This window comes from Cyclobacterium qasimii M12-11B (assembly GCF_000427295.1).
Classification (GTDB): Bacteria; Bacteroidota; Bacteroidia; order Cytophagales; family Cyclobacteriaceae; genus Cyclobacterium; species Cyclobacterium qasimii.
Genome location: NZ_ATNM01000098.1, coordinates 1 through 57,671 on the forward strand (window position 1 = coordinate 1; position 57,671 = coordinate 57,671).

Here is a 57,671-nt window from a genome sequence, read left to right on the forward strand (position 1 = left end):
TTGCGGCATTCACACATGCCTTTTTGCTTGGTCAAGCTTTGGTACTGTCGCCCGTCACCTCTTTCTCCTTTGACCCACCTCCGATACATTCACAGGACTATACTGTCTTGTATCAAACTTTCCTTATTTAATCCTTCTAGATAACCCGGTCAGCTACTGACCTGTTTTTCTGCTGTTTTTAAAAATGGCAGTCTATTATCTAGTATTTCATTCTATAGGATTAAATCATGCTTAATTCAATTATCAAGTTTTTCCTTGAAAACAGACTTGTTACTGTTCTCCTTATTCTGGTAATAGTTATGTGGGGAATTGTCACTGCACCATTTGGCTGGCAGGTTGGCTCTTTACCGTCTGATCCTGTTCCAGTGGATGCCATTCCTGACATTGGCGAAAACCAACAAATTGTATTTACACAATGGCCGGGAAGATCACCACAGGATATTGAAGATCAAATCTCCTATCCTTTGACCACCTATTTATTGGGTATTCCTGGTGTGAAATCAATTAGGAGTTCATCCATTTTCGGGTTTTCCAGCATTTATATTATTTTCAATGAAGACACGGAGTTTTATTGGTCGCGCTCTCGAATTCTGGAAAAGCTCAATTCACTTCCTACCGATCTGCTTCCAAGTGAAGTCCAACCTGGTTTAGGGCCTGATGCTACGGCGCTTGGTCAGGTATATTGGTATACCATTGAAGGGCGGGATCAGGAGGGGAACGCCACAGGCGGTTGGGACCTACATGAAATCAGAACAGTCCAGGATTTCTATGTCAAATACGGATTGAATGCTGTGGAAGGCGTTTCAGAAGTTGCTTCTATAGGTGGATTTGTTCAGGAGTATCAGGTAGATGTAAATCCAGATGCATTAAAAGCTTACAATATCCCCTTGACCAAGGTGATGCTGGCAGTAAAGCAATCCAACAGAGATGTAGGTGCTAAAACAATTGAAATTAATCAAGCCGAATACTTGGTTCGAGGACTTGGCTATATAAAATCCATAGCCGACATCGAACTTGCCGTAGTAGCCGTGCAGGACAATGTCCCAATCCGCATCAAAGACATCGCAGTGGTTCAATTGGGGCCAGCGACTAGAAGAGGACTTTTGGATAAAGGAGGAGCAGAAGTAGTAGGGGGAGTGGTCGTAGCCAGGTATGGTTCCAACCCACTGCAAGTCATCAATCAGGTAAAAGATAAAATTAACGAAATAGCTTCAGGGTTACCTCGAAAAACACTGGCAGATGGAAGGGTCAGTCAACTGACCATTGTCCCTTTTTATGACAGGTCTACGTTGATTCAAGAAACTTTGGGCACCCTTGAAGAAGCACTTTCTTTGGAGATTTTAATTACCATTCTTGTAGTCATAGTAATGGTGTACAACCTAAGGGCATCGGTTTTGATTGCCAGTTTATTGCCAATTTCCATCCTGATGGTTTTTATTGCCATGCGCTATTTTGGTGTTGATGCCAACATCGTAGCCCTTTCGGGTATAGCCATAGCCATAGGTACAATGGTGGATTTAGGAATTATACTGTCTGAAAACATTATCAAACATGTAGATGAAGCCCCACCGGGTCAGAAATTAATTACGACTATCTACAATGGGTCCACAGAAGTAGCTGGAGCCATTCTTACCGCTGTTTCAACAACAATAGTAAGCTTTATCCCGGTATTTACCATGCAGGCTGCTGAAGGAAAGCTTTTTGGGCCTTTGGCTTACACCAAGACTTTCGCCTTGATCGCTGCATTAATCGTTTCATTACTGATCCTTCCCAGCATTGCGCATACATTTTTTGGCTTTAAAATAAGTAAACCGAACTACAGAAGGGTTGGAAATATTCTGCTTGTTTTGGCAGGTATAGTTGCTCTTTTTATGGGATTTATTTGGTCTGGAAGCCTACTCATTTTACTTGCAGGAATTGCACTTCTGAGAGAATATGTTGCGTACAGGAACATCATCATTTCTGATAGGATTAAACCTATCTATACTAACCTGGAAATTATCGTAGTTATCGCTGGTGTGCTATGGCTTCTGGCGGGTTATTGGCTGCCTTTGGGTCCTACTAAATCACTTTTACTCAACTTTGTTTTTGTAGCCTTATTGGTCAGTCTTATTTTGGGTGCTTTTATTCTTTTAGAATACAACTACAAGAAAGTATTGACCTGGTGCCTTGACCACAAAGCAGCATTCTTAACTGTTCCAGCTTTAATTATACTGTTTGGAACAATGGTTTGGATAGGCTTCAATAGCACCTTTAGCCCTATTCGAAAAGCTAGCAATGGGCTGGGCTGGAATATTCAGGATTCCAATATTTGGTCAGGATTAGCGCATACTTTTCCTGGAATGCAGAAGGAATTTATGCCTTCCTTAAACGAAGGGAGCTTCTTGCTGATGCCAACTGCCATGCCACATTCTGGAATCGCATTTAACCGTAAAGTCCTGGGGCAACTAGACATGCGCATTAGCAGTATTCCAGAAGTTGATCTAAGTGTAGGAAAGCTTGGGCGCGTTGAATCGGCACTAGACCCTGCTCCAATCTCTATGTATGAGAATGTGATCAATTACAAACCGGAATATTTATTAAATAAAAAAGGGCATCGACAGCGATTCAAGGTTGACAGTGACAACAGGTTTATTTTATCCTCCGGCGATAGCCTATCCAATACAGATGCGCTTGCAGAGGGGGTTTCAGCTTCTCAGCTTATTGTAGATGAGAATGGAATGTATTTTAGAAATTGGCGGGAGCATATCAATTCTCCGGATGACATCTGGAATGAAATAGTAGCCGTAACTAAAATCCCTGGGGTTACTTCTGCTCCAAAGTTGCAGCCCATAGAAACCCGGTTAGTAATGTTGCAGACGGGTATGCGGGCTCCCATGGGGATGAAAGTGTATGGTCCCGATTTGCAAACCATTGAGGATTTTGGTATTCAGGTAGAAAACATACTAAAGCAGGTGCCGTCAGTGAAAACTGAAGCGGTATTTGCTGATAGAATCGTAGGCAAGCCTTACCTGCACCTTAATATCAACCGAGAGCAAATAGCAAGGTTTGGGCTGAGTATTGAGGATGTTCAGACCATCATTGAAACGGCAATTGGTGGGATGAAAATCACTACTACCGTAGAAGGAAGAGAACGCTTCCCTGTTCGTGTTCGCTACCCTAGAGAACTTCGTGATGACCCTGAATCATTGGGGGAAATATTGATTCCTACACCTACAGGTGCCCAAATCCTGCTTAGCCAAATCGTCGATTTTGAATATTTAAGAGGGCCTCAGGCGATCAAAAGTGAAGAGACATTCCTGGTAGGGTATGTACTTTTTGATAAAAGGGAGGGTTTCTCAGAAGTTACTGTCGTAGAGGATGCTCGTAATTTGATTCAAAGTAAAATCGAATCTGGTGAACTGGAAGTGCCCGCTGGGGTTTCATTCAAATTTTCAGGAAGTTATGAAAATCAAGTGCGGGCAGAAAAAAGACTGGCTGTGATCGTCCCACTAGTACTATTGATCATTTTCCTCATTCTCTATTTTCAATTCAGGTCCATAACTACTTCGCTAATGGTCTTTACAGGAATTGCTATGGCATTTAGCGGAGGTTTTATCGCCTTATGGTTTTATGGTCAGGTTTGGTTTGGTGACTTTAGCCTTTTTGGGACAAATTTCAGGGACCTTTTCCAAATACATACGATTAATTTAAGTGTTGCTGTCTGGGTGGGTTTCATCGCCTTATTTGGCATAGCAACGGATGATGGTGTGCTTATGGCGACTTATCTAGATCAGAGTTTTGCAAAAAATAAAACAGATAATCTCAAAGGGATAAGGAACGCAATTGTGGAAGCTGGACAGCGCCGAATCAAGCCTGCGATCATGACCTCAGCAACCACGATCATCGCTTTGCTGCCGATTCTGACTTCTTCAGGAAGAGGATCAGACATTATGATTCCCATGGCTATCCCCGCCTTTGGGGGCATGATTGTAGCAGCCATTACCTATTTTATTGTACCCGTGTTGTATTCAATTCGAGAAGAAAGAAAACTTAAAAAAGCTATAAAATGAAAGCCTTAGCATTATCTATAACGCTCGTGTTGGTTCTGGGTTATTCTGGAATAGGACAAACTTTAGAGGACTATTATGTGATAGCTGCTCAAAACAATCCAGGGCTCAAAGCAAAATACAAAGCATTTGAGGCGGCGATGCAAAAAATCCCGCAAGTCAATTCACTTGCTGATCCTAAACTGTCTTTTGGCTATTTTATTTCGCCAGTAGAAACAAGGAATGGACCGCAACTGATGCGGTTTTCATTGACCCAGATGTTTCCCTGGTTCGGGACCTTGCGCCTCCAGGGAGATGTGGCTACAGTTCTGGCAGAAGTAAAATACCAGGAATTCCTGGATGCCCGGAATAAGCTTTACAGTCAGGTTTCAGCGGTGTATTATCCACTTTTGGAGACAAACGAGCTGATTGAAATTGAGAAAGAAAATCTTAAAATTCTTACGACTTACAAATCCATTGTTACTTCGAAATTTGAAAATGGTAGTGGATCACTGGCTGATGCACTTCGGGTAGATATCATGAGCACCAGCGCCAAGACCAATCTTGAGGTGCTAAATAAAACGATTCAATCGGCCAATGCCTGGCTAAATGCTTTGCTTGGAAGGGATAATGATTCACCAATTGAACTGGAAGAAAAGCTGATCATTCCGAATACCCCAACTGAAGTATTAATTGATTCCCTGCAGAACAATCCTTTATTGGAAAGTTTGGAGCTAAAAATTCAGGCAAGCGACCTCAATCAAAAATTGGCCACCAAACAAGGCTTGCCAAAACTTGGGGCAGGAGTGGAGTATGTGATTTTGGAGACTGGCAAAGACCTGGTGACAGCAAACAATGGCAAAAATGTTTTTATGCCCACTGTTACGATGAGTATTCCCGTTTTTAGAGGTAAATACCGGGCATCAAAAAAAGAAGCTGAGCTTCTCTCAGAATCCTATCAAGCGGAAAAGAAAGATGTTTCCAATCAGCTTTATGGCTCCTTTTATAGGTTTAAGATAGCAATGGAAATCCAGCTTGATCTTATTTCTTCCTACGACCAGCAGGTTCAAATCAGCGAACAGACACTTGAATTGTTGTATCGTTCCTATGCCAATTCTGGGAAAGATTTTGAAGAAGTATTACGCCTTCAGCAGCAATTGCTGGAGTACCGAAAAATGAAGATAAAAGCCTCCGTAGCCTACTACGCTGCTGAGGCGGAACTTAATTATTTAACCGCTAAAACTTACTAACATGAAAAGCAAGAATTATCTAAAGTTCTCCGCAATGATGGCTGTCTCATTTGTCATCATGTATGCCGTAATGTTTTTAAATGCAGATCTTTTTGACCATGTAATGTTAAGTACTACCAGGACCTACATGACAATATTGATGGTAGCGCCAATGGCAGTGTCCATGCTCCTTTTTATGTGGGGGATGTATGAAAATAAGAAAGTCAATTTTATGATTCTTGGTACCGCTGTCATTTTATTTATAGCTACGCTAACCATGCTCCGAAACCAAACTTTGATCGCTGATGTACAGTGGATGAAAGCGATGATCCCTCATCACTCCTCCGCTATCATGGTCAGCCAAAAAGCGCATCTGAAAGATCCGGAAGCCCAGCAGTTAGCAAAGGATATCATTGAAGCGCAAAAGAAGGAAATTGCTCAGATGAAGGCAATGATTAAGCGACTTGAGGAATCAGAGTAAAAACCACTTCTAACTAAACTTTTCAATCATGGAACATACACATCAGCATGACAATCACAAGGCCCACGACATGTCCAAAATGGCAAACGAGGACAAGCATGGAAATCATGACCACAGCATGCATCATATGCACATGATAATGGATTTCAAAAAAAGATTTTGGGTCTCCCTACTAATTACCTTGCCCATAATAGTGATGGCTCCAATGATTCAGGAACTGCTAGGGTATGAATTCACCTTTCCGGGGGATCGCTATGTGCAGTTTGGACTTTCTACCCTGGTTTTCTTTTATGGTGGGTGGCCATTTTTGACTGGATTAGTAGATGAGTTGAAGAAAAAATCGCCTGGAATGATGACACTCATTGCCCTGGCAATTTCAGTCGCTTATTTCTATAGCTCAGCTGTGGTCTTTGGCCTTTCTGGGAAAATATTTTTCTGGGAACTTGTCAGTTTGATTGATATCATGCTTTTGGGGCATTGGATAGAAATGAAATCAGTGATGGGGGCCAGCAATGCCTTGCAAGAATTGGCCAAAATGATGCCTTCTGAAGCCAGGAGAATAAAAGCAAATGGTGAAACTGAAGAGGTGCCTGTGGCTGATCTTCAGGAAGGAGATACAATTCAGGTTAGACCAGGAGAGAAAATTCCGGCAGATGGGATAATTCTGGAAGGAAGCAGTCATGTAAATGAATCCATGCTTACCGGAGAATCAAAACCTGTAGAAAAACAAAAAGAGGATGAAGTTATCGGTGGTTCTATTAACGATAATGGAGTACTTAAAATCAAAGTGCGCCATACAGGTAAAGATTCTTATTTATCCAAAGTAATTGGATTGGTGACTGAGGCACAACAAACGAAATCAAAATCTCAAAACCTAGCTAATCGTGCGGCCGGCTGGCTTTTTTACATTGCTCTAGGTGCTGGGATTGTTACTTTAATCGTATGGTTAAGCCTGGGTAAAGAATTCGACTATGCTTTGGAACGCATGGTAACCGTTATGATTATATCATGTCCCCATGCATTGGGATTGGCTGTTCCATTGGTGGTGGCCATCTCCACATCGGTTTCAGCCAAGCATGGGCTGTTGATTCGAAATCGAACAGCATTCGAGAATTCCAGAAAATTAACCACAATCATCTTTGATAAAACAGGTACGCTGACCAAAGGCGCATTTGGAGTGACCAGGTATGAGTCTGTAACTGATTCGCTGGAAGCAAATGAATTGCTACGTTTGGCTGCTTCACTAGAAAGTGTTTCTGAACACCCTATTGCTGCAGGGATTGTCAGAAAAGCAAAGGAATTGGAGCTAAAACTTAGCGAACCTCAAGGGTTTGAAAATATCACTGGAAGAGGAATCAAAGCAAATCTGGAAGGGAAGGAATTTTCCATTGTCAGTCCTGGAAGTTTGAAAAAAGAAGGTATAGACCAGCCAGAGGGCGCTTTTAGGACAGAAGATGAAACGGTCGTTTTCGTGCTTTCGGAAGGGAAGTTGATCGGGTATATAGCCCTTGCAGATGAAATTAGAGAAGAGTCAAAAGAAGCTATTCAAACATTGAAAAAGCAGGGACTTAAAGTGCTGATGGCTACAGGAGACAACGAAAAAGTAGCAAAAGCAGTAAGTGAAACACTGGAATTAGATGGTTATTTCGCAGAAGTATTACCGGAAGACAAGCAGAAGATCATTAAAGATCTTCAGGGGAAAGGAGAATTTGTAGCGATGACTGGAGATGGTGTCAACGATGCTCCAGCGCTTGCCCAAGCGGATGTAGGCATTGCAGTAGGTTCTGGTACCGATGTGGCGGCAGAAACAGCCGATATAATTTTGGTAAACAGCAATCCAAAAGACATAGCAAGTCTTATTCTTTTTGGAACAGCTACTTATAGAAAGATGATGCAAAACATCTGGTGGGCAGCGGGCTATAATATTCTGGCTGTTCCACTTGCAGCTGGTGTACTTGCAGGAGTTGGTATTATTCTTAGTCCGGCCATTGGAGCAGCTTTGATGAGTTTAAGTACTGTAATCGTAGCCCTTAATGCGCAGCTGTTAAGAAAACAAATCAAAATTTAACCATTGAATACCATGAAACAGAAACCTATAAAATCTATTCTATTGGGTTCAATGCTGGTGTTATGCACATGGAGTTTTTCTTTGGCACAACAGGTTAGTCAGGACACAATTGTTTATACGCTTACGATCGAAGATGCGCTGGTAGATAAAACTGGGAAAAATATTAAGGCCATTACGGTAAATGGAAGTATTCCTGGCCCAACTTTGCGTTTTAAGGAAGGTGGGTATGCGGTAATTTATGTCAAAAATGAAATGGATGTAGAAACGTCTGTGCACTGGCATGGATTGATTTTACCAAATTTCTTTGATGGAGTTCCTTATTTGACAACGCCGCCTATCAAACCTGGAGATACTCAGAAATATGAATTCCCGCTCAAGCAATCAGGAACATATTGGTATCATTCACACACAATGTTGCAAGAGCAAAGTGGTGTGTATGGCTCATTTGTTATTGAGCCAATAGAGCAAACACTTGAATATGATCACGATTTGGTATTGCTTTTATCTGATTGGACCACTGAAAAGCCCGAAAACGTACTACGAAATCTAAAACGAGGCAACGAATGGTACAATATAAAAAAAGGTACAGCTACCCCATTAAACAAGGTGATCAATAGAGGTGGGTTTGGCGCACAGATGAACTTCTGGAAGCAGCGAATGGAAGGTGCTGACATTGCCGATATTTACTATTCGGCTTTTTTAACCAACGGAGAGAAAAGTGTTGACTATCCTGAATTCAAGCCGGGAGAAAAAATCCGTTTACGGATCATAAACGGATCTGCATCTACCCAGTTTTGGCTAACATTTGGAGGAGAAAACCCGGTACTTGTGTCTTCAGATGGATTGGATGTGGAGCCAGTTGCACGAGAAAAAACCTTTATTGCAATAGCTGAAACCTATGATTTTATCGTAGAAATCCCTGAAAATGGGAAATTAGAAATTAAGGGAACTGCCCAAGATGGATCAGGTACAACCAGTGCTTTTTTAGGGAATGGGGAGGTTATGGCTGCACCTAATATTGCGATTCCAGATAAGATCGGGATGATGATGAAAATGGCTAAAATGGATATGAAAATGGGAGCTCCAGCCATGAAGGCCAATCCGAATGATGAGAAACCTTTGGAAATGAAAGAAAAATGGGGGATGCAAATGGAAGGAGATTCAGAAATGAAGGGTAGGAATCATTCCAAGATGGATAGCCATGGTCCGGATTCGAATATGAATTCAATGGATACACTTACTAAAAGGGAGGACCACACTACTATGGACCATAGTATGGCTGAAGGTAAAATGCAAAATAAAGGCGTGGGTATGGATGTGGCTGAAGGTGAAATGCCTGGCATGGACATGTTTGCTGAATACAATTACGACTATCTCAAAGCTAAGGAAAAAACTAATTTCAATGCGGAAAAACCGGTAAACGATGTGCTCCTCAACCTAACAGGGAATATGTGGCGATACATCTGGAGTATGAATGGCGTACCACTCTCAGAAGCGGATAAAATTAAAGTTGAAGCTGGAAAAGTAACCCGTATTACACTTAACAACCTGACCATGATGCATCACCCTATGCATCTTCACGGGCATTTTTTCAGAGTTATCAATGCCAATGGAGAATATTCGCCTTTAAAGCATACCGTTAATGTTCCTCCTATGCAACAGGTTGTTATAGAATTTGATGGAACAGAAACTGGAGACTGGTTTTTCCATTGTCATGTATTGTATCACATGATGGGAGGGATGGCAAGAGTGTTTTCATATGACACACCAAGGGATCCAAGGCTCAAACCTTTTTCACTAAAAACACTAACCCAAGAAGGCAATCACCTATTCAATTGGGGAACGGCGACGGTAGCTTCCAATAGCACATCATTGAATTTGGTATCGTCCAATATTCGAAACCAGGTCAATCTGGATGCTGAGGTAGGTTATAATCAGAACATGGAATTGGAATTCAGTTATGAGCGCTATATCTATGACTATTTTAGGTTGTTTGTAGGAGTGAATTCAGAGAATAAGGTATCTAAAGACTGGTCAGAACTTAGCACAACTGCTGTTGCAGGAATTAGGTTTCTGACACCCTATATGTTTAATCTGGATGTTAGAATGGACAGTAAGCTCCGACCTGAATTCCGGATCAGCCGAGAAATTATGGTTTTTCCTAGAACATCCATTTTTGGCAATTATGAATACCAGATGGATTTTGGTTGGGCCAACGACCTTCCTGAATTAAAAAATGGCCTGCCTTCAAACTATGAAGGAGAAACCACTTGGTCTGCAGGAGTTAATTACATTCTATCAAGAAACTTATCCATCACAGGAAGCTATGACAACCGCTTTGGAGGTGGAGGCGGACTAATAATGCGCTTTTAAAAAGCAATGAAATCCTTTTTAATGAAAGGGTAAAATACTGAACATATGAAAAAGATCATTAAAAATAAAGTCCTACTGATTGCTATCACATTGATTGTGGGGGTGTTGATAGGCTGGCTGATTAAGCCATCGGTAAATCCTGTTGAGCAATCATCAAAACATGAGCATGAAGCGTCCATTGCTGGCATTTCTTCCATTTATACTTGTTCTATGCATCCGCAGATTCGTCAAAGTGAACCTGGTGACTGTCCTATTTGTGGCATGGACTTGATTCCATTGGAAAACGAAGCCGATGAAGCGGACCCAATGTCCATCACAATGTCTCCCGCGGCCCTTCAACTCGCCGGAGTGCAGACGATGACGGTAGAGACTGGGAAAGCTGATAAGACAATAAGATTGAATGGGAAAATTCAAGTGGATGAGCGGTTATTGTTTACACAAGCAAGCCATATTCCAGGGAGAATTGAACAATTGATGGTGAATTTTACAGGCGAGTATATTGCCAAGGGCCAGACCATCGCCTTGGTATATTCGCCACAACTTGTCACCAGCCAGGAGGAACTTCTTCAAGCGAGTAAATTAAAAGGGGAGCAGCCCGCACTGTTTAATGCTGCTGTGGCAAAATTAAAAAACTGGAAGGTTTCAGAAGCTCAGGTTGAACAGATTTTGAGTTCTCAAGAAGTGATTAAGAATTTCCCTATTAAAGCAAATGTATCTGGTTTTGTGTCTCAAAAATTCGCGAATCTTGGTGATCACCTCATTAATGGGCAGGCCCTTTATGAGGTGTCAAACCTAGCCAATGTTTGGGTATTATTTGATGTCTATGAATCTGAAATTCCTTGGATAAAAACTGGGGATGAAGTAAGCTATACTGTACAATCTATCCCTGGAAAAACGTTTACAGGAAAAATAGACTATTTGGACCCGATCATAAATCCTGCTACCAGAGTCGCTTCTGCCAGGATAAGCGTTGCCAATCCGAAATTGAAATTCAAACCTGAAATGTTTGTTTCGGGAATTGTTAAAAGTGCTATTAATGGCTCAGATGAGGCTATTGTAGTGCCAAAGACTGCTGTCATGTGGACAGGAACTCGGTCTGTAGTATATGTGAAAAAAGCTACTGACCAAAATGTATCCTTTCAATTGCGTGAGGTAACTCTTGGTTCAGCTTTAGGAAGCGAATACCTTGTCGAAACTGGTCTTCGCTCAGGAGAAGAAATTGCAGTAAACGGGACTTTTAGCATTGATGCCGCTGCACAATTGGCAGGCAAGCCGAGTATGATGAGTCCTGATGGTGGGGCAGCAATGACGGGCCATAACCACGGAGGTATGGAAATGACTACGGTAAGCCAAACAGATGGCCCGACAAATCACGGGATCGCTCAAAATGCTAAGGATGAGTTGATTCCTATTTTTGAGCATTATTTGAAATTAAAAAATGCACTGACTCAGGACGATTTAAAGCGTTCAATATCACAGTCCAAGGAAATGCTTACCTATTTGTCTAATGTAAACATGAAAGTCTTCAAAGGGGATGCGCACATGGAGTGGATGAAATACCAGAAAAGCCTGACAGCTTCCCTTGAAAATATAGCAGGGCAAAAATCATTGGAAGAGGTACGCAAGTCCTTCCTTTCGATTTCCGATGAGATGATTGGTATGGCTGAGAAATTTCACCCCTTTCCTAAACCACTATTTGTGCAACATTGTCCAATGGCTGATACCAACAGGGGGGCAGATTGGTTGAGCCTGGAAGAAAAGGTCGTCAATCCCTATTTTGGACAAGCAATGGAAACCTGCGGCGAAGTAACCAAAACCATTAAATAATTAAACATATAATATAGAACAATGAAAATTCAAAAATCAATTTTATCAACAGCCCTAATTGCTGGCCTATCCTTATCCCTTATCGCTTGTAGCGAAAACAAAAAGGCCGAAAAATCAACGGTGGTAACATTAGAAAATCTAGACAATCAAAGCAAAGCTATAAATGGAGAGCCAACGAAAACAGATCTGATTGATGGCTACTTAGAAATAAAAAAGGCCCTAACTGAAGATAATTCAGCTGGTGCAGTTAACGCCGCTGTTCATCTCGAGGAGTTAGTACAGGCAATTACATTTAAAAGTCTGACTCAAGAACAGCTAAATGAAGTAAATGCAAATTTAGAAATCATTAAGGAGCATAGTGAGCAAATCAAGAAGAATGAAATTGATCTCCAGATAGCACATTTTGAAGGAATGGGGAAAAATCTTCAGGACCTCTTGTCAATAGTAGGTTCAGACAGAAAATTATATCAGCAACATTGCCCGATGTTTAATAAGAATGAAGGTGGAATGTGGTTGAGTGAGAATGAAGAGATAATCAATCCTTTGTTTAAAGGTGAAATGAGCGCTTGCGGTGCCGTAAAAGAAGTCATTGAAGCAGGATAAAAAAGATTGGAGGAGTAAGGAATGTCGTTAATTTGTTTTGATAGACGTGTTAATTTTGTTAAATTAATTCATTAAAAAACTAGAAATCGAATATTTATTCTGTACTTCTACAAACCATCTCATCATGAAGACTCTTAAAATAGTACTTATCACCCTTTTAATTCTGGTGGCAATTCCTTTCATAGCAGGGGTATTCATTGACCAGGAGTATTCAGTAGTTAGGGAAGTGACAATTGATCAACCCAAAGAAGAGGTCTTTGAATACGTTAAACTACTCAAAAATCAGGATAACTTTTCGAGTTGGGCCCTAAAGGATCCTAAGATGACAAAAAGTTTTAAAGGCGTGGATGGAGAAGTAGGCTTTATCTCAGGATGGAAAAGTGAAGATCCGAATGTTGGAATAGGGGAACAAGAAATATTAGCAATCGATAATGGCAAAAGGATTGACTATGCGTTAAGGTTTAAGGAACCCTTTGAGGCATCTGATAAAGCCTATATGGCGTTTGAAAAAATAAATGAAACCCAAACCAAAGTTATCTGGGGATTTGAAGGTAAAATGGATTACCCGATGAATACCATGTTACTAATGATGGATATGGAAGAAATGATTGGAAATGATTTTCAAGAGGGACTACAGAAATTAAAATCAATACTCGAAAAATAGTGGATTGTCTGGGTTTGTTTTTGCTCCTACAAATGATGTATTCGCAAAATTACCTGAGGGTGGGATGTAAACTTTAAAACAATAAAATGTGGTTGCATTGAATGACTCAATGCAACCACATTTTTTATTTGTTGTTTTTATTTTTTAGCCCCTCTTCAGATAGATAGACCACTGAATTGTACTGGTTAAGTTCAAGGCAAAAATCAATGTCTTTTTCCAGATCGTGATTTTGCAATCTCTTTGCGTGAGAAGCTTTTTGAAGGTATTCTCGCAACCCTCCATTTACTTGTTCATAGATTGATTCCATTGCCAAGGTAGCATCACATTCATGTTTCCAGCCCAATGTCCATGACAATGCGCCGGCATACAAGGAGTCTTCCAGATTAAATTTACCTTTCCAGCCTGCGCACAGTACCAATACATCATTTGTAGAAGCTTGCAAATAATCTACTGTGGCTTGAAGATTCAGAAATGAGCCAATAAGTACCTCCGCGGCATGTTCCCTAGCCAAAGAAATAGCCCTGGTACCATTTGTAGTTGTCATGGCTACATTTTGACCTGCTAGGGCTCTGTCTAAATAAGCCAAAGGACTATTTCCTAAATCAAACCCTTCGGCTTGTTTGCCATTGCGTTCTCCGGCGATTAGCCATCCCTTTTTTTTGTAAGCTTTACACTCGTCCAGGTCTTTAACAGGTACAATTACATTCACCCCATTGGAAAGGGCTGTAACCATGGTAGAACTGGCTCTAAAAATATCAACAACGATTACTGTTTTGTTCGCTAACTCGTGCAGGTCCAACAAGTCAGGACTGATACAGGTTTCTATGGTTTTCATTTCTTAAGCAGGGGTAGTTTTTCTATTTTGGCAGAGATTCTTTTTTTTCTTATTTCTATACCAATTTCATTTCCTGGTTTGGCATATTCTATGTCTACATATCCTAAACCAATACCAACTCCCATACTGGGTGATTGACTTCCTGAAGTGACTTCCCCGATAACCTTTCCCTCTGCATTTACAATTGGGTAGTGTGCCCTTGGAATTCCTCTTTCCTGAAGTTTGAAGCCTACTAACTTTCTTTTGAGCCCCGCTTCTTTTTGCTTTTTTAAATCCTCATGGTTGATAAAGTCCTTGGTGAATTTGGTGATCCAGCCTAACCCGGCTTCTAATGGTGAGGTTTCATCATTAAGCTCATGGCCATAAAGGCAATATCCCATTTCCAAGCGAAGGGTATCTCTTGCACCAAGCCCTATAGGTTTGATGTCCAACTCACTGCCTGCTTCAAAAATAGCATTCCATACTTTTTCGGCCGATTCATTTTTCATGTACAATTCAAAACCCAGCTCACCAGTATAGCCAGTAGCAGAGATAATTACATCTTCTACTCCCGCAAATGTCCCGGTCTCAAAATGATAAAAAGGAATGTCTTTTAGAGAAATGGAGGTTAAGGATTGAATGGCCTTGATGGCGTTTGGTCCTTGAACGGCAAATAGGCAGGTTTGATCTGATATGTTTTCCAGCTTTGCTTTTTGGGTATTGTGTTGCTGTACCCATTCCCAATCCTTGTCGATATTGGATGCATTTACTACGAGCATGTAGCGTTCTTCATCCAGTTTGTAGGTCAAAAAATCATCCACTACGCCTCCCTGAAGGTTAGGGAAACAAGTATATTGTGCTTGTCCGATTTTGAGTGTAGCCGCATCGTTGGAAGAAACTTTTTGAATTAGGTCAAGGGCATTAGGTCCCTCTACTATAAATTCACCCATATGGGATACATCAAAAACACCAACATTTTCACGAACGGTTTTGTGTTCCTCCATATCAGAACTATACCTCACTGGCATGTCATACCCTGCAAAAGGTATCATCTTCGCGCCTAAAGCATGATGTATGTCATTAAGAGTTACTTTTTTTACATTCTCCATTAATATACGACGTTATTTTAAAAGCCTAAAGGTAAGAAATGTGCTTAATTTAATAGAAAAGGATTTAGAAAAAGATCGCTTCAAAGGGATACAATTTAGGCCTGGTCAAAAAAAACAGCACTAATTCTAGTAACCAGGGTTTTGAATCAACTTAAAATTAGCCGACAACTCCCTAAGGGGAATAGGGAAAATTAATTTTGGGTCATCGAATGAATAACTGAGTTCAGGGTTATTATTATCTACTATTGCACCTTTGGTGCGTTTAAGGTCATGCAAAATATGTCCTTCATGTGCCAGTTCTAATTTTCGCTCTTTAAGTATCTCCTCAAGATTGATATTGCTTTTCTCAGGCAAGGAAACTCTTGTTCTAATTCTATTAATGTCATCCAGGGGTATTGCGCCTACACTTGACCCTTCACGAAAGTTTGCTTCAGCACGTGTCAGGTATAATTCTGCTAGTCTTATGATTTTGACATTGGTATACTGATCCCTCCATTTATCTGTTCGTATCCCCCCAGCTCTTTCTTGGTATTGTAACAAACGATCGTCTCCAGCCTCGTAAAGATTTAGATGATTCTGTAAAATACTTACATCCCCATCTCTGCCTCCAAACTCAGGTGTGGAATAGAAAAGATGCATGGCATTCTCAGGGTCTTGCGAATTAACTTGTATGGTGAATAGATCTTCAGGACCATCGGATTCCTTGTTAAAGACATCCATATAGTCGGGCATGAGTTTTTTATCGTAGGCGCTGGCCAGGTCTATACTTCTATTGGCTGCATCCCTTGCTGAGGCGAAATCCCCGACCTGTAAGTAAACTCTTGAAAGAATCGCAGAGGCAGCGTAACTTGAAGCAAATATGCCGTTGGTTTCTGGTAATAATTGTTCTGCATTGGTCAGATCTTCAATTACTTGTTGATAAACTTGTTCTACGGATTGACGTTCAATAACGCCATTGTTTTTGACTCCTCTGGAAGGGGTTAGTATCAATGGAATGGCCAGGTTAGTGTCTGTGTTTCCAGATACATAAGGTAAACCATAAAGTTTTGCCAGTTCGAAATACACCACTCCGCGAATAAATAGTGCCTCACCTTTGACCCTGTCTTGATCTTCTTCCTTGACTATCGCTAGGGCATCTAGGATGTTGTTGGTTATGTTTATCGTGTTATAGGCCGAAAGCCAGGTGTCTGTGACAAATGTATTGTTGGTTAAAATGCTTTTATTTAGCATTTCTCGGGGTTGGGTGAAAGTCCCTTCCCAACGTATCTCATTATTGGCAGCAAGCATTTCGCTGTAAAGAAGAATTCTTCCTCCCCATAAATCTGATTTTCTAAGATTAGCATAAGCGCCTATAAGGACACGTTTGATATTGGCATCACTTTCAAGAGCTGTGAGTTCATCTATTTCCTGTGCTGGTTTTAAATCCAGCTGCTCGTTACACGATAGGGTGAAAAAGCCGAGGCAAAGTATAATCGGTATATAAAAGACTTTTGATGGCATATTTAACATATTTAAAACCCTAAATTCAGTCCGATGGAGTAAGTTTTGGCCTGAGGGGCCGAATATAGATCAACACCTTGGAATAAATTGGCATTGGAAAAACTATTGGACAAGGCTTCTGTACCTACTTCAGGATCCCATCCATGGTACTTGGTAAAAGTCAGCATGTTTTGCGCAATAATATAAATTTTGGCATTATTGATTTTCAATTTCTCATTCCATTCTTCAGGGAAATTGTAGGCCAGTGATATTGTTTTTAACCTGAGATAACTTCCATCAGATATGTACCTGCTCGAAGCACTGCAACCATTGCAATAACCCAATCGGGCCTGAGGTACGTCTGTCAGGTCTCCAGGTTCTTGCCATCTTTCCATCTGCGCTACTGTATTGTTGTCAAACCAGTTAGCATTATTGGCATAATACCCACCTGCAGCTTCATAAATTTTATTGCCATAGACTCCCTGTAAAAGAAAAACCAAATCAAGATTTTTATAAGAGATTTCATTCGTTAGTCCGCCAATAAAATCTGGGTTTGGACTTCCCAGAAATAAACGGGCAGCGGTATTGTAATCACTGGTCGTTTCAGTTTGTGCCTCGTCTTTGAAATAAAGTGCATCTCCATTAGCAGGATCTACTCCAGCATATTTTGGCCCGAAAAATACTGCCATAGGTTGATCGACATAAATTCCGTTTAGATAACTTGAATAAGGTGGAGGGATAGCAGATTGGTCTTTGGAAAGGGCTCGTACCCTGTTGATATTTCTAGCAAAATTGAAAGAAGATTTCCAGACAAGATTGCTATTGCTATAGTTGATGGAATTTAGCAATACCTCGATTCCATAATTCTGCATCTTCCCAATGTTTTGCCTTTGCGTTGCAAATCCGGTAGTGGCTGGAACAGGGACAAGCAACAAAAGGTCTCGGGTCATTTTATTATAAAAATCTACTTCCCCAGTAAAACGATCTTCAAAGAACCCAAACTCCAAGCCAAAATCAAATTGCTGGGTTGTTTCCCAGGTAAGGTTTGGGTTGGCTATCTGAGTAGGGGATAAACCAGGACTGAGGCCATAGGGCAAAGGTTCATACAATCCCATGTGATCAAAATCGCCAATTAGTGCATTGCCGGTAATGCCGAATGAGGTACGGACCTTAAAGTAGCTAAGATAGGAGTTGTCTTTAAGGAAGTCCTCCTCACTAACAAGCCATCCTAAGGAGCCTGCAGGGAAAAAACCGTATTTTTCACTTTTACCAAACCTGGACGAACCATCATATCTTGCACTCAGGCCAAGTAAATACTTCCCGTCCAATTTATAATTTACGCGGGTAAAGTAAGAGAGGAAAGATGCGTTTGTAAGTGTAGATAAACCATCCACAATCTCTGCCGCAGATTTAAGAGTAGTAAGACCATCCAAAGGAAATTCCTGACCATCTACACTTGTGAATCTATTTTCACTTTTCTGAAAAGACATGCCCAAGGTTGCTTCCAATTTATGTGGGCCTTGAAGGAAAGGTTGATAGGTAAAGAAATTATTGGTGTTGTATGTAGCGATTTTTAACCAGCGGGACGATCCGTAACCATTTGAACTTTGCCCTGTGGCTGTACGTGACCCGAAATAACGGTCATCGTTCTGTACGAGGTTGTCTAAGCCAAATTCGGATCTAAAAGTAAGGTTTTTAGCGACATTCAACTCACCATAAATACTGTTGATGTTTCTTAAACTTGTGGTGGTCCAAGAGGAATTTTCAGAGTCTATAAGATTATTGTAATAGGTAGTCGTGGGACGGTCAGTTAATTCTCCATTCAAGTCCCTGATTGGAGAGATGGGAGCCAAAGCTACCAGTTGCATAGGGCTGTTGAATTGATTGTCGCTGGGCAATGAATTGGTAACTGTTCTTGTCAAACTAAAATTAGCACCAAACCTGAATTTTTCTGAAACGTTGTGGTCAAAATTAAGTCTGCCGGATATACGTTCAAAATCGTTACGGATCAAAATACCATCCTGCTTGTCATAAGCACTTGATAAATAAAACCTTGTTTTTTCATCCCCACCTGAAGCTGAAAAATTCACATTGGTGACACCAGCGCCTCCATTGAAAGCCTGGTCTTGCCAATTGGTGTTGATGGCGCCATCTCTCCAGTCTGAATGGCCAGCATACTGGTCCAATCGATTTTCTACATATTGAAGGTCTGAATCAGGATAATCCAATGGGTTGTTCAAAGGGTCCTTATTAGCGGCCAGATCATTGTTATAACCTGCTTCACGAAACAATTCAACGTATTGGCTCGCATTCAAAAAATCCATTTTTCGTGTAGGGCTACTGATGCCCCTTTGGATTCCTACATTGAATTTAGTTTTTCCTGAACTGCCTTTTTTGTTGTGATGACCACGACTCCATTTGATCCTCTGGCGCCATAGATCGAAGCTGCAGCCGCATCCTTCAATACATTGATTGATGCTATGTCTCCCATATTAATCATAGACATGGGATTGCTGTTGTCTATACTGCCTGCCGTAGTTACAGGGATTCCGTCTATAATATATAAGGGGTCGTTGCCTGCAGAAATCGAGGTAGTGCCTCTTATTCTTATTTTTACACCGTCGCCTAGTTTTCCGCTGGAAGAGGCCACAAAAACACCAGCTAACCTTCCCTGCAAAGTTTCTTGAAAGTTTGGCACTGGAATATTGGCAATTTCTTCTCCTTCAATTTTGGAGACATTTCCGGTCAGATCAGACTTATTTATACTTCCATACCCTACCACCACGATTTCATCAAGTGTATTTAAATTAGGTACAAGCCGGATGTTTATTTCCCTTTTGTTTTTGACGAGAATTTCTTGCTGAATAAAACCCAAATAAGAGCAAATGATAGTTTCTTTGCTGTCTAGGGTTAATTGGTATCGACCTGAAATATCCGTGACTGTAGACTTTCCAGATTCTTTGATGCCAATACTCACTCCTGGAATTCCCATTCCATCCTCATCCGAAATAACTTTTCCGGAAATTGTTATGTTTTGGGCCAAACCTAATAGCGGCGATACCAATAACATAACCAACACAATAAAAATATTGCTTCTCATAAATTAAACTGGTGGGTAAAAAAGGGCAATTAGGTGATAAGAAAATCTTATTTAACTTAAGGACTTAATACAATGTCCAAGGTTAGGTTTATAGGCTAAACTGAGACTAATGTAGTAAAAAATTTAACTTTTGGCATAGTCTTATCTGAATTATGTTGAATTCTAAATTATAGATTCCTGAAATCATCAAACACTTAAGGTATTAGTTTAGTGGGTGTTAAACATTTGTAGGGAGCCATTTTCTTACCAAGTTCAATGTCAAATTGTACTTTTTAAATAAACTTTTACTTACAGGGTTCACATTAGTAGGGGGTAAAATGCCTAACCTTCTTTTGATTGAAAGAAGGTTGTTAGGTTAAAGCAATAGTGCGAGGTAGGTATTCTATCTCTTTGTGTATTTTCTTTCCAAACAGCCCTTTAATTGGCTAATCCTTAGTTTAATAGTCACGCGATTGTTTGGGTATTTAGGGGCGATTTTTCTTGCTCATAAAATGCTGCCCGAGATGGCTTTTGGTGCTCTACTAAACAATCCCCAAAATCAAGTAAAAAAAATAACCTATCATGGGAGCGAAACATCATGGCATATAAAACAAAAAGCCCAAAATAGGATCGTAAAATCCATATTTTGGGCTTGTATATGTTATTGAATTATTAGATGGAAAAGCTTTCCCCACAACCACATGTTCTAGATGCGTTTGGGTTGACAAATTGAAATCCTTTGCCGTTTAATCCGTCACTAAATTCTAAAGTGGTTCCTGCGAGATATAGCAAGCTTTTTCTATCCACGATTATTTTAACTCCTTTGTCTTCAAAAACATGGTCTGAATCCGAGGTAGCATTGTCAAATCCCAGGTCATACATTAAACCAGAACAACCTCCTCCTTTGACAGACACTCTTATATTTTCTTCTTCATTCCTGTTTTCTTCCTGTCTAAGTTCAAGGATACGATCCTTGGCTTTTTCTGAAATGATGATCATATCTTTTAAAGTTTATTTACCCTATTCATTAACGACAATTAACCAGTAATGTTGGAAATAAATTCCATTATTCCTATCGAATTTCACCCCAAAGTTAACAAATCAAAATGGAATATAGGCTATAGCTGAAATAGAGGTTTATTCCTCATTTGGCAGAAACAGATTTTTTTGTTTTTTAGAATGAATCTCGACCGATGGACTGCAACAATTAAGGCGAGCCATCTATAGGTGATAACCATTGCCTCAGGAGGTAATGGTTTTTGACTTTATTTGGTACTATTGTTTTTAGAATTGGTTACAAGGCTATTATAAATGGATAGGGTTATGGTAATTAAATTCCCATTTTGAAGCTCGTTCTTAAGAATGATATTGATGAAATGGCACAGCTCACAAATTAATCGTACTTTTGTGCTGGAAATTTATTGCCCTTGATTGCAGGGCTTATTACCAGAAATAAAATGCTATGAACGAGGAAAAAAGGACTGAAATTTCGACACTTGGAGAGTTTGGACTTATTGATATCATCAGTGAGAATATAAAACACAATCATCCCAGTTCCATAAAGGGCATAGGAGATGATGCAGCAGTGATAGGCGAGGGGGAGAACCTTCGTGTTGTGACTACAGATATGCTTTTAGAAGGTGTTCATTTTGATCTTTCTTTTACCCCTTTGAAACATCTTGGATTTAAAGCAGTTGCTGTTAACATTAGTGATGTAGCAGCAATGAATGCTATCCCCACTCAAATAACGGTAGGGATAGGGCTTTCAAGTCGATTTTCTGTAGAGGCAGTTGAGGAATTGTATGAAGGGATCAAACTCGCGGCATCCCATTATAATGTGGATATTGTAGGAGGAGACACTACTTCCTCCAGAGCAGGCTTGGTCATTAGCATTACTGCTATTGGAGAAGTGAAAAGAGAAGCAATAAGTTACAGGTCTGGAGCCAAAGTAAATGATATTATTTGTGCGACAGGAGATTTAGGTGGTGCATTTGTAGGTTTGCAGGTGTTAGAACGTGAAAAGCAGGTTTTCTTATCCAATCCGAACATGCAGCCTGACCTTGAAAAATATCCTTATATCACAGCAAGGCAGTTAAAACCTGATGCAAGGATGGATATTATTCATGAATTTAAAGAATTGGGGCTAGTACCTACTAGTATGATCGATATTTCAGATGGTTTAGCATCAGAATTGTTTCATATCTGCAAAGCGTCGGATGTAGGAGTAGCCATTTATGAGGACAAACTACCTATCGATAAGCAAACGTATGATACCGCTTTCGAATTAAACATGGATCCTACTACTTGTGTTTTAAATGGTGGGGAGGATTATGAACTCTTGTTCACCATTAGCCAGGATGATTTTAAGAAACTGGAAAAGCATCCAGACATCCATTTTATTGGGCATGTGACTGAAAAAGAGAATGGCAAATACCTTATCAGTAAAAGTGGCGCTGCAGTGCCTTTAAAAGCTCAAGGCTGGTCTCATTTTTGAGCCCTGCCTTGAGTAAATAATGTACATTCCTTATTCTTCGGGATAAGGAATGTATAAAAACTTGGTGAATTCTTCATCGACTACAAATAGACAACAAAATTCATCAGGATCTTTATAGGAAGCCTTAAATTGTTCTACTCCTTCTTCCTTGATTAGCTCTCGTTGGATAAATTCATCCAGGTAAGTGATGTAATAATTCCAGTCTATGGGCTTTTCTTTTCTACTAAGAAACAATTGCCCTATGGGTTGTTCTTCCTTACTAATTGGGAAAATAGGGAATTCTGAAAACTTCCGTTGTCGCACTTGGTAGGCAGCCTCTTTAAGCGTATCGCTTATTTTTATAAAATCACTGCTAATGGTCCCCAAGTATTTCCCATTAAGTTCTGGGTCATTTTCGTTGTTGATCATCCTTTATTTTTTAATTTTAGTAAGACTACATTTTCAACATGGTAGGTTTGTGGAAACATGTCTACAGGCTGAATTTTGATGATTTCATATTTTTCGGATAGCAATGCAACATCCCTTGCCTGGGTCGCAGGGTTACAACTTACATATACGATTTTCACTGCCTCAAGACGCAATAGCATGTTTATTACATCTTCATGCATGCCTGCTCTTGGGGGATCAGTGATAATTACATCCGGTTTTTCGTGACTGGCGACAAATTCATCGTCCAATACATCTTTCATGTCTCCTGCGTAAAACAGGGTGTTGTCAATACCATTGCGGAGTGAATTTCCTTTGGCATCAACTATGGCAGGTTCAACATATTCAATGCCAATAACCTGCTTTGCATTTTTAGCAACGAAATTCGCAATGGTACCTGTACCAGTATACAAATCATAAACAACTTCATCACCACTTAGTTCAGCAAATTCCCTTGCCACTTTATATAGCTCGTAAGCCTGTGATGAATTGGTTTGGTAAAAGGATTTAGGGCCTATTTTAAACTTCAGCCCTTCCATGGTTTCTTCTATATAGTCTCTTCCAGCGTAGGTATGAACCTCTAGGTCCTGAAAAGTCTCATTTTTCTTTAGGTTGACAATGTACATCAATGCAGTGATGTCAGGGAAACGCTGATGAAGAAATTCCATTGCTTTAGCAATACCCTCCTGATCATCTTCGCCAAACTGAACGATGACCATCGATTGTCCATCAAGTGTGGTTCTAATGATAAGGTTACGTAAAAGGCCTGTTTGATTTATGATGTCATAAAAGGATAAACCTTCCTTTAATGCAAAATCGCCAAGTTCATTTCTGACATCGTTGGAAATATTGTCTTGTAAATAACAATGGTCAATATCAATTATCTTATCAAACCTTTTGGGGACGTGAAAACCCAGGGCATTCCGTTCAAATACCTCGCCTGAATCAATTTCTTCCCTCGTGAGCCACCTGTTATTAGAAAAGGTAAAATCTAATTTATTTCGGTAGTATTGGGTTTTTGCAGAACCGATAATAGGCATTACTTCGGGCAATGGCACCTTCGCAATTCTCTCAAACTGATCAATCACTTGCTGCCTTTTGTATGTCATCTGGAGCTCGTAAGAGATATGTTGCCACTTACAACCACCACAAACACCAAAGTGGGAACAAAAAGGAGTGACCCTGTCTGGAGAGTATTCGTGAATTTTAATTGCCTCAGCTTCCAAAAAGCTGCTACGACCTTTTGTAACTCTGACATCTACGACATCACCAGGAGCTACATTACTTACAAAGACAACCTTACCTTCGTGGTGTCCGACACATTTACCTTCTGCAGCTATTCTTTCGATTTTTAACTGCTCGAGGACCTTATTCTTCATTTTTCTTGACATAGGTCACAAAATTAATCATTTTCGGTCAAAGGGTTGAATATTGTTCATCTTGGTTTCAGAGTTTTACATAACTTGTTAAAAAAACATGGAAATAAAAATAAAGTAGTGGTCATAACAGGAGCTACTTCAGGAATTGGTCAGGCTTGCGCGCTTATTTTTGGGAAAGCAGGAGCTAAAATTTGGATTACCGGTAGGAGCAGGGTTAAATTAGATGAAACTTTAGTGTTTCTTCAGAAGGAAGGGATAGTTTGTGGAGGTGGGGTTTGTGATGCAGCTATTGCCGAACAAAACCAGCAAATGGCCGATGATGCGATCAAGCATTTTGGAAAAATTGATGTATTGATCAATAATGCAGGGATTAGCATGCGGGCATTGTTTCGTGAATTGGATTTGAAGGTGTTTCATCAAGTAATGGACATTAATTTTTGGGGGACAGTTTATGCCACTAAATTTTGCATGGATGAAATCATTAAGAATAAAGGAGCAATTATCGGGGTTTCTTCTATAAACGGTTTTAGGGGAACACCTGCCAGAACAGCTTATACGGCCAGCAAATTTGCCATGAATGGTTTTTTTGAGTCTTTGCGTACGGAGGTGATGAAATTAGGTGTGCATGTGATGGTAGTTTGCCCTGGCTTTACTGCCTCAAATATCAGGAACAATGCGCTTCTGGGGGATGGAACCAGCCAAAGCGAGTCACCTAGGGAAGAGGAGAAAATGATGACGGCTGAAGAAGTGGCAGAAGCCATGCTTACCGCATTAAGGAAAAAGAAAAGAGACCTGGTACTTACCAATCAAGGGAAAATGGCTGTATTCCTCAACAAATGGATACCTGGGATAATGGATAAAATAGTTTACAATCATATGGCAAAGGAAAAAGATTCACCCTTTAAATAATGTCCAAACTAAAAGATGTACTTCGGGTTTATTTGAATAGGTTAGTAGATCTCTCCTCTAACAATCGATCCATATTCCTTCCTAAAATCATTTCCAGCCAGATGATTGATTTGAAGGATTTCCATTTTTTAAATAACCATGCCTCTTTTTTTTATATCACAGAATTATTAGGCAGAAAAAGAAACATTCCCCTGATCCAGGTTTTGGATAGCCGGGATCAGAATGTCAATCAGCTTTCTGTTCGCTTAAAACGCCTTAAGCAGCAGGTTAACTTTACAATTGAAGAAACCGGAGAGAAAAGTTTGTTCGTTGGCTGGCCATTTGTGGAGGGAAAACTTCTAAATGGCCAGCTCACACGCTGCCCATTGGTTTTTTTTCCTGTAGAGCTTATTCTGGAAGACAAAACCTGGTACCTGAGGAAAAGTGTGGGCGAATTACCCTTTTTAAACCCCTCCTTTTTACTGGCCTATAGCCAGGCAGTGGGGAAGCCTTTTGACGCCGAATGGTTAGAAGCATCTTTGGAAGATTTTAATAAGGACCCTATGGGGTTTCGTACGGACCTTTATCAATTGCTCAAAAATCAAATTGAGTTAAATTTTAGTAGGGAAATTTATAAGGATCAACTTGAGTTTTTTCCTGACAATACCAGGGACTTTTTTGAAGAAAATTTTGATGTGGGTTTGCTCAAATTAAAGCCCTATGCCATTTTAGGACAGTTCTCACAAAAGAGTTCTTTCTTGATGGACGATTATGAGCAATTGATCAAGCAGTCTGATCATGAAAATTTGGAAGAATTATTTTCAGATTACTTTGTGAATAAGTCTGAAAATCCGCAGCCCACTACAGAAAGCAATTTGTACAATACCTTCCCAATAGATGCCAGTCAGGAAGCTGTTATCCATCATACGAAGTCGGGGAATTCCTGTGTCGTCCAGGGCCCTCCGGGGACAGGGAAATCGCAGTTAATTTGTAATATGGTAGCTGATTTTGCCTCCAGAGGCAAAAAGGTATTGGTAGTGTCTCAGAAACGGGCTGCACTAGATGTTGTTTATCAGCGGATAGCTTCTCAGGGAATGGCTAATTTTACCGCTTTGGTGCACGATTATCGAGGAGATAGAAAAGAACTTTATAAAAAAATAAATCACCAGATCAGTTCTCTTGAAAATTATCAAGCACTGAACAGGTCTATTGATGCGATACAGCTGGAAAGAAATTTTAGCCAGATGTGTCGAAACATAGAAAGGTATTCTGATTTTTTTGATGCCTATAAAGAAGCCTTATATGATACCAGTGATTGCGGGGCTCCTGTAAAAGAACTTTACCTTACCTCGGATTACCGAAGTGTAGGTATAGACATGACTCAGTTTTACAGGTGTTTTAGACTGGATGAGTTGGATGGGTTTTTGAATGACTTCGAGCAATACCAGTATTATTATAAGAAATATCAAGTGTCTGCTTCATTTTGGTTGCACAGAGTGGATTTCTCCTCAATGGGTCCAGAAGCTATTCAAGGTGCCTCAGCTACTTTTCAGGAGCTTTTCTCAGTGAAAATCACTGCAAAGAATGATTTGAATTCCATGCTGGCGGATGATTTTGAATACGGGCTTATCTATCAATCCTTCCAACAGAAAGAGAAAATAGAAGCCTTGAGCCTGGCCATCAGTGACCAGGAGATCTATGAAAAGTTTAAGGCCCTCATGATGCATGATGCCGGTACATTGGACTTGCTGTGGTTGGAGAATAAGGTGGACATGATCTCGAAATTGCTGATGGATGAAGGTGTGGAGTGGGGCATCAGTAATCAGGAAGTGGAGGAAACACTGCAACACGCCGTTCATTATTCCAAACAGCTGGAGTCATTGTATGGCAAAATTTCCATGAAAGTTAACCCAAAGAAATTTGAGGTGATTAGGTCTTTGCTTGAGATGAATGGGTTGAAGAACAATAAAGAAGACATTTCAATTTTGGTTCAGAGGCTGGAAAACCGTATGAACCTAAACCATCAATATGCACTTCTGGAACAGAAGAATTGGATAAAATTACCAGAGAAGCCTTTTACGATTGAGCAATTTGAGAAGGTTGCGGATTTGCACCTCAAAGCTTTGAAGGCCAGGTTTATAATGAGTGAACTAGGTGTTTTAGCGTCTTATTTTTACAAACCACAATTCTCATTCGATCACTTTCAAAATCTATTGGAAGGTGTAAGTGTTATCAATGATTGGGTGGAGGATCATTTTTCTAATTGGAGAGGATACCTTACAGAAATACAAATAAAACACCTGTTAAGTGGAGAAGATGAGGGGAAGCTGAAAGAAATACAAAGTAACCTCCCGAAGGATATAGATGAATTAACGCGTTTTGATAAGTTAAGGCACAGTATGCTGGAGGAGGAAAAGAAAGTAATTGAAAAATTAATCGATGAATTTCCTGATAGCGATTACGATGGGTTAAAGGCCATGTTCTTGTCGAGCCTAAAAATCAGCTGGATAAGTCATTTGGAAGCTAAATACCCAGTTTTGAAGGAGATTTATGGCCCTCAAATCAAAAGCAATATATCGGAATTTGAGAATTCTGTTGAGGAAAAACTTAAAATTGCCCGCTTTATTATAGAGATGAGACTTAGAGAAGAGGTCTGTTCTAACCTGGAATACAACAGGCTAAACAACCTTATTTCTTATAGGGAATTGGCGCATCAGGTGGGGAAGAAACGCCAGATCTGGTCAGTTAAGAAATTAATCGATCATTATAAGGATGAAATATTCAGATTAATACCTTGCTGGCTTGCCTCACCAGAAACGGCCTCTGCTTTATTCCCTCTTGAGCAATATTTTGATTTGGTAATCTTTGACGAAGCCAGTCAGTGTTATTTCGAGAGGGGTTTACCTCTGATGCTTAGAGGCAAACAGGTGGTAATAGCAGGAGACCGACAACAGCTTCAACCCTATGATCTTTACCAAACCAGAATTCAAACTGAGGAGGAGGATACAATGGAGGTGGAAATTGATTCCTTACTGGACATGGTAGCACAGTATTTCCCTACATTTCATCTTCAGACCCATTATCGAAGTGAAACTTTGCCTTTGATAGATTTTTCTAACAGACATTTCTATGAAGGAAAGTTATACATGCTTCCGGATAGGAAAGTGCTTAATAGTGGTGAGCATGGATTAAAATTAATCAGGGTAGATGGCGTATGGGAGAATCAGACCAACAAGCTAGAAGCCGAAGAGGTGATCCTTCAGTTGCAAAGTTTGAGGATCAAATTTCCTTTAGACAGCATTGGTGTAATTACCTTTAATTACTATCAAATGATGCTGATTACAAGTCTTATAGATTTGGAAGAAACATTGTCCCAGGAGGATAATATTCGGGTGAAAAACATCGAAAATGTACAGGGAGATGAATTTGATCATGTGGTGTTTTCAGTGGGCTATTCAAGAAATCCCGAAGGAAAATTCACCGCTAATTTTGGTTTACTATCTAGAAAAGGTGGTGAAAACAGGCTTAATGTGGCCATTACCAGGGCTAGAAAACAGAACATTCTAATTTCTAGTTTAAAGGTGAGTGATTTCAAAGAAAGGCACATGAAAAATGCTGGAATTAGGCTACTGAAGGAGTATTTTGTCTTTGTAGATGAAGTACAGCGAGGAAATGCAGTCTTGGAACTAAGGCCAGATGCACCAGGATATGACCGGAATTGGTCCTTTAGAGACAGGCTAATCGGAAATTATGGTAATCATGAAGTGGTAGAAAACCCCTATTCTGCAGTGATGGATCTTGAAGTGAAAGAAAAAGAAAAGGCTGTGGCCGCTATTCTCACTGATGACCAACGATTTTTTGCTTCTAGCACTTCAAAAGAAGCCTTTGTCTACCACCCACGTTTATTGACCTCCAGAAATTGGAATATTGTATTTTTATTTAGCAGACAATATTGGCTCGATAAGGAGGATTTACTACAGACAAAGATCGCTCAAGTGAAGACTCAATCGGGGGAATAAACGAAAATTTTGAGGGATGAGAAAATAAGTCAGGGAGCTTTCCTTGTGAGAATAGCTCCTTGAATTATCGGAATGTTATTGTACCTCGTTTATTTTAAGGCCTACTGATTCTATACCAGTAAGGGTGTCCTTTCTCATGTATTGAATAAATTGAAAGGTGGAATTGGGTTGGATAACATCACCTGGAAGGGTGTCATACCTGATTCTCCGGTTTCCATATCCCTGGCCAAGTGGTTTACCTGTTTTAGGGTCAAAAAGGTGAATGTTTAACAATGAATCTACCAAGACCTTGTTGACACTGTCCCTTAGAAGATAACGAACATAGAGATTGTTGTACTCGTATTTGTCATCATACCTGATGCTTAGGATAGATGACAAGCCTGAGCTGTCCTCCAGGGAATCAACATTGAAAGAAACGGTATCTGAAACAACCCATTTCAATGCTTCCAATTCTTGAAAAGACTCATATACACGACCATTATTACAAGCTGTGATTACCCAAAATAGGTTCAAGATAAGGGCTGTGGCCAATACACTTTTACTTTTCATCAGGTTTAGCTTTGTTATCACCACCTTTAGGGCCTTTGTTTCTATTGGGTTTTCTTCTCTTGTTTCTGTTGTTACCTTGAGCTTTTGGTGCGTTAGGATCCACTTCTTTTGCTGGAGTCGCAGGTTTAGCGGCTACATTTTCGGGCTTGTTGTTTCTCCTGGGCGGCCTTTTGTTTTTTGGTTGCCTAGGTTTTTCTTCGGCACTATTTTGAGCTCTCTTTGGTGCTTCTGATGCGTTGTTTTGTGGATTTGGTTTTCGAGATTTGGGTTTTCTTTTCTTTTTAGTCCTTGAGTTGGCGAATTTTTTGTCTAATAATTCTAGATCCTCGTTTGTTTTAGAACTATTGTATTCACCTTCAAAGGCTTTGTCCTGTTGCAAATTAAAAGGGACAATACCTTTTTCATTTTGCTCAATAATTGAATTTACCCTATCGCAATCAATTGAATGCCAGTTGTTGTCATCATTGTAATTGAACCACATCAATCGGCGAAATATATCCGTTTTTTGAAGTTTAGCCTTGCCCGCTTCAGTCAGTAAAGGCTTCTCAATATTGGGAATGTCCTTTAAAGCACTCAAATAACTCTCTAACTCAAAGTTCAAACAACATTTTAGCCTTCCGCACTGTCCAGAAAGTTTGCTGGGATTGAGCGAAAGGTTTTGATAACGTGCAGCTGAAGTGGTCACACTTTTAAAGTCGTGTATCCATGTAGAACAGCACAATTCTCTTCCGCAGACACCCACGCCACCAAGCCTACCAGCCTCTTGCCTTAGGCTGATTTGTCTCATCTCCACCCTGATTTTAAATTCAGAGGCAAGAAGTTTTATGAGTTCGCGAAAATCTACCCTGTCGTCTGCTGAATAGAAAAAGGTCGCTTTAGAATTGTCTGCCTGGTATTCCACGTCAGACAATTTCATGGAAAGCTTTATTTCATCGATGATTTGCTTGCCTCTATAGATGGTAGGCGTTTCTCTGTTCTTTGCGTCCTGCCATTTTTCCAAATCCTTTGGAGTGGCAACTCTATAGATGCTTAGAATATTGTCATCGTTTTTTACCTTTCTTTTTTGCATTTGAAGCCTTACAAGCTCTCCTTGTAAAGAAACATAACCAATGTGATGTCCATTGGGAACATCCACCACTACTGGGTCCCCAGTAGTCAATTGTAAATGCCCTGAATTTCTGAAATATTCTTTTCTTCCTCCTTTAAATTTTACTTCAACAATATCAAATTTATCTATCTCGGGTATCCCCATATGGGACAACCAATCAAAGGCATTCATTTTATTACAATCGCTGGTACCACAGCTGCCATTGTTTTGGCAGCCACCCTCAGAGGTGGAGTCGGTACTGCAGTTTGTGCATCCTGACATATATCATATATATTTAAGGGAGTTTCCTCCTCGTGAATATGGGCGTTATTTACCTAGTTGGAGGATGTCTTGTCCTATGTCTTTTCGGTAATTAGCTTTGTCCCATGTAATCTCGCTTACTCTTAAGTAAGCATTTTCAATCGCCTTTTCAACAGTATCACCTAAACCGGTAATACCCAAAACCCGACCGCCATTTGTGACTATTTGGTCAGCACTGTCGCTTTTGGTTCCTGCGTGAAAGGTGATGGCTTGCTGTGTATTGGATTTTTCTAAACCTGAGATGGCTTTCCCTTTTTCGTAGGCGTCAGGGTAACCACCAGCTACCATTACTACGGTAGCGGTTTTGATTGGAGCAATTTCCAGGTTGTAATCAATTAAAGTTTTGCTTGCTGTGGCATTAAGCAGCTCTAGAAAATCACTTTTTATTCTTGGTAGTACTGCCTGGGTTTCTGGATCGCCCATCCTGACATTGTATTCAATGACATAAGGTTCTCCATCCATATTCATCAAGCCTATAAATAAGAAACCTCTATAATCAATGTTGTCTTTCTTAAGGCCCAGTATTGTTGGTTTCACGACCCTTTCTTCAACCTTGTCCATGAAGTCCTTGTCAGCAAAAGGAACGGGACTAATGGCACCCATGCCACCTGTATTTGGTCCGGTATCGCCTTCTCCAATTCTTTTGTAGTCTTTGGCTTCAGGAAGAATCTTGTAACTTTCTCCATCTGTAGCTACAAATACGGAAAGCTCAATACCAGTAAGGAAAGCTTCTATGACCACCCTTGTTGAGGCTTCACCAAATCTTTGACCTACCAACATGTCGGTAAGGCTGTCTGTAGCTTCTTCGTAACTTGTGCAGATCAATACACCTTTACCAGCAGCAAGTCCATCGGCTTTTAATACAATTGGAAGGTTCTGTTGTTTTAGAAAATCAATACCCTCTAGTAAAGTGGCCGAGGTGAAAGTGGCGTATGAGGCAGTAGGAATGCCGTGAGCCATCATGAATTTTTTTGAAAAATCCTTGCTTCCTTCTAATCTGGCACCTGATTCTCCAGGACCAACTATGGGAATTCCAGAAGTCTCAGGACTTTGGGCCATAAAATCCCTTAAGCCTTTGACTAAAGGTTCTTCAGGACCTACTACTAAGAGGTCAATTTTGTTGTCAAGGCAAAAGCTTTTTATGCCTTCAAAATCATTGACACCTATGGATACGTTTTGTCCAAAAGCCGAAGAGCCGGCATTCCCTGGCGCTATCCATAAATTTTCACATTTTTCACTTTGTTTAATTTTCCAGGCAAAGGCATTTTCTCTGCCACCGCTTCCTATAAGCAATATATTCATTTGATAAATTCTTTTTTAGTTGGCGTGATCTGATATGAATTTAATCCGGTAAACCCGCACTTCTTCTTCTGCAAAGTCATCGTCTTCAAGTTCTGCCATAGCATCTCTGATATGGTCTGATTCAGCCGTCATAAAATAATCCTGGAGGATGTCTTCTCTTTCATCGTCCATGATATTTTCTATATAATAATTGATATTTAATTTAGTACCGCTGTAGATTATTTGTTCAATCTCATGCAGTAACTCATTCATGCTAATGTTCAGGTTATTGGCAATTTCATCGAGATCGATTTTTCTGTCAATTTGCTGAATAATAGTAATTTTTACTTTAGAACGGATGCCAGAAGTTTTAACAACAACATCTGAAGCAGTTGTGATTTCATTTTCTTCTACATAGTTCTCTATTAACCGAAGAAAGGATTTTCCAAATTTGCTAACTTTCCCTGTGCCTACACCATTTATTTGAGCCAATTCCTCAGCGGTAGTAGGGTAGATCGTTGCCATTTCCTCTAAGGAAGGGTCTTGAAAGATGACATAAGGTGGTAAATTCTTTGCTTTGGCTACTTTTTTTCGCTCTAGCTTTAATAATTCATAGAGTTTTTCATCGTAAGCCTTGCCAATATTACTCATTTCTTCCGATGACACACTCTCGGCCATTTTAGCGAAATCATGGTTTTTACTTAGTGTAACAGAATATGGTTTTTTAATAAAAGCCTCACTCTTGTCGGAAAGCAAAATAATACCGTAATTCTCAATGTCCTTTTCTAGCAGACAAAAAATCATTGCCTGTCTTAAAACAGTTTTCCAATAGATTTCATCCTTGTCTTTGCCAGCACCAAATGAGGAAAGTTTGTCATGGCCGTAGCTCATGATATAATCATTCTTTTCACCCCTTAAAAGGCTGACGATATGATCCATGCTAAATCTCTGGTTGGTCTCTTTGACGGCTTTTATTGCTTTCACAATGTCGTCTTTGCCCTCGAAAGTCTCTTTGGTTTTCTTACAGTTGTCGCAAAAACCGCAATCCTTGGATAGGGTTTCACCAAAGTAATGCAAGAGGAATCTCCTACGACAAACAGAGCTTTCTGAATAAGCTGCCATTTCCTGAAGAAGCACCCTGGCATTCTCCCGTTCATTGACAGGCTTGTCCTTATTGAATTTCTCAAGTTTGACTATGTCCTCATACCGGTAAAACATCAGACAATGGCCTTCAAGCCCATCTCTTCCTGAGCGGCCAGTTTCTTGGTAGTATCCTTCAAGTGATTTTGGAACATCGTAGTGGATGACATACCTGACATCAGGTTTATCTATACCCATGCCAAAAGCAATCGTTGCTACGATTACATCCACTTCCTCATTCAAGAAGTCATCTTGGTTTTTGACCCTTACATGACCGTCAAGGCCTGCATGGTAGGGAGCAGCATTGATCCCGTTTACCTTCAATAACTCAGCAATTTCAGTTACTTTCTTTCGACTGAGACAATAGATGATCCCAGATTTACCTTTCTGAGATTTAATGTATTTAATTATCTCTTTCTTGGTTTCATTCTTCACCTTGGGTCTGACCTCGTAATAGAGATTTGTTCTATTAAAGGATGACTTAAAGAGATCCGCTTCCTCCATCTGAAGGTTACGCTGAATGTCCTGTTGAACTTTAGGCGTTGCAGTAGCTGTCAAAGCGATTACAGGAAGATTGTCACCAATTTGAGAGATGATTGATTTTATCTTTCTGTATTCCGGTCTGAAATCGTGTCCCCATTCGGAGATACAGTGGGCTTCATCTATCGCCACAAAGCTAATGTCTGCATTTTTCAAGAATTTGACATTCTCTTCCTTGGTCAAAGACTCAGGTGCAACGTATAGCAATTTTGTGAGGCCTGCGCTGACTTCTCCCTTAACCCGATTGGATTCTGTTTTGCTTAGGGTAGAGTTTAGAAAATGAGCGTTTATGCCATAACTATTCAATTGATCCACCTGATTTTTCATCAAAGCGATCAATGGAGAAATAACTATGGCTGTCCCACTTTTAGAAACAGCGGGCAATTGATAACAAAGCGACTTCCCTGCACCAGTTGGCATTATTACGAAGGTGTTGTTCCCCTTCAGAATATTGTTCACTATCAACTCTTGGTTTCCTCTGAATTGATTGAAACCAAATATTTTTTTTAGATTATCTTTTACCTCTTTGTCCACTACATTAATAGTTTAATGAGTTACTCCCTGTCAATTATTAATGTTTAAGGTAAAACTTTCCTACCTTTATACAAAACTAACAATTAACAGCAGTAAAATTGAATTTACTAAAAAATATTAAAAACACTGCAATAAATGTGTTTCAAAACGAGGCCAATGCGTTATTAAATCTGATCCCTCATATTGGGGATGATTTTGAAGCTTGTGTAACGGATATTTTATCAAGTAAGGGTAGGGTAGTGATTACCGGAATAGGTAAAAGTGCTATCGTATCAAATAAAATTGTGGCAACGTTGAATTCTACAGGTACTCCTTCTTTATTTATGCATGCTGCCGATGCAATTCATGGGGATTTGGGTATGATTAAGAAAGAAGATTTTGTAATTTGTGTTTCCAAAAGTGGGAATACTCCTGAAATTAAGCTTTTGGTACCCATGCTTAAAGCGTTGGGGAGCAAGCTAATCGGTATGGTTGGGAATGCCAATAGTTATTTGGCGAAGCAGTCCGATTACGTGTTGTTTACAGGGATTGAAGAAGAAGCCTGTCCAAACAATCTGGCACCAACGACGAGTACTACTGTTCAGATGGCTATGGGAGATGCCCTGGCGGTTTGTTTGCTTACGGCTCGAGGATTTACTGCTGAATCATTTGCCCGATTCCACCCCGGTGGCACTTTGGGCAAACAGCTTTATTTGAAGGTTGAAGATGTAATTGACCAAAAGTTGGTGCCCATGGTAGATCAGGATGCTTCTCTTAAAGATGTCATTCTAGAAATCAGTAGTAAAAGGTTAGGTGCAACCGCTGTAGTGGATGCTAATAAAAAGCTGCAGGGAATTATCACAGACGGTGATTTAAGGAGGATGCTTCAAAATAATTTTGAGTTGTCAACCATCAAAGCCAAGGACATTATGACCAAAGACCCTAAAGTGATTTTCGTAGATGACTATGCAGTTAAAGCCGCTGAGTTAATGAAAACTTTTAATATTACCCAACTGGTAGTGAAGGATGGCGCTTCATTGGTTGGATTTATCCATATTCATGATTTGATGAAGGAAGGTATCGTATAGATATGAAGGAAAACGACAGGTACATTGTTATATTAGCAGGTGGTATTGGTATTAAATTTTGGCCATCTAGCAGGCGTCAAAGACCAAAACAATTTTTAGATCTATTGGGTACTGGACGGACATTGTTGCAAATGACCTATGACCGGTATGAAGGTCATTTCGAAAATTATCAATTTATTATAGTCACTAGTAAGCGGTATCTCTCTCTTGTTAAAGAGCAGTTACCCAATATTCCAGAGGATCAAATTCTGGTGGAGCCTATGCGGCGAAATACTGCTGCCTCAATAGCTTTGGCAAGTTATAAAATCCAAAAACTTAATCCGAATGCCAAGGTTTTAGTAAGCCCTTCTGACCAACTGATTTTAAATGAAAATTCATTTTTTGAGGCCATTGATGAGGCCATGGATGGGGCTTCGACGGTGAACAATCTGATTACCATTGGGATCAAGCCTTATCGACCTGATACAAATTATGGCTATATACAGTTTTTCCCCGAAAAGGGACAATCGGTAAAAAAGTTAAAACCTTTTCTGAAAAACCTGACCTGGAACTAGCTACTGCTTTTATTGAAAGTGGGGATTTCTTGTGGAATACGGGCACATTTGTTTGGAAAAACGAAAGCATAATTAAGGCTTATGAGAAATATCTTCCAGAAATGGCGGAGGTATTTGAGGAAGGGGCGGTCTATTTCTGCACGGACAAAGAAGCTGAATTTCTTGTGAAAGCGTATAGTTTTATTAGAAACGTGTCTATAGACCACGGCATTTTAGAGAAATCAAATGAAGTGTTTGTGGTGTTGGGAGCGTTCGGGTGGTCGGACCTCGGTTCTTGGCAAAACCTCTATGATATCAGTGAAAAGGACAATAATAACAATTCAGTAAAAGGAAAAGCAATGCTCTATGAAACAAGCGATTGCTTCATAAATATGCCTCCAAATAAGTTGGTGGTGGTACAAGGCCTTAAAGACTATCTGATTAGTGATAGCGGAGATGTCCTACTGATCTGCAAATTAGACGCAAATAGTAAGTACAAGGAATATGTGACTGATGCCAAAAAGATTGGCGAGAATTTTATTTAGTGCTAATCGTTTTTCTCGAAAGCCGTGACAGCATTTCTTACCGAACCATGTTGGTTGAGCATTTTTAAGGCTTCTTTTTCGTCAAGCCCAGTGGCTTCCATGATCATAAGTGTGCCTCGATGAACCAATTTATTGTTGGAAAGTTTCATGTCCACCATTTTGTTTCCTTTCACTTTGCCCAACTTAATCATAACGCTGGTAGAAATCATGTTTAGCCCAAGTTTTTGAGCAGTTCCGGATTTCATCCGTGTACTTCCAGTAACAAATTCTGGACCTACGACTATTTCCACAGGCATGGCCACTTCTTTTGCCAATGGACTTCCCTGGTTGCAAGTAACGCAGCCCGTGAGTAATCCCTCTTTCATGGCTGCTTTTACACCACCGATTACATACGGAGTAGTGCCGGAAGCGGCTATTCCAATGACCGTGTCCTGGGGGTTAAATCCAAAACTTTGAATATCAATCCAGGCTTGGTCAGGGTTGTCTTCTGCATTTTCCACCGCTGTTCTAATGGCAGTATCACCACCTGCAATTATTCCTATTACCATTTCGTGAGGCACGCCATAAGTAGGAGGGCACTCAGAAGCATCAAGTACACCTAAACGGCCACTAGTGCCTGCTCCAATATAAATAAGGCGTCCACCTTTCTCCATTCTTGGAACAATAGCTTCCACCAATTTTTCAATTTGAGGAATGGCTTTATTGACTGCTTGTGGTACAGTCTGGTCTTCCTTGTTCATATTGGTCAATAACTCATTGACCGTCATCTTTTCAAGATCGTTGTAATAGGAGGCGCTTTCTGTGGTGCTCATATTTTTTGTTGGTGGTATAGGGTTAAACCTGCTATTGGGGTTTCTAGGATTGTATTAATTTGAATGCCAAGGTCATTACCGATTTGCCTTAAGATTTCATTGTTGTAGTAAGCAATGGACCCAACAAAATTCACTGGTTTATTTTGATAGTCCTTGTATCGCATGACATGGCGAGAGAAAAAATCTTTGAAGCCATTATAAAATAGCCCGTAACAATAGGGATCTGATTTATGTTTTGCTATAAATTCACAGAAACCTGCCATGAATCGATTGGGGAATGGTCTTTTATAGACATTGTCCTGAATATCAATTATGGATAGGTGATAGGTTTCGATAAAGGCTTCACGAATAGGCAAAGGCATGTCATCATATATGAAATCCTGAAGAAAATGCTTGCCGATATAGGTTCCTCCGCCTTCATCCCCTAATAAATACCCTGGAGAAGGCCTACTGTCTACTATTTGGTCACCGTCATAGTCGCCACTGTTAGAGCCAGTTCCGAGTATACAGGCAATTCCTGGTTCGTGACCACAGGTAGCCCTTGCTGAGGCCATTAGGTCATGGTCAACAAATACCTCTGCATCCTTATAAATACTGTTCATGGCACTTTTAACAGTTTCTTTATTTGCATCTGAAGTACAACCTGCACCATAAAAGTAAACTTCACGGATAATACCTTTCCATTTCAGAAGATCAGGGGTTTGCAGTCCCAAGATCATGTCCTCTTTGGTTTGATAATAGGGGTTAAAGCCCACTGTTCGTGTTTGATGAACTTTATTGTCCTCTGTGATTACTCTCCAGTCTGTTTTACTAGAGCCACTGTCTGCGATCAGAATCATTTATATTAAATAGCCAATAGGTTCAAATTTATCAAAAACATTCTCATTATGTGGAGCATCACTAAGCTCATCTGTCAAGTCTTGGCCTGCCCAGTGTTCGTAATGTTTGCCGTTTTTCCACAACCTGGAATTGCCTACATCATATATCTTGCCCTTGTAAGCAATCCAAATTTCAGGCTTGTCCTGTCCGTTTCTTAGGGCCAGTTGGTTTTTTGAAATAGAAATCATATGTTCTTTCTCATGCAAATATAGGACTACCTAGGATTTTTGCATGGATTATTAGTAAAGTTTTAATTGGGCGTTTACCCATCTCTCAGGAATTTCCCCTTTTTGGGCAGTTTGATAATCTTGATAGCTACAAGGAATAATGGTGTCTCGGTTGTATTTTTCGCCTTTATTTCTAGGTATTTCCAGCCACCACTTTCCACTAAGCTTGCTTTTATAAAAGTGCAAAATTGAAGGCTTGGAATCTAAAGAGACCGTGTATTTTGTATAATCACTGCTTTTAAACGAAAGGCTGTCTTTTCTTTGGTAAAAACCTTCGATAAAATACCAAATCATCGTTGCGATCACGGAGGCGGTTTTCATCCTAGAATCGTCCACACTTGCATGATACCCATATATCCCAATAGAGCTGAGTTTCTCATTGGTCCCTGCAAACCAGCTAATTTGACAAGCCTCTTCGGCACTTAACCCGAAAGGTTGTGCGCCGATAGCCCCAGGTGCATCCGAAGAGTTGATGGCACAAATGTCAAAGCTTAGTAAATCGGCATTTCTAATTAGTGGTTCGGTTTCTTTGAAATTGTCTCTCAGTTGGCCTAAACGAATGTGGTCGAAATAAAGCTTTTCCAGTGTGGTGACTAGCTCAGGATCTGTCAGAAAGCTTTGGTAAGCCAGGTGGGAATAATTGAACATGTAATTTGGTTCGTGAAGCACAAGCTCCTGGGAATGTACATCCTGTGGATTCCCAGCATCTTCCATGTCCATTTTAGCGTCCACAGTGAGTAAACTTACCAGCTTTTTCATGTGTTGGTAGGCTTTGAATTGCCCCACATCCAAGTCGTGACTTCCGCCGATAAATATGGGCAATACTTGTGTTTTCAGCATCAACTCACCAATAGAGCTGATAAGTGAGCGGGTCTCCGCTAAATTTTCTCCAATCTTGATGTTTCCCAAGTCCGCCAAGTTGTAATTACTTTGCCCTTTCTTGAGATGATAAAGTTTTTGGCGGATGGTTGAAGTGCTTTCGATGGAGTTTTTTATGTCCTCATCACCGGCTCCTCTGTATTCTTCAATGCCAATTATTGCAATATGCACTCCCTGGAGGTCGGGAAAAGTTTCCCCATGGGTATGGATATGATGAAAAAATGCATTGTGTCCATATTCTCCTGTTAGAATTTCGGAAGGGATTGGTTCGAAAAATGCCTGTAAATCCATGAGACGTTGTTAGAAATTGAATGTCAAAATTATAGAAAAAGAAGGCATAAAAAAAGTCCCGTTAAATTTTAACGGGACCCTTTGATTATTTTTTATCCTCCGAAATCATCGAATCTGATATTCTCTTTTGGAACACCTAAATCATCCAGCATCTTAAGTACTGCTGAGTTCATCAATGGAGGTCCGCATAAGTAGTACTCTATCTCATCCGGCTCATCAATGTTTTTGAGGTAATTGTCATAAAGAACCTGGTGAATGAAACCGACATAGCCATCCCCTTCTTTGTCCTCTAAAGATTTTTTAACCTTCCAGTTGTCTTCAGGTAATGGTTCAGACAAGCCAATATTAAAGCTGAAATTAGGGAATTCTTTTTCAATGCCTCTAAAGTGTGGTGTGTAGAACAATTCCTTCTTAGATCTACCACCATACCAATAAGAAACTTTCCTGGTGGTTTTTTCTGTGTGGAAGAGGTGGAATAAATGAGATCTCAATGGCGCCATACCTGCTCCACCACCGATATAAATCATTTCTCTCTGTGTAGGGTTGATATGGAATTCACCGTATGGTCCTGATATTGTAACCTTGTCTCCCGGTACTCTTGAGAAAACATAAGAGGAACAAACACCTGGATTAACATCCATCCACTTGTTATTTGCTCTATCCCATGGAGGAGTAGCAATACGAATGGTTAGCATTACTATGTTTCCTTCAGCAGGGTGGTTTGCCATGGAATAAGCCCTAAATAGTGGCTCATCATTTTTCATGGAAAGATCCCAAAGACCAAATTTATCCCAATCGCTTTGATAAACGTCATTAGGATGTTCTAATTCAGGATGAGGAGTGATGTCCATACCTTTAAAAGAAACAGTGATCGCTGGAACGTCAATTTGAATATACCCTCCTGGCTCAAAATCCAAAGTTTCACCTTCAGGAAGTTTCACTTTAAATTCTTTAATAAACGTAGAAACGTTGTAATTGGAAATTACTTCACATTCCCATTTTTTGATACCGAAAATCTCATCTGGAATACGGATTTTCATGTCATTCTTTACCTTCACCTGGCAAGAAAGCCTCACATGTGTTTGTTTTTCTGCTCTGCTAAGGTGTCCTTCTTCTGTTGGGAGAACTTCCCCTCCGCCTTCTTCAATGGTACACTTGCACATGGCACAAGTACCACCTCCTCCGCATGCGGAAGGAAGAAAGATTTTTTTTACTGCTTAGGGTATTGAGCAGGGTAGATCCCGCAGAAGCAATTAGAGGGTTTTTTTCGTCCCCATTGATGATGATTTTAACATCTCCTGACGACACCAACTTTGACTGGGCAAAAAGAAGAACAAACACCAGTAGCAAAATAATAATGGTAAATGCTACTATCGAAGTAATGATTACTGAACTCATTTAATAAATTTTTATCTTTATCAGTATGTTTAACTGGTTTTGAATCCTACAAATATATTTATAATTCCCCAAAACCATCACAATCTTAGGATATTTTAATCCTAGGATTTAATATAATTACTTTCTATTGTCGGAGAAGGTTTAGCAAGGTGTATAATCTGTTTTTCAACTGCCTTCTATCAATAATAAAGTCTAGAAAACCATGTTCCAAAACAAACTCCGAACTTTGGAATCCCTTTGGCAAATCCTTGCCAATTGTCTCCCTTATCACTCTTGGTCCTGCAAATCCTATCAAAGCTCCTGGTTCTGCTATGTTGAAATCTCCCAACATGGCAAAGGAAGCAGTGACACCTCCAGTAGTTGGATCAGTCATCAGAGAGATGTACGGAATGCCAGCTTCGTCCAAAAGGGAAAGCTTGGCTGAGGTTTTCGCCATTTGCATAAGGCTAAATCCAGCTTCCATCATCCTAGCTCCTCCTGATTTTGAAATCATCAAAAAGGGAACCTTGTGTTTCAATGCATAATCAATTGCCCTGGCAATTTTCTCGCCAACTACTGATCCCATTGAACCGCCTATGAAACTAAAGTCCATACAGGTGATAACAATGTCCAAACCATTTAACTTGCCTACACCTGTTCTGGCAGCATCGTTTAAGTTGGTTTTGGCAATGGTGTCCTTGATTCGTACAGGATAGGGTTTACTATCTACGAAATTTAAAGGGTCACCAGATATCATGTCCTTATCCAATTCTTTGAAAATGTTATCATCAAATAAGATCTCGAAGTATTCTTTTGATCCTATTTTTACGTGATAGTCATCATCCGGGCAAACATAGGAGTTGTTTTTCAACTCTCGGGTATGTATGATATTCCCTTTAGGGGTTTTATACCATAATCCGTCCGGAGTATCCTTCTTCTCTTCTGTTGAGGTTTTGATGCCGGCATCTTTTCTTTTAAACCAAGCCATATAGTTTTGTTTAAATTATCCCAAACCAAATTGGGAAGCCAAATTTATAGGTAATATCTGTTAAATAAAACCAAAATCTATTTTCTCGAAAAGTTTGCAGTAATTATTGTTCTTGTTTGTCTGTAGATTTCTCCATTAATACCCTAGATTTTGGGAGTGAGTCCGGTTGGGTATTTTGTAGGTGAGCCAGTAGTTTTTCCCTTACAAGACACCTGAGGTCAAATGCAGTTGGACTATCCTTAGCGCTCATCAAGCATCTTAGCTCAATGGTTTTTTCTGTCCAATCTGTCACTTGAAGCACTTGAACTTTTTTATCCCATAAGGGAGTAGCCTCTAGTATTTCTTTTAATTTGGTCTTTAATTGACATACTTCCACAGTAGGGTCTACATATATAAACACCGTTCCCCATATAGCAGCAGTGGTCCGGGTCCAATTCTCAAACGGTTTTTCGATGAAATAATTGATAGGTAACACAAGTCTTCTTTGATCCCAGATTTGTACCACCACATAAGTGAGGTTAATCTCTTCAATTTTGCCCCACTCACCCTCTACGACCACCACATCATCTATTCGGATAGGTTGGGTGAAAGCAATCTGAAATCCCGCTAATAAATTTGCAATGGATTTTTGAGCGGCCAAACCTATAATGATTCCCAATATCCCGGCAGAGGTTAATAGACCGGTGCCTATTTTTCTTGCAGATTCAAAATTCATTAAGATGGCGGCAAAAGCTATGACAAGTATGGCAATGATAAATAGTTTTCTGATAAAGGCCACCTGAGTAATTACCCGCCTCTCTCTGAGGTTATCCTCCTTGTCATAAGTGAATTTCTCCAGAAAAATATAGCGCATTACATTGGAGAATTCGATAATAATCCATGTAAGTGTAATAATGGATAATACGATGAAAACCTTTTGTCTCCCAATATAGAGCAGGTCTGGAGGAGAGAAATAAGGTTCGATGATGGGGAAAATAGCGAAAAATAAGCCCCACCTTAAGGCCTTAGAGAAATTCCGCATGGACCTTTTTACCTTATTAGTAGTAGGCTTATAGAATAGTTTTACCAGCGGTGGGAATGCAAATCCTAGAAATACATGACTAAAAATCAAAAGCCCAAAGCTGGTGCCTAAGAACAGGAGTGTTTCTTTTTCGATCATCTTATTGAAGAAAATGAATGTAGGGTTTTCGGTGAAAAGTTAAACGTTTGTCACTTTATCCGTCTACCATTTATACTAAATATTTTCATAAATTTAAGTTTATTTTCATTGTAGTCAATTTTCTAATTACCTTTAAACCCTTAATAATTCATCCAAAATATGCAACTTTCCTATCTTTTTCTGTTTTCCGCGATCATTTTGACAGGAGCTTATTTCACCTATGGGAAATTCGTCTTTAAGAAGTTTAAAATCAACAATAACAATATTGCACCCTCTCACAGGTTAAAGGACGGGATAGATTACGTCCCGAGTAAACCGATAGTTGTTCTTGGTCATCATTTCGCGTCAATAGCTGGTGCCGGCCCTATAGTTGGGCCGATTATAGCCGTTACTTTTGGCTGGATACCAGCAGTGATATGGATACTGGTCGGAGGGATTTTCTTTGGAGCAGTGCACGACCTTGGTAGCATGGTAGCTTCACTTCGAAACGATGGCAAATCGATAGGGGTAATTATTCAAAATACTATTGGTAAGAAAGGCAAAAGGTTATTTATCCTTTTTAGTTTTTCAACCTTGATATTAATCATAGCTGTATTTGCGGATATTATTGCCAAAACATTTATTAGTAATCCAGGTGTAGCCTCGGCCTCTATATTATTTATTATGCTGGCCGTGGTTTTTGGATTTGTAACAAAGTTAACCGAAAATAAAAAGTCTGCCTTTTTAATCTCCACTATAGTAGGAGTAGTGGTGATGTATTATTTCGTCTATCTGGGGATGCAAATCCCATTTGAGCTCAACTACCAGACTTGGGTTTATGTGTTGCTATTGTATGCTTTTGTTGCTTCGGTCACCCCGGTATCCATGCTTTTGCAGCCAAGAGATTATCTCAATAGCTTTTTGTTGTATGGATTAATCCTTGCAGCTATAGTCGGAGTAGTGATCGCAAATCCTACCATAGTAATGGACAATGAGGTACATATCACCGATGAGAATCTTGGCTATTTGTTCCCCGTATTGTTCGTTACCATCGCATGTGGTGCCATTAGTGGTTTTCACTCTTTGGTAGCTTCAGGTACCACTTCCAAGCAGTTGGATAAAGAAACAGATGCCAAAGTTGTTGGATTTGGAGGGATGCTGATAGAATCATTTTTAGCGATTATTTCTGTAGGAGCTGTTGTGGTTTTAACCCGTTCAGATTATTTGTCCAGGTTAGGTGAAGAAGGACCTGTGCCATTGTTTGCAGATGGCCTCGGTTCCATTATATCCTCTATGGGGATCTCTGAGTCTTTTGCGATTGGTTTTGTGGCACTCACTGTTTCAGCCTTTGCGTTGACTACTTTGGATACTTGTACCAGACTTGCTCGCTTTACCCTTCAAGAATATTTTGAGGATGTAGAACAGCCAATTGGTAAGAAATTATCACAAAACAGGTACCTGTCCACGAGTGTGGTAGTTGTGTTGTCAGTACTTTTATTGGGTAGTGGTGGATTTACTACACTATGGCCAATTTTCGGATCTGCCAACCAGCTTTTGGCGGCACTTGCCTTATTGACTATTTCCGTTTGGCTGATAAAGAAAGACATCAACCCAACTTTCGTAACCATCCCTATGTTTTTCATGTTTACCGTGACATTGACTTCATTGGGACTTTTTGCCTATCAAAATTTTCAAAAGGATTCCTATGTGCTCGCTTTTATTGCGGCCATTTTATTTGTCTTGTCTTTCGCTTTAATATTCCTGGCACGTAAAAGTTTGATCAAAGAGGTCAAGTCCAAAGAACTTGTTAATTAAAAAAAAGCTGCTTCAACAGATTCTCAATTTGATTATCTGTTGAAGCAGCTTGAAATTTTAAAGCTTTTTCCGGGAATACTTTCTTACAATTGCCTTATCGGTTTGTTTGAAATTATATTTGAGAGCAGTTTAAAATCCCCTCTCACTTTTCGGAAAATTTAGGATTTAGAAAAGGTTGAACCCTAGAGAAAGCATGACCATACTTTGTCTTTGATCTGTAGGTATTTCTCCGTAATTATTTACCGAGTTGGTCAATGCACCTTCATACTTTAAATCCAAAAATAAATTACCGATATCAAGTCCAACTCCTGCCTGGTACCCGAAAGTAAAGTCTTCGGTTGGAGGGATTATCTGCTGTACTGAGTTTCCATCATTAACTTTTATGTCTCCATTTAATAAATAACTAGCTACTGGCCCTGCTTGTATGCGGAAAGTATTGCCTAGTTTTAATCCCAACATTAAAGGAACGTCTAATCTATCAAAATCAGCATCATAACTGAAGGTATTGTTCTTAAAAGAACCTCCTGTATTGGTATATAAAAATTCGGGTTGTATATAGACGGCAGATAAATTAACGCGGGCAAAAAATCCCCACATGGTAGCCCATTTGTGAATCGTCTCCGCTATAACCGTCTGAAACCTGAACATCTCCTTGTGAAATACCGATTTTTGGACCTACTGAGAGAATCTGAGCATTCAGCTGCGATATGCCTATTCCCGAAAAGAATAAAATAATTAATACTTTTTTCATTTGTTTGGCTTTAAGTTAAATAATAGTGCTTTCTTTCAATTCTTTTATAACTAATACTATGCCGATTTAGTGTTGAAAACAGGAATAATGTTAAACTTTTTAAATTTTTGAATAGACGAATAAATTCCCTCCTAAAGATGTATTGATTGGGTTGATTTTATCGTTATTTACCTTAGTCTATTTTTTAATATGTTGAATAAGAATGAATTGTGTGATTTTGAATTTGCCTTATGAGGGATTTTACTATTAAAACGTTGCTTTTTCTTTGCCTGTCTTCTGGCTTTTATTCCTGTATGGATAATTCAGATGAGTATAAAGAGGCCTTGTATACGGGCGTGTCTGCGGCAAGATGGGATGTAGGGAAGTCCGCTAATTTCTTATTGTCATCTGATCAGTTTACAGCAATGGAATTGGAGCTGGTTTACATGGAGGGCTTTAAACCTTCAGATCAAATGGTCGAATTGATGGTGGCATTTTTGGAGAAATACACCTTAAAACCTGACGGAATCACTGTGGTATTAAAAGAAATACCTGCCATGAACCTAGGGGAATATACTACGGAAGACATTGCGAAAATTGAAGAGGATTATCGTGAGCGTTACAATGAAGGAACTACCGTATCTGTTTTTTTATTGGTGGTGGATGGAGATTATAAGAAAAGTGAGGACAGTTCTTTTACAATTGGAGCTGCCTATAGAAATACTAGTTTAGTCCTTTTTGGCAACCGAATAGCAGAGAATTCAGGTGGTATCATAAAGCCCCGTAAAGCCATTCTAGAGGCCACTGTAGCACTGCACGAGATGGGGCATCTTATGGGCTTGGTAAACCTTGACAATGACATGGTCACCCCACATGAAGATGAAGAGCATGAAAGTCATTGTGATAACAAGGATTGTCTAATGTATTGGGCAATTGAAACAAATAGTATATTTAATTACATGCAACAATCCGTTCCAACCTTGGATGATAATTGCGAATTGGACCTTAGAGCAAATGGAGGAAGGTGATTGGATTTGATTAAAATAAATCCTCCAAATCCTGAGTCCGTATGGTAGTAACTGTTTAAACTCCTGAAAAACTTATCGGGTAAAAATTGTCACGGTAATTTGAAGGAATGGCAAATTGAAGTATTCTTTCTCCTTCCCGATAAAGCGCTTCTAAAAATGCTGGATTTTGACCTTTACAGTTAAGGGATTGTGAAATTGGTAGAGCGACCTACAGGGTAGGGGTGTTTTTATTAGTAAAAATCAGTCTTTTACTTCCTCATAGTCAATATAATCTCCTCCAGTAATGGTGCCTGAAGAGCCATTTTTCTTGTCTTTAGGTACAAAATCGACATTGACATTACCGTCTTTTGGTTGCGTTTTCCTTTTGGTCTCTTCTCTGTGCGCTTCCTTTACCTGGTCAGCGAACTTTTTAAGTTTACTGTTTAAGAAAAACTTGAAAAGACTAGAAAAAACCCATCCCAGCGCAATAAAGAAAATTATTATTTTTAAAATCATGATATACAATTTTGAAAATTCACTAACTCGGTTCAAGCAAAACAAAGTGCCTTATCCAATAACGGAAAATCACCTCTCAGCATTCAATATTAAGTGAAAAAAACACAAAAACCAATCCAAAGAGCTGTAAAGGTGCATAAAATAAAAGTACCCGGCCTGAATATCAAGCCGGGTAAGGTGCTTATGTTGAGGTGCTCTACCTGCTTAGGTAAAGATTTCTTTCCGCATATATTTTCAGAAAATAATCATCCATTAAGTCATCTATGAAATAAATGGCTTCGCCAGTTGATTTCATTTCTGGGCCTAATTCTTTATTTACATTCGGGAATTTGTGAAAAGAGAAAACAGGTTCTTTAATGGCATAGCCCTTTTTCACAGGTTTGAAGTCAAAGTCCGTAACTTTTTTCTCTCCTAGCATCACCTTGGTAGCATAATTCACGTAAGGTTCCTGATATGCTTTGCAGATAAAAGGTACGGTACGGGATGCTCTAGGGTTTGCCTCAATTACATAAACCTTGTCATTCTTGATGGCAAACTGAATGTTTATTAATCCCTTTGTTTCCAAAGCCAAGGCTATTTTTTCCGTAATTGTTTCAATTTGACGGATGACAAGGTCTCCAAGATTATACGGAGGCAAGACGGCATATGAATCTCCTGAATGAATTCCAGCAGGCTCTATGTGTTGCATGATTCCGATAATGTAGACATTTTCACCATCACAAATGGCATCGGCTTCTGCTTCTATGGCACCTTCGAGGAAGTGATCAAGAAGGATTTCATTGTTAGGTATATCCTTAAGAACAGTTACTACATGCTCCTCAAGTTCCTTTTCGTTGATAACAATTTTCATTCCCTGTCCACCAAGAACATAAGAAGGTCTTACCAATAAAGGGAATCCAATTGTCTTGCAAAGTTCCAGGGCTTCATCCGTCCCATGAATGGTTCCGAATTCAGGATAGGGTACATCATTCGCTTTTAAAAGCTCAGAGAACCTTCCTCTGTCTTCAGCAAGATCAAGTGCTCTATAGCTAGTGCCGAGAATTGGGATGTTGTATTTGTCTAACTTCTCAGCCAGTTTAAGGGCTGTTTGTCCACCTAGTTGCACAATTACCCCTTCAGGCTTTTCATGCAGGATGATTTCATAGATGTGCTCCCAGAAAACTGGTTCGAAGTATAATTTATCTGCGATATCAAAATCAGTAGAAACCGTTTCAGGGTTACAGTTGATCATGATGGTTTCGTAACCACATTCTTTGGCGGCAAGTATACCGTGAACACAAGAATAATCAAATTCAATTCCCTGACCAACTCTGTTTGGACCGGAACCTAGTACAACGATCTTTTTTCGATCACTGACTTTTGATTCATTCTCATCTCCAAAAGAGGAATAGAAGTAAGGGGTTTTCGCTTCAAATTCAGCAGCACAGGTATCCACAAGTTTGAATACCCTTTTGATATCCATTTCATCCCGTCTTTTATTGAAAACTTCACTTTCCAAACAACCTAAAAGGTGGGCAATTTGCCTGTCGGCATAGCCCTTATGTTTGGCAGTCTTCATAAGCTCTTTACTGATGCTTTGGAGGGTCTCTTTGGCAATAGTATTGTCCAAATGCACCAACTCCTCAATTTGCTTAAGAAACCATTTGTCTATTTTAGTTAGATCTTGGATGGTTCTAAACGAAATCCCCAATTTGAAAGCATCGTATATATGGAAAAGCCTGTTCCAACTCGGGTTGGCTAAACTGTATAATATTTCAGCTTGATCTTTAAGTTCCTTGCCATCTGCCCCAAGTCCGTTTCTCTTGATTTCTAAAGATTGACAGGCTTTTTGTAATGCTTCTTGGAAGTTTCTTCCAATGCCCATTACTTCACCTACCGCCTTCATAGAAAGACCAAGTCTTCTATCTGAACCTTTGAATTTATCAAAGTTCCAACGAGGGATTTTTACGATTACATAGTCAATTGCAGGTTCGAAAAAAGCAGAGGTATTACCTGTAATAGAATTTTTCAATTCGTCAAGGTTGTATCCTATAGCCAATTTGGCTGCTACTTTAGCAATTGGATAACCTGTTGCTTTTGATGCAAGCGCTGAAGACCTAGATACTCTAGGGTTAATCTCAATGCCTATTATGGTTTGATTGTCAGGGCTGACAGAAAACTGCACGTTACACCCTCCAGCAAAATTACCAATGCCATTCATCATTTTGATGGCCAGGTTTCTCATGCGTTGATATACCGGGTCTGGTAATGTCATGGCCGGAGCTACAGTGATAGAATCACCTGTATGCACGCCCATTGGGTCAAAGTTTTCGATGGAACAAATGACCACCATGTTACCGATACTGTCTCTCAATACCTCTAATTCGTATTCTTTCCAGCCTAGAATACTTTGTTCTATAAGTACTTCATGGGTAGGTGAGGCCTGAAGTCCAACACTAAGTGCTTTCTCAAAATTGTCAGGACCATCAACAAATCCCCCTCCAGTACCACCAAGGGTATAAGAAGGTCTGATTACCAATGGGAAACCAATCTCTTGTGCAATTTCTTTGCCCTGCAAAAAGGAAGTAGCTGTACGTCCAATACAAACGTCTACTCCTAATTTTTCCATTAAAGCCTTGAATTTCTCTCTGTTTTCGGCAGTTTCGATGGCGTCAATATCAACGCCTATCATATTGATACCGTATTTTTCCCAGATTCCAGCATTGTCACAATCAATTGCCAAATTTAGAGCCGTTTGACCACCCATGGTAGGGAGTACACTGTCAATGTCCGGATGCTCTTGTAAAATTTTAATGATCGATTTTTTCTCAAGTGGCAAAAGGTATACATTGTCTGCAGTCACCGGATCGGTCATAATGGTTGCAGGGTTGGAATTGATAAGGGTTACTTTTATACCCTCTTCCCTTAACGACCTGGAAGCCTGGGATCCTGCATAATCAAATTCACAAGCCTGCCCAATTACAATTGGGCCGCTTCCGATAATAAGTACATGTTTGATGCTACTGTCTTTTGGCATGCTTGATTATATTTTGAAATAGTTTACTTTTGGCTAAATTGGGCCAAAATTAATCATAATTTATTAAAGATACACACGAATTACCCATTTAACATTAAAGCTATTTCGGAACACTGGTCATTGACTACTGCAATTGTGGTTTTGAACTAAAAAGAAAGACTTTTGAGCGCCGTTATTTTTCTTTAAAAAAAATAGCTATATCCGTCAAGTGGTTTTCTGGTTAAGTTGATTTTGAGCTTTTAGGTAAAACACATTTCAGCAAAAAAGATGTCCTGATTACGACTTGCTTCCTAATTGAATTCATTTTTTATAGTCAAGAGGGCTAGTGTTTTGTAACCAAATTCGGTGAAATTCCCATGTGAAGAATTGCACCCAAGAATTGGGTAGACCAATGCTTTTATCACCCCATGTATTTCTGAAAATAGTAGGACCGACAACTTAAGTCCTGATTGGATATTTCAGATTCAATTACATTTATTGGTTATCAGGTAATGGCGGGATGCAGGGAATGCTATTTATTTTATTATTTTTATAATTGAATAACTACTTAAGAAATGAGCAATAGCGATTTGAAAAGGTTCGAAAATACTGTGCGTGAAATAGATGCCGTCAATGCCAAAGACCCTAACAAGGAATTGGTGAATGGTGAGGAAGTGCCTAAAGAACTCGTTTATGGTCAACGAATGTCAGAAATGATGGAAGAAACTTATCCTGACGGGGATGAGATTTTGAAACTTGCAGCCAGGTGCCAGCATATCAAACGTTGGGAAATACCGAGAGAGGATTACCCAATGGACAGAAAGGGATATCTCTTATGGAGAACCAAATTGAAGCAGTTTCATGGAGAGTTGGCAGCGGAAATACTGGGAGCCAATGATTATTCTTCCGAAGATTTAATGAAAATCGAGGATTTAATTAACAAACGCAGATTGAAATCAGACCCTGAGACGCAGGCGCTGGAGGATGTGGTATGTCTTGTCTTTTTGAAATATTATTTTGATGCCTTTATCAATAAGCATGAAGAGGAAAAACTGCTTGGAATCCTACAGAAGACCTGGCATAAAATGTCACCAAAAGGACATGAAAAAGCCTTGTCATTAAGCCACTCTGAAAAAGCTTTGGCGTTAATTAACAAGGCTTTGAATTAAGTGTTATTTATAAGTAGTCGTTTTATAAACTTTAACTTCTTTCGCAATTGCTGAGAGTATGACTTCTTTTCCAACAGTTGGGTTTTTATGGCCATGTTCCGCTCCACCGAGATCATATTCACAGTGGAGGATTTTAGGAATGTCGCCCATAAAACCAGGGTGTTCCTGAAGGAGTTCGAATTTTACATTTCCTTCACCATAAGGTACATTGATAGGTCTGTCGCCCTTTTTATCAGGATTGCCCCAAACAAAATCCTTCAAGTCAAAACTAGTGATTTGATCACTGATCATATTAAAAACATTTTCATAGGATTGATAACCTTCCACAGTAGCATGGCGCAAATCAAATTGAACGCCAATATGTTTGGGGTTGATGCCTTCTAATAAATGGTAAATCTCCCACACGGAGCCACCTATTCTTGTGCCTGCATGGTTTTGATAGTGACCTGTGACACCATGTTTTTCATGTAGCTCGGCCAATTTCTTCATTGAGGAATTTAGCGACTTTAGTTCTTTTATGATGTTTTTGGTCGTAAATGGAAGGTAGCCCATTCGGTAATCAGAAATCCCCTCGCCAGAAAGAGTACGAAGATATTCGTCCATTTCATTCATGTGATTGAGGTTCATGTCTGTTGTAAGCACAGGCCTGCTTAAACCCAGTTTTTCACTTTCTTTTACAATGATAGGTAGCTTTGACTTTATCTGATCCCTGTCAAAAAAGCCATTTTTTCTTACAGGTAGGTCTATACCATCAAAACCTAGAGATTGTACAGTTTGGGGAACCTCTTCCAATGGAAGCCATTGTAACACCTTTGTAAACAGGTAAAACGGTGCAGGTGAGGCTTTCGTGGCATTTGGGATAAGATTCTCTAAAAACCCTAATTGGGGCGTTAATAAACCTGTTCCGGCTACAGCCATCATTTTCTTAACTGAAGATCTTCTATTCATTTTGGGGATATTAGTCTGTACAATAATGAAGACAATATACTATTTTGCATTCATTGTATCAATAGTTTTAAGCTTAACTTAGGGTTTTTCAAAATTGTGGATCATATCTAAAGCAGGTGAAAGACTCATTCCTCCAGGGTTTAGACCAGGTTCTCCTTCCGGAATTTCTAAATTTAACTTTGCAAAATATTTCTTCCAGACGGGGAAAGTCTCATTGGTGGCGGGATCTTTAAATGTCATGGGAGGAGTGTCAAAAACTGGTAATCCCTTGTTAGCCTTCATTAGAGAGAAATGAATTAACTCTGAACAATAATAGGCGTCATTTTCCAGGTCAAAGTCATTGTCATAAGGTTTGCCAATCAAGGTTTTCCCAAATAGGATTGCCTCTGGTATCAAGTGTTGGTTTGCCTCCTTAAGCCGGCCAACATTGACTTTTGGATAGCCTTCCCCTGTTGTATACCGATTTAAAAAATCCTCAAGAGGTGTCATTTTTACTCCTTGACTTACGGCTTCCAAAACCATCCAATTGCCATTTTCATTTATCAGCATCCCATTGTGAGAAAAGGATTGGCCCTGGTATCCTGCAGTTACCTTTTTGATGGCATCGCAGAAATCTCCACAATCACCATTTTGGAAAAGGATATCACCTGTCTTCCAATTATCCCATGGCTCCTTGCTATTACAGCTAAGGGTGAGAAGGCCAAAAACCAGTAATAGTACTGTTGTCAATTTTTTCATTAGGCTAACATAAAAAAGAGTAGTGCCACGGCTAAAATCAAAGTCATCTTTTTGGCTTTTTCTTTTTGTCGTTCGCTTATTTTTTTCTTCGGAGAACCAATACAGCAAGACTTAAGCCCAATAACTGTAAGCCAATGCCTAATCCTGCAAACAAACCCATATAGGCCATGTCTGGTTGAATCATTGCTTTCACCACCAATGGAATTACTGCGAAAACAATTCCCAGCATGCCTACCTGGAAGGATTGTTTTAGTAAATCGTCAGCTCCCTTTTGCATCATGCTCATTGTTTTTTCTTTTTCGGTTTTCAAAATAGCTGGCTAATTCTTCCCCATTTTTGGTGTTGAGGGTCATTTCTTTAGTCAAGCCGCCTTTTCGCCCAGCAATGACCCCAAATTTCATGTGAGCAATACCTGCCTTTTCGTGTGCGTCAGGGTTGATGGAAAGCATAACCCCTTGGTCCATAGCATACCTCACCCATCTCCAGTCTAAGTCCAGCCTCCATGGATTGGCATTGATCTCAATGACCACATCATTAATAGCGCAAGCATCTATTACCGCCCGATGATCAATTGGGTAACCTTCTCTTCTCAACAGCAAGCGTCCTGTAGGATGTCCAAGAATGGTTGTGTAAGGGTTTTCTATGGCTTTAAGCAATCGAGCAGTTGCTTTATTAATGTCCATGCTTAAACCTGAGTGGACGGATGCGACGATATAATCAAAAGTCGCTAGCACTTCATCTGAATAATCAAGGCTTCCATCAGTAAGAATGTCACTTTCTATACCTTTAAAAACACGAAATGGCGCCAGAGATTCATTGATACTGTCTATTTCTTTGTGCTGTTGGTGAATACGGTCTTCGTCTAGTCCGTTTGCATAAAATGCAGAACGACTGTGATCTGCTATACCGAAATAATCATAACCTTCCGATTTACAAAACTCTGACATCTCTTTCAAGGTGTTCTTGCCATCACTATAAGTAGAGTGATTGTGTAATGGTCCTTTGAGATCTTCTAGCGTTAATAATTCATCTAAGGAATGCGTTTTTACCCATTCCACTTCCCCTGTGCCCTCTCTGAGGGGTGCAGGAATAAAAGGTAATCCGGCAGCTTCATAGGCCTCTTCTTCGGTATTAAAAGTTGCTTTATAAAACAATTCCCCCAAAGGCTGACCCTTTTCAGTAGGGGACAGAAGATGGGCTTTTGAAGCTGATTTGAGTAGTTTTTGTTTTATGAAATCTTTTTTCGGTACAATCGTTATAAGGATCTTGACTTCTGGCGTTGCTAAATGCCCTTCCCATCTGTAAGGACTGAGAACATTAGTGTCCTGAACCAGCCCATCCACTTTGTTTATTTCACCGAGGGTATGCCCAGCATTATCTGAGCCTATCAAAAAAGTCAGGGATTCAATAATCTCAGCTTCCATCTCAAAATCCCCAACAATGGCTACTGTAGCTTCGGGAAGGCTTTTGCTTAGGCGATCAAGTATCTCTTTAGCAGGTTGCTCAATTTCAGCATAAAGCCATTTCCCTTGATTGGAAGCTTTGTATTCTAAGGCTAAAATAATACTGTCCTGTGTCTTTTGCCCAAAGCCTTTTATTTTTGCTACCTGTCCGGATTGGCAGGCCTCCATTAATTCATGGATTGAAGTAATGTCCAGCTCTTTCCAAAGGGTTTTTATTTTTTTGGACCAAGCCCTTTTATTTGCATGATTTCCAAAATTCCTTTTGGCGTTTCTTTCAAAAGGTTGTCTAAAAGCTCATGGCTGTCAGATGCAATTATGGACAAAATAGCCTCAGCTATTCCTTTGCCAATTGAAGGAATTTTTTGTAATTCGTCCAGTTCTAGATTTGCAAGTGGCTTGCCTTCTCTTTCTATGCTATTGATGGCAGATTGATACCCCCTGATTTTAAATGCATTTTCTTCATGCAATTCCATCAATTGCAAGGTTAATTTGAGGGTCTTGACAATTTGTTTGTTATCCAAGGTGTGTTGAGATCTGTTGAGTACAGGGCAAATGTCCATAATAATTGTTTTAAAATAAAATCATATGTCTTATCTTATGGAGTAAATTAATTGATCATATTGTAAAATTGGCCCTACCAAAATAGCAATAGGTCTATCACTTCCTATTCCCAATGATTGGATCTCCGGCTAAAACACTGTTTATTGAGATAGGCGATCTTGTAAGGATAGAAACACCTATCAGCCTAATGTGAAATCGGTGGGATCAAAAGGCGCGAAACTTTTAATGGATCGGTAAAGTTGGTATAGAAACAATAGCACGAAACCCTCAAGTAATGTCAAAACAAACCCTATTATTTCCAATTGTCTACTTGATTTTGATGGGAATGGCCATTGGTCAAGTTCAATTCACTCAAAGGCTAGAAGTTGAATCCCATAGGGCCGACGAGGACTTTTTTCTATTGCCAAGAGAAGGAGGGCTTGTAGGCTTCCGAATGAAGGCAGAAACCCCATATGGAAAGAAAAATAGTTTCCAATATTTCACAGCTGACTTTCAGTTGAATGCTGAAACCCCTCTAGAGAAAAAGCTCGACGATTTTTATGAGTTAGTAGGGTTTGATCTGGACAGGGAATTGCTGTACGTGTTGTTTAATAAAGGATCCCAGTACAACGATGAAAAAGCGATATTCGAAATTAATCTTGAGGAGCGAACCTTGACCGAACTCCTGGTTTCCAGTATTTTGGAAATGGAGCTTCAGGATTTTTTAGTCTTTAATAAAAAGGCTGTCTTCATGGGTAAATATGATTACCGTCCAGTGATTCAAATTTTTGACATTGAAACCAAGGAGATCGTTACTGTTCCAGGTCTTTTCGAAAAAGATGCTAGAATTTTACAAATGAGAAAGGACCCTGAGCTAAATGTATTCGATGTAGTGATGAGTAGAAGGGATACCCGCAAAAATAAAATTGTATCTGTTTTGACCTACGACACCAATGGGAACAAACTTAGGGAAGTTAAAATAGAGGATTTAGGAAATCCTTCCATGGAGATTGTTGAAGGGCTTTTGACGTCTTCTAACAATTATAAACAGGCTTTGATAGGCCCATATGGGTTAAAGAAAAAGAAGCCTACCAAGGATTGTATTTCACTAAAATCAATGAGTTTGGGGAGTACACCAACAGGTTTTACAATGTTTCAGATTTTGATAATTTTTACAATTATTTGCCGGAAAAAGTTCAGGAAAAAAGATGGAAACGAATAAAGAAAAGGCTTGACAAAGGTAAAAATACCCCAATTAGAAATGTGGTAGTCACCAGAGAAATTCAAGCGATAAATGGTTATTACCTGATTTACAATGATCACTTTACTTCATCCTCTTCAAAGTATGTACCTAGAGATGGGATGTATGCAAGTAATTTCTACAGGCTGAACCCAATGATGGGCGGATATGGAGGGACGTATAATCCATTGTGGTTAGATCCCCGCTTGCGAAGTGCTCAAACATTGGATCAGTACAAGTTTCTTGCAGCGCAATTTATTCTATTGGATGAGGATGGCAATATCGTATGGGACAACTCTCTGAGTTTAAACAATACCAATAAGATTGAACCCATGAAATTTGGCGAGCTGATATTTAATGGGAACAACCTTTTTTACATGTACCTGGATGAAGAGGCGCTGATGCTTAGTCAGATAAATGATGGGGAATTGGTAATGGAAAACGAGCCTTATGAAATTGAGCTTGTAAATGAAAATGAAAGGATTGCCGAAACGATGGAAAGAAGCCTGCAACTCATTTGGTGGTATGATAATTATTACCTGCTAAGTGGTAAACAAAAGATCAGGTATCAAGGGGAGGATGGAAGGGAAAAAAGCAGGGAAGTGAATTTTTTCACTAAAATAAAAGTGGATGATTTTATATAGAGCCATTAAGCCCCAATAAATAATTTATATATTTGCCTCAAATTTTAATCATGCAAAAAAGACTTGTTCTTGACCAAACCCAGATATCTCTAACCATCAGTAGGTTTTGTCATCAATTGATAGAAAACCATGATGATTTTGATAATACAGTCCTTTTAGGCCTCCAGCCAAGAGGTGCACTGGTGCTGGATAAAATCATCCAGCGCATGAAGGAAATCCAAAATATTTCATTGAAATATGGCTATCTGGATGCTACCTTTCATAGAGATGATTTCAGGAGAAGAGACCTTCCCTTGAGGGCAAATGAAACGAAAATTGATTTTTTAATTGAAAATAAAAAGTCGTTTTGGTAGATGATGTTCTGTACAAAGGTAGATCTGTCCGAGCGGCGATGGATGCAATGATTGCCTTTGGGAGGCCCCAAAAGGTAGAATTAATGGTACTTATCGACCGGAAATTTACAAGGGATTTTCCTATCCAACCGGATTACTGCGGGAGGCAAGTAAATACCCTGGAAAGCCAATATGTAAGCGTAGAATGGCAGTCCCGAGGATTTGAAGAAGACGCCATTTGGATCACTGAAAAAGAAAGTAATTAATACCAATGGAGCAGCTTAGTACCAGACATTTATTGGGAATTAAAGACCTGAGCCCATCAGATATTCAATTGATTTTTGAGACAGCAGATAATTTCAAAGATATCTTGAATAGGCCTATCA

Annotated in this window: 46 protein-coding genes and 3 pseudogenes (1 of these 49 running past the window's edge); 21 read left to right on the forward strand and 28 right to left on the reverse strand. The window is 39.7% G+C overall.

What is annotated here, in order from left to right:
- Positions 1 to 227 precede the first annotated feature (227 nt).
- From ADICYQ_RS10475 to ADICYQ_RS10510, 8 genes are all read left to right on the forward strand, one after another.
- A complete protein-coding gene (locus ADICYQ_RS10475) occupies positions 228 to 4,052 on the forward strand; it encodes an efflux RND transporter permease subunit (protein ID WP_020892668.1) in 3,825 nt (1,274 codons plus the stop codon).
- Entirely contained in the window at positions 4,049 to 5,278 is a 1,230-nt protein-coding gene (locus ADICYQ_RS10480; RefSeq protein ID WP_020892669.1) for a TolC family protein, read from the forward strand. Before ADICYQ_RS10475 ends, ADICYQ_RS10480 begins: the two co-directional genes overlap by 4 nt.
- A 1-nt stretch (position 5,279) precedes the next feature.
- A complete protein-coding gene (locus ADICYQ_RS10485) occupies positions 5,280 to 5,738 on the forward strand; it encodes a DUF305 domain-containing protein (protein WP_040415683.1) in 459 nt (152 codons plus the stop codon).
- 28 nt (positions 5,739 to 5,766) lie between these two features.
- Positions 5,767 to 7,806, forward strand: a complete 2,040-nt coding sequence (locus ADICYQ_RS10490; RefSeq protein WP_020892671.1) for a copper-translocating P-type ATPase — start codon at positions 5,767 to 5,769, stop codon at positions 7,804 to 7,806.
- A 12-nt stretch (positions 7,807 to 7,818) separates the two neighbouring features.
- On the forward strand, positions 7,819 to 10,179 hold the full coding sequence (locus ADICYQ_RS10495; RefSeq protein ID WP_020892672.1) for a multicopper oxidase domain-containing protein: 2,361 nt from the start codon (positions 7,819 to 7,821) through the stop codon (positions 10,177 to 10,179).
- A 45-nt stretch (positions 10,180 to 10,224) separates the two neighbouring features.
- Complete coding sequence (locus tag ADICYQ_RS10500) at positions 10,225 to 12,006, forward strand: efflux RND transporter periplasmic adaptor subunit (protein WP_020892673.1); 1,782 nt, start codon at positions 10,225 to 10,227, stop codon at positions 12,004 to 12,006.
- A gap of 21 nt (positions 12,007 to 12,027) precedes the next feature.
- A complete protein-coding gene (locus ADICYQ_RS10505; RefSeq protein ID WP_020892674.1) occupies positions 12,028 to 12,609 on the forward strand; it encodes a DUF3347 domain-containing protein in 582 nt (193 codons plus the stop codon).
- Between the two features lie 124 nt (positions 12,610 to 12,733).
- Positions 12,734 to 13,273, forward strand: a complete 540-nt coding sequence (locus ADICYQ_RS10510) for an SRPBCC family protein (protein ID WP_020892675.1) — start codon at positions 12,734 to 12,736, stop codon at positions 13,271 to 13,273.
- Between the two features lie 124 nt (positions 13,274 to 13,397).
- Here ADICYQ_RS10510 and ADICYQ_RS10515 read toward each other — a convergent pair whose 3' ends face one another.
- The 6 genes from ADICYQ_RS10515 to ADICYQ_RS10540 form a co-directional block, all read right to left on the reverse strand.
- Entirely contained in the window at positions 13,398 to 14,108 is a 711-nt protein-coding gene (locus tag ADICYQ_RS10515; RefSeq protein WP_020892676.1) for a 2-phosphosulfolactate phosphatase, read from the reverse strand.
- The gene (gene gcvT, locus ADICYQ_RS10520) at positions 14,105 to 15,196 is read right to left on the reverse strand and encodes a glycine cleavage system aminomethyltransferase GcvT (RefSeq protein ID WP_040415685.1); all 1,092 of its coding nucleotides are present in this window, start codon (positions 15,194 to 15,196) and stop codon (positions 14,105 to 14,107) included. The genes ADICYQ_RS10515 and gcvT overlap by 4 nt, the downstream gene beginning before the upstream one ends.
- A gap of 126 nt (positions 15,197 to 15,322) precedes the next feature.
- Positions 15,323 to 16,696 carry a RagB/SusD family nutrient uptake outer membrane protein gene (locus tag ADICYQ_RS10525; protein ID WP_020892678.1) on the reverse strand — a complete coding sequence of 458 codons (1,374 nt, stop codon included), beginning with the start codon at positions 16,694 to 16,696 and terminating at the stop codon, positions 15,323 to 15,325.
- Positions 16,697 to 16,707: 11 nt separating this feature from the next.
- Positions 16,708 to 19,152 (reverse strand): SusC/RagA family TonB-linked outer membrane protein, encoded by a 2,445-nt coding sequence (locus tag ADICYQ_RS10530; protein ID WP_316929294.1) that lies wholly within the window; start codon positions 19,150 to 19,152, stop codon positions 16,708 to 16,710.
- On the reverse strand, positions 19,035 to 19,775 hold the full coding sequence (locus ADICYQ_RS28495) for a TonB-dependent receptor plug domain-containing protein (RefSeq protein ID WP_020892680.1): 741 nt from the start codon (positions 19,773 to 19,775) through the stop codon (positions 19,035 to 19,037). Before ADICYQ_RS28495 ends, ADICYQ_RS10530 begins: the two co-directional genes overlap by 118 nt.
- A gap of 651 nt (positions 19,776 to 20,426) precedes the next feature.
- Positions 20,427 to 20,753: a HesB/IscA family protein gene (locus ADICYQ_RS10540; RefSeq protein ID WP_020892681.1), complete on the reverse strand. Its 327-nt coding sequence runs from the start codon at positions 20,751 to 20,753 to the stop codon at positions 20,427 to 20,429.
- A gap of 463 nt (positions 20,754 to 21,216) precedes the next feature.
- On the opposite strand from ADICYQ_RS10540, the gene thiL reads away from it, so the two are divergent.
- The gene (gene thiL / locus ADICYQ_RS10545) at positions 21,217 to 22,248 is read left to right on the forward strand and encodes a thiamine-phosphate kinase (RefSeq protein WP_020892682.1); all 1,032 of its coding nucleotides are present in this window, start codon (positions 21,217 to 21,219) and stop codon (positions 22,246 to 22,248) included.
- Positions 22,249 to 22,278: 30 nt separating this feature from the next.
- Here thiL and ADICYQ_RS10550 read toward each other — a convergent pair whose 3' ends face one another.
- Both ADICYQ_RS10550 and rlmD read right to left on the reverse strand, forming a co-directional pair.
- The gene (locus tag ADICYQ_RS10550) at positions 22,279 to 22,656 is read right to left on the reverse strand and encodes a hypothetical protein (RefSeq protein ID WP_020892683.1); all 378 of its coding nucleotides are present in this window, start codon (positions 22,654 to 22,656) and stop codon (positions 22,279 to 22,281) included.
- The gene (gene rlmD, locus ADICYQ_RS10555; RefSeq protein ID WP_020892684.1) at positions 22,653 to 24,065 is read right to left on the reverse strand and encodes a 23S rRNA (uracil(1939)-C(5))-methyltransferase RlmD; all 1,413 of its coding nucleotides are present in this window, start codon (positions 24,063 to 24,065) and stop codon (positions 22,653 to 22,655) included. The genes ADICYQ_RS10550 and rlmD overlap by 4 nt, the downstream gene beginning before the upstream one ends.
- Positions 24,066 to 24,137: 72 nt before the next feature.
- On the opposite strand from rlmD, the gene ADICYQ_RS10560 reads away from it, so the two are divergent.
- Together ADICYQ_RS10560 and ADICYQ_RS10565 are read left to right on the forward strand one after the other, a co-directional pair.
- Entirely contained in the window at positions 24,138 to 24,962 is an 825-nt protein-coding gene (locus ADICYQ_RS10560) for an SDR family oxidoreductase (RefSeq protein WP_020892685.1), read from the forward strand.
- Complete coding sequence (locus tag ADICYQ_RS10565; protein WP_040415695.1) at positions 24,962 to 28,960, forward strand: AAA domain-containing protein; 3,999 nt, start codon at positions 24,962 to 24,964, stop codon at positions 28,958 to 28,960. The genes ADICYQ_RS10560 and ADICYQ_RS10565 overlap by 1 nt, the downstream gene beginning before the upstream one ends.
- A 75-nt stretch (positions 28,961 to 29,035) precedes the next feature.
- Here the strand turns inward: ADICYQ_RS10565 and ADICYQ_RS10570 are convergent, their stop codons facing one another.
- From ADICYQ_RS10570 to recQ, 4 genes are read right to left on the reverse strand one after another with little or no spacing between them, the layout of a single operon-like run.
- Positions 29,036 to 29,509, reverse strand: coding sequence for a gliding motility lipoprotein GldH (locus tag ADICYQ_RS10570; RefSeq protein WP_020892687.1), 474 nt, complete (start codon positions 29,507 to 29,509; stop codon positions 29,036 to 29,038).
- Entirely contained in the window at positions 29,499 to 30,878 is a 1,380-nt protein-coding gene (locus tag ADICYQ_RS10575) for a regulatory iron-sulfur-containing complex subunit RicT (RefSeq protein ID WP_040415697.1), read from the reverse strand. Before ADICYQ_RS10575 ends, ADICYQ_RS10570 begins: the two co-directional genes overlap by 11 nt.
- Before the next feature lie 45 nt (positions 30,879 to 30,923).
- Entirely contained in the window at positions 30,924 to 32,219 is a 1,296-nt protein-coding gene (purD, locus tag ADICYQ_RS10580) for a phosphoribosylamine--glycine ligase (RefSeq protein ID WP_020892690.1), read from the reverse strand.
- A 15-nt stretch (positions 32,220 to 32,234) separates the two neighbouring features.
- Complete coding sequence (gene recQ / locus ADICYQ_RS10585) at positions 32,235 to 34,412, reverse strand: DNA helicase RecQ (protein WP_020892691.1); 2,178 nt, start codon at positions 34,410 to 34,412, stop codon at positions 32,235 to 32,237.
- 98 nt (positions 34,413 to 34,510) lie between these two features.
- Here recQ and ADICYQ_RS10590 point away from each other — a divergent pair, with 98 nt between their 5' ends.
- Genes ADICYQ_RS10590 through ADICYQ_RS29675 form a run of 3 tightly spaced genes read left to right on the forward strand, consistent with a single transcriptional unit; the run spans position 34,511 to position 36,557 of the window.
- Complete coding sequence (locus ADICYQ_RS10590) at positions 34,511 to 35,479, forward strand: KpsF/GutQ family sugar-phosphate isomerase (protein WP_020892692.1); 969 nt, start codon at positions 34,511 to 34,513, stop codon at positions 35,477 to 35,479.
- Between the two features lie 2 nt (positions 35,480 to 35,481).
- Complete coding sequence (locus ADICYQ_RS29670) at positions 35,482 to 36,033, forward strand: sugar phosphate nucleotidyltransferase (protein WP_020892693.1); 552 nt, start codon at positions 35,482 to 35,484, stop codon at positions 36,031 to 36,033.
- 11 nt (positions 36,034 to 36,044) lie between these two features.
- Entirely contained in the window at positions 36,045 to 36,557 is a 513-nt protein-coding gene (locus ADICYQ_RS29675) for a sugar phosphate nucleotidyltransferase (RefSeq protein ID WP_316929295.1), read from the forward strand.
- Positions 36,558 to 36,559: 2 nt separating this feature from the next.
- Here the strand turns inward: ADICYQ_RS29675 and murQ are convergent, their stop codons facing one another.
- The 7 genes and pseudogenes from murQ to ADICYQ_RS10630 form a co-directional block, all read right to left on the reverse strand.
- Positions 36,560 to 37,369: an N-acetylmuramic acid 6-phosphate etherase gene (murQ, locus tag ADICYQ_RS10600; protein ID WP_020892695.1), complete on the reverse strand. Its 810-nt coding sequence runs from the start codon at positions 37,367 to 37,369 to the stop codon at positions 36,560 to 36,562.
- Positions 37,366 to 38,208 (reverse strand): hypothetical protein, encoded by an 843-nt coding sequence (locus ADICYQ_RS10605; protein WP_020892696.1) that lies wholly within the window; start codon positions 38,206 to 38,208, stop codon positions 37,366 to 37,368. Before ADICYQ_RS10605 ends, murQ begins: the two co-directional genes overlap by 4 nt.
- Positions 38,209 to 38,436, reverse strand: a complete 228-nt coding sequence (locus ADICYQ_RS10610) for a cytochrome b5 domain-containing protein (protein WP_020892697.1) — start codon at positions 38,434 to 38,436, stop codon at positions 38,209 to 38,211. It lies immediately after the preceding gene.
- Positions 38,437 to 38,487: 51 nt separating this feature from the next.
- Entirely contained in the window at positions 38,488 to 39,645 is a 1,158-nt protein-coding gene (locus tag ADICYQ_RS10615; protein ID WP_020892698.1) for a formimidoylglutamase, read from the reverse strand.
- Positions 39,646 to 39,737: 92 nt separating this feature from the next.
- A pseudogene (gene nqrF, locus ADICYQ_RS10620) lies at positions 39,738 to 41,043 on the reverse strand (NADH:ubiquinone reductase (Na(+)-transporting) subunit F).
- Positions 41,044 to 41,167: 124 nt separating this feature from the next.
- Positions 41,168 to 42,010, reverse strand: a complete 843-nt coding sequence (gene accD / locus ADICYQ_RS10625; protein ID WP_020892701.1) for an acetyl-CoA carboxylase, carboxyltransferase subunit beta — start codon at positions 42,008 to 42,010, stop codon at positions 41,168 to 41,170.
- Positions 42,011 to 42,113: 103 nt separating this feature from the next.
- The gene (locus ADICYQ_RS10630) at positions 42,114 to 43,169 is read right to left on the reverse strand and encodes a mechanosensitive ion channel family protein (protein ID WP_020892702.1); all 1,056 of its coding nucleotides are present in this window, start codon (positions 43,167 to 43,169) and stop codon (positions 42,114 to 42,116) included.
- Between the two features lie 159 nt (positions 43,170 to 43,328).
- Between ADICYQ_RS10630 and ADICYQ_RS10635 the strand changes: the two genes are divergently transcribed.
- Positions 43,329 to 44,963, forward strand: coding sequence for a carbon starvation CstA family protein (locus ADICYQ_RS10635; protein WP_020892703.1), 1,635 nt, complete (start codon positions 43,329 to 43,331; stop codon positions 44,961 to 44,963).
- A gap of 165 nt (positions 44,964 to 45,128) precedes the next feature.
- Here the strand turns inward: ADICYQ_RS10635 and ADICYQ_RS10640 are convergent, their stop codons facing one another.
- Positions 45,129 to 45,560 (reverse strand): outer membrane beta-barrel protein, encoded by a 432-nt coding sequence (locus tag ADICYQ_RS10640; RefSeq protein ID WP_020892704.1) that lies wholly within the window; start codon positions 45,558 to 45,560, stop codon positions 45,129 to 45,131.
- Complete coding sequence (locus ADICYQ_RS28500) at positions 45,535 to 45,714, reverse strand: hypothetical protein (protein ID WP_020892705.1); 180 nt, start codon at positions 45,712 to 45,714, stop codon at positions 45,535 to 45,537. The genes ADICYQ_RS10640 and ADICYQ_RS28500 overlap by 26 nt, the downstream gene beginning before the upstream one ends.
- Positions 45,715 to 45,944: 230 nt before the next feature.
- On the opposite strand from ADICYQ_RS28500, the gene ADICYQ_RS10645 reads away from it, so the two are divergent.
- The gene (locus tag ADICYQ_RS10645; protein WP_020892706.1) at positions 45,945 to 46,721 is read left to right on the forward strand and encodes a zinc metalloprotease; all 777 of its coding nucleotides are present in this window, start codon (positions 45,945 to 45,947) and stop codon (positions 46,719 to 46,721) included.
- 240 nt (positions 46,722 to 46,961) lie between these two features.
- Here the strand turns inward: ADICYQ_RS10645 and ADICYQ_RS10650 are convergent, their stop codons facing one another.
- Together ADICYQ_RS10650 and carB are read right to left on the reverse strand one after the other, a co-directional pair.
- Positions 46,962 to 47,216, reverse strand: coding sequence for a DUF4834 family protein (locus ADICYQ_RS10650; protein ID WP_020892707.1), 255 nt, complete (start codon positions 47,214 to 47,216; stop codon positions 46,962 to 46,964).
- A gap of 196 nt (positions 47,217 to 47,412) precedes the next feature.
- Positions 47,413 to 50,232: a carbamoyl-phosphate synthase large subunit gene (gene carB, locus ADICYQ_RS10655; protein WP_020892708.1), complete on the reverse strand. Its 2,820-nt coding sequence runs from the start codon at positions 50,230 to 50,232 to the stop codon at positions 47,413 to 47,415.
- Between the two features lie 554 nt (positions 50,233 to 50,786).
- Here carB and ADICYQ_RS10660 point away from each other — a divergent pair.
- A complete protein-coding gene (locus tag ADICYQ_RS10660; RefSeq protein WP_020892710.1) occupies positions 50,787 to 51,380 on the forward strand; it encodes a DUF4202 domain-containing protein in 594 nt (197 codons plus the stop codon).
- 3 nt (positions 51,381 to 51,383) lie between these two features.
- Here the strand turns inward: ADICYQ_RS10660 and ADICYQ_RS10665 are convergent, their stop codons facing one another.
- The 5 genes from ADICYQ_RS10665 to ADICYQ_RS29680 all read right to left on the reverse strand — a co-directional run bounded on the left by ADICYQ_RS10665 (position 51,384) and on the right by ADICYQ_RS29680 (position 55,089).
- On the reverse strand, positions 51,384 to 52,328 hold the full coding sequence (locus ADICYQ_RS10665; RefSeq protein ID WP_020892711.1) for a sugar phosphate isomerase/epimerase family protein: 945 nt from the start codon (positions 52,326 to 52,328) through the stop codon (positions 51,384 to 51,386).
- 78 nt (positions 52,329 to 52,406) lie between these two features.
- Positions 52,407 to 53,066, reverse strand: coding sequence for a YiiX/YebB-like N1pC/P60 family cysteine hydrolase (locus ADICYQ_RS10670; protein WP_020892712.1), 660 nt, complete (start codon positions 53,064 to 53,066; stop codon positions 52,407 to 52,409).
- Between the two features lie 76 nt (positions 53,067 to 53,142).
- A complete protein-coding gene (locus ADICYQ_RS10675; RefSeq protein ID WP_235114574.1) occupies positions 53,143 to 53,346 on the reverse strand; it encodes a hypothetical protein in 204 nt (67 codons plus the stop codon).
- Entirely contained in the window at positions 53,327 to 54,697 is a 1,371-nt protein-coding gene (locus ADICYQ_RS10680) for a PHP domain-containing protein (protein WP_020892714.1), read from the reverse strand. The genes ADICYQ_RS10675 and ADICYQ_RS10680 overlap by 20 nt, the downstream gene beginning before the upstream one ends.
- A gap of 44 nt (positions 54,698 to 54,741) precedes the next feature.
- On the reverse strand, positions 54,742 to 55,089 hold the full coding sequence (locus ADICYQ_RS29680; RefSeq protein ID WP_020892715.1) for a DNA polymerase X family: 348 nt from the start codon (positions 55,087 to 55,089) through the stop codon (positions 54,742 to 54,744).
- 275 nt (positions 55,090 to 55,364) lie between these two features.
- On the opposite strand from ADICYQ_RS29680, the gene ADICYQ_RS28505 reads away from it, so the two are divergent.
- The 4 genes and pseudogenes from ADICYQ_RS28505 to ADICYQ_RS10695 form a co-directional block, all read left to right on the forward strand.
- A complete protein-coding gene (locus tag ADICYQ_RS28505) occupies positions 55,365 to 56,291 on the forward strand; it encodes a hypothetical protein (protein WP_020892717.1) in 927 nt (308 codons plus the stop codon).
- The gene (locus ADICYQ_RS28510; RefSeq protein ID WP_020892718.1) at positions 56,252 to 56,953 is read left to right on the forward strand and encodes a hypothetical protein; all 702 of its coding nucleotides are present in this window, start codon (positions 56,252 to 56,254) and stop codon (positions 56,951 to 56,953) included. The genes ADICYQ_RS28505 and ADICYQ_RS28510 overlap by 40 nt, the downstream gene beginning before the upstream one ends.
- 50 nt (positions 56,954 to 57,003) lie before the next feature.
- Positions 57,004 to 57,551: pseudogene (gene pyrR, locus ADICYQ_RS10690) on the forward strand (bifunctional pyr operon transcriptional regulator/uracil phosphoribosyltransferase PyrR).
- Between the two features lie 5 nt (positions 57,552 to 57,556).
- Positions 57,557 to 57,671, forward strand: a pseudogene (locus ADICYQ_RS10695) (aspartate carbamoyltransferase catalytic subunit); it runs 810 nt beyond the window's last position.

Bases quoted from the DNA above. Each gene is read 5' to 3' on its own strand.
- ADICYQ_RS10475 (WP_020892668.1), top strand. From the start codon at position 228: ATGCTTAATTCAATTATCAAGTTTTTCCTTGAAAACAGACTTGTTACT.
- ADICYQ_RS10480 (WP_020892669.1), top strand. From the start codon at position 4,049: ATGAAAGCCTTAGCATTATCTATAACGCTCGTGTTGGTTCTGGGTTAT.
- ADICYQ_RS10485 (WP_040415683.1), top strand. From the start codon at position 5,280: ATGAAAAGCAAGAATTATCTAAAGTTCTCCGCAATGATGGCTGTCTCA.
- ADICYQ_RS10490 (WP_020892671.1), top strand. From the start codon at position 5,767: ATGGAACATACACATCAGCATGACAATCACAAGGCCCACGACATGTCC.
- ADICYQ_RS10495 (WP_020892672.1), top strand. From the start codon at position 7,819: ATGAAACAGAAACCTATAAAATCTATTCTATTGGGTTCAATGCTGGTG.
- ADICYQ_RS10500 (WP_020892673.1), top strand. From the start codon at position 10,225: ATGAAAAAGATCATTAAAAATAAAGTCCTACTGATTGCTATCACATTG.
- ADICYQ_RS10505 (WP_020892674.1), top strand. From the start codon at position 12,028: ATGAAAATTCAAAAATCAATTTTATCAACAGCCCTAATTGCTGGCCTA.
- ADICYQ_RS10510 (WP_020892675.1), top strand. From the start codon at position 12,734: ATGAAGACTCTTAAAATAGTACTTATCACCCTTTTAATTCTGGTGGCA.
- ADICYQ_RS10515 (WP_020892676.1), bottom strand. From the start codon at position 14,108: ATGAAAACCATAGAAACCTGTATCAGTCCTGACTTGTTGGACCTGCAC.
- gcvT (WP_040415685.1), bottom strand. From the start codon at position 15,196: ATGGAGAATGTAAAAAAAGTAACTCTTAATGACATACATCATGCTTTA.
- ADICYQ_RS10525 (WP_020892678.1), bottom strand. From the start codon at position 16,696: ATGCCATCAAAAGTCTTTTATATACCGATTATACTTTGCCTCGGCTTT.
- ADICYQ_RS28495 (WP_020892680.1), bottom strand. From the start codon at position 19,775: ATGAGAAGCAATATTTTTATTGTGTTGGTTATGTTATTGGTATCGCCG.
- ADICYQ_RS10540 (WP_020892681.1), bottom strand. From the start codon at position 20,753: ATGATCATCATTTCAGAAAAAGCCAAGGATCGTATCCTTGAACTTAGA.
- thiL (WP_020892682.1), top strand. From the start codon at position 21,217: ATGAACGAGGAAAAAAGGACTGAAATTTCGACACTTGGAGAGTTTGGA.
- ADICYQ_RS10550 (WP_020892683.1), bottom strand. From the start codon at position 22,656: ATGATCAACAACGAAAATGACCCAGAACTTAATGGGAAATACTTGGGG.
- rlmD (WP_020892684.1), bottom strand. From the start codon at position 24,065: ATGTCAAGAAAAATGAAGAATAAGGTCCTCGAGCAGTTAAAAATCGAA.
- ADICYQ_RS10565 (WP_040415695.1), top strand. From the start codon at position 24,962: ATGTCCAAACTAAAAGATGTACTTCGGGTTTATTTGAATAGGTTAGTA.
- ADICYQ_RS10570 (WP_020892687.1), bottom strand. From the start codon at position 29,509: ATGAAAAGTAAAAGTGTATTGGCCACAGCCCTTATCTTGAACCTATTT.
- ADICYQ_RS10575 (WP_040415697.1), bottom strand. From the start codon at position 30,878: ATGTCAGGATGCACAAACTGCAGTACCGACTCCACCTCTGAGGGTGGC.
- purD (WP_020892690.1), bottom strand. From the start codon at position 32,219: ATGAATATATTGCTTATAGGAAGCGGTGGCAGAGAAAATGCCTTTGCC.
- ADICYQ_RS29670 (WP_020892693.1), top strand. From the start codon at position 35,482: ATGAAGGAAAACGACAGGTACATTGTTATATTAGCAGGTGGTATTGGT.
- murQ (WP_020892695.1), bottom strand. From the start codon at position 37,369: ATGAGCACCACAGAAAGCGCCTCCTATTACAACGATCTTGAAAAGATG.
- ADICYQ_RS10605 (WP_020892696.1), bottom strand. From the start codon at position 38,208: ATGATTCTGATCGCAGACAGTGGCTCTAGTAAAACAGACTGGAGAGTA.
- ADICYQ_RS10610 (WP_020892697.1), bottom strand. From the start codon at position 38,436: ATGATTTCTATTTCAAAAAACCAACTGGCCCTAAGAAACGGACAGGAC.
- ADICYQ_RS10615 (WP_020892698.1), bottom strand. From the start codon at position 39,645: ATGGATTTACAGGCATTTTTCGAACCAATCCCTTCCGAAATTCTAACA.
- accD (WP_020892701.1), bottom strand. From the start codon at position 42,010: ATGGCTTGGTTTAAAAGAAAAGATGCCGGCATCAAAACCTCAACAGAA.
- ADICYQ_RS10630 (WP_020892702.1), bottom strand. From the start codon at position 43,169: ATGATCGAAAAAGAAACACTCCTGTTCTTAGGCACCAGCTTTGGGCTT.
- ADICYQ_RS10635 (WP_020892703.1), top strand. From the start codon at position 43,329: ATGCAACTTTCCTATCTTTTTCTGTTTTCCGCGATCATTTTGACAGGA.
- ADICYQ_RS10640 (WP_020892704.1), bottom strand. From the start codon at position 45,560: ATGTGGGGATTTTTTGCCCGCGTTAATTTATCTGCCGTCTATATACAA.
- ADICYQ_RS28500 (WP_020892705.1), bottom strand. From the start codon at position 45,714: ATGAAAAAAGTATTAATTATTTTATTCTTTTCGGGAATAGGCATATCG.
- ADICYQ_RS10645 (WP_020892706.1), top strand. From the start codon at position 45,945: ATGAGGGATTTTACTATTAAAACGTTGCTTTTTCTTTGCCTGTCTTCT.
- ADICYQ_RS10650 (WP_020892707.1), bottom strand. From the start codon at position 47,216: ATGATTTTAAAAATAATAATTTTCTTTATTGCGCTGGGATGGGTTTTT.
- carB (WP_020892708.1), bottom strand. From the start codon at position 50,232: ATGCCAAAAGACAGTAGCATCAAACATGTACTTATTATCGGAAGCGGC.
- ADICYQ_RS10660 (WP_020892710.1), top strand. From the start codon at position 50,787: ATGAGCAATAGCGATTTGAAAAGGTTCGAAAATACTGTGCGTGAAATA.
- ADICYQ_RS10665 (WP_020892711.1), bottom strand. From the start codon at position 52,328: ATGAATAGAAGATCTTCAGTTAAGAAAATGATGGCTGTAGCCGGAACA.
- ADICYQ_RS10670 (WP_020892712.1), bottom strand. From the start codon at position 53,066: ATGAAAAAATTGACAACAGTACTATTACTGGTTTTTGGCCTTCTCACC.
- ADICYQ_RS10675 (WP_235114574.1), bottom strand. From the start codon at position 53,346: ATGATGCAAAAGGGAGCTGACGATTTACTAAAACAATCCTTCCAGGTA.
- ADICYQ_RS10680 (WP_020892714.1), bottom strand. From the start codon at position 54,697: ATGGAGGCCTGCCAATCCGGACAGGTAGCAAAAATAAAAGGCTTTGGG.
- ADICYQ_RS29680 (WP_020892715.1), bottom strand. From the start codon at position 55,089: ATGGACATTTGCCCTGTACTCAACAGATCTCAACACACCTTGGATAAC.
- ADICYQ_RS28505 (WP_020892717.1), top strand. From the start codon at position 55,365: ATGTCAAAACAAACCCTATTATTTCCAATTGTCTACTTGATTTTGATG.